Source organism: Zoogloea sp. (assembly GCF_028689785.1).
GTDB lineage: Bacteria > Pseudomonadota > Gammaproteobacteria > Burkholderiales > Rhodocyclaceae > Zoogloea.
In genome coordinates, this window is the sequence record NZ_JAQVCN010000003.1 from 1 (window position 1) to 55,817 (window position 55,817).

Here is a 55,817-nt window from a genome sequence, read left to right on the forward strand (position 1 = left end):
AAGCCCGGCCTGCTCTTCATCACCGCCCAAGGTGGTGAGCGCTTCCGCATCGTGGAGCAGACGACCCGCCCCGACCGCCTGCTCACCGCGCACATCACCCTGCTGCCCGAACCGCCGGTGCAGCCCTTGCCGCAAGCCCTTGAGGATGTGCTGCCCCTGCTCCGGGCCATTGTGGCCGACGCGGGCGAGGAGGCCTTTCCGCTGCCCCATCGTTTTGACGACGCCACCTGGGTGGGCTACCGCCTGGCCGAGATCCTGCCCATCCCGGTGCAGGCCCGCCAGCGCCTGCTGGAGCTCGACGACCCCATCTCGCGGCTGGAAATCATCCAGGCCTACCTGCGTCAGCACAAGCTGCTGGGGGACGACTGAGAGGGTATGAGAAACCCGCTTCCCTCCCTTCGACCTTGAACCGGTGAGCGCTTACGGACGGCTTTCCGTTGTACGACGTCACATTGGCCGGGGACTCGCCCCCGGCAGGCGACCTTCTTTCTTGTTGTACGACAAGAAAGAAGGCAAAGAAACGTACCCCGCTGTCGCGCCCCCTTCGGGGGTTCCCTCCTTCCGGCAATGCCGGGCGGGGTCTTCGCAAACTCGCCCTGCGGGCTCAAACATGCGAAGCCCTCTTTCCGCCCGTCATCACCTCCAGTCGGCACGCCAGAGGGGAGAGGAAATGCAGGTGATCAACGGCCAGTGCCCGACTCAAGTTCCGCAGGGGCTCGGTGCATCCGAAAAGCCCGTTCCGACCCCGCCGAGCAGCGCACCAGCAGGCGGGGCCTTCCGGCGCGGCTGTCTGAGCCCGAAGGGCGAGTTCCGCGCCGGCCGCCTGCTGGGAGCAGCGCAGGGCAGTCGGCCGTAGGCCGACCGGGGGTGGCGGGTCGCCTTCTTTGCCTCCTTTCTTGGCGAAGCAAGAAAGGAGGTCGCCCGCCGGGGCGAAATCCCGGCCAACCTCACGCCAAGCAACGGAACGCCCGCAAGTAAGGACTCAAGCCTTACCTGTCGGGGCGAAAACGCTTTCCACGCTCAACGCGAACATCACCAATGAATTCGACCCCACGGGCCTTCAGTCCGCCCCGGCGAGCAGGTCGCGCTGGGTGAGCTGCAGCAGCAGCTTGCGCACTGGGGCGGGCAGGGCCGCCTCGTCGAGCCGGTCGAGGGGGTGCCACAGCAGGGTGGCTTCGTTGCAGGCGGAGGGTGTGTCCACCTCCACCGCCTCGGGCTGCAGGTTCAGGGTGAAGTGGGTGAATACGTGCCTAAAGCCGGCCAGCCGCTCCACCTTGCGTACCGTCAGGCCGAAGCGGGTGCGCACCCAGCTGGCCGTGTCTGCATCTTCGGGCAGTTCCGGCAGGCTCTGCAGGCCGCCCCAGATGCCGGTCGAAGGGCGGCGCTCCAGCAGCACGGCGCCGTCGGCCAGGATCACCGCAAAGCGTCCGTCCCGCTCGCGAACCGCCTTTTTCGGGCGGGGTGTGGGCAGCTCGCCCACCCGGCCGTCGCGCAGGGCTACGCAGCGCTCCGCCACCGGGCAGCGCCCGCAGGCCGGGCGGCCGCGGGTGCACACGGTGGCACCCAGATCCATCTGGGCCTGGGTATACACATCCACATCGCGGGTCGGCAGCAGGCTCTCGGCCAGAGCCCACAATGAGTTCTCCACGTTCTTGCTGCCTGGAAAACCGTCGATGCCGAAGCAGCGGGTCAGCACACGCTTGACGTTGCCATCAAGGATCGCCGCCCGGGTACCGTGGGAGAAAGCACTGATCGCCGCCGCCGTGGACCGGCCGATGCCCGGCAGCTCGGCCAGCACGGCCGGATCCACCGGAAACGTGCCCCCGTGGCGAGTCATCACCGCCTGGGCGCACTTGTGCAGGTTGCGGGCGCGGGCGTAGTAGCCGAGGCCGCTCCACAGGGTCAGCACATCCTCCACTGGCGCCGCGGCCAGGCTGGGCAGGTCAGGAAAGCGCGCGAGGAAACGGACGTAGTAGGGGATCACCGTGTCCACCTGGGTCTGCTGCAGCATGATCTCCGACAGCCACACCCGGTAGGCATCCCGCACCTGCCAGGGCAGGCCGTGGCGGCCGTGCCCGCGCTGCCAGGCGATCAGGGTTTCTGCAAATGTATTCAATCTCTTAACCCCTCGACGGTGGGGCCCCGCGCGGCGATAATGCGGGCCCCCTACAGGCTTCAGGCCCGCCCCGGTGGCGTGGCTCAACCGACTTCGACATGACTGTTCCCAAGAATGATCCGGCGGTCCGCGCCTTTCGCGACACGCTGGGCATGTTTCCCACCGGCGTTACGGTCATCACCGCCCGGGCCCCCAGCGGCGAACCCATCGGGCTCACCGTCAGCTCCTTCAACTCCGTGTCCCTGACGCCGCAGCTGATCGTCTGGAGCCTGTCCGGGCATTTGCCCAGTGTGCCCATCTTCGAGAACGCGGCAGTGTACGCGATCAACGTGCTCGCCGAAGACCAGCAGGACATGTCCCAGCGTTTTGCCAGCCGCCGCGACGACAAGTTCGCCGGCCTGGATTACACCGAAGGCGTCGATGGCGTGCCCCTGCTGCCCGGCTGCGCTGCCTGGTTCCAGTGCCGCCAGTTTGCCCGTCATCCCGGCGGCGACCACGTCATCTTCATTGGCGAGGTGATCCGTTTCGAGTCCGGCGAGGCGCGCAAGCCCCTGGTCTTCCAGGGTGGTTCCTACCGCCGTCTCGCGTAAGGCATGCATCCCCCGCGCTGGATCGAAACCGGTCGCGGCTCCCACGGGCTGGTGTTTCTGCATGGGGTGAGCGGCGGGGCCCTGGGGGCCAGCGATCTGCTGCCGCGCATCACGCCGTCGGGATGGCGTGGCCTGGCCTGGGACATGCCCGGCTATGGCAGCAGTGCGCCCATCGATCCTTTTGATTTCGACGGCTTGGCCACCGCTCTGGTGGCACTCATCGATGCCGCGGGATTCGACCGGGTGGCGCTGGTGGGCCACAGCATGGGCGGCATGGTGGCCCTGCAGACGGCGGCTGCCTTTCCCAACCGGGTGTCCGGCCTGGTGCTGGCCTGCTGCACGCCCGCCTTCGGCGCCCGTGGTGGCCCTCAGCAGCAAGCCTTCCTGGCCCGCCGTGTCGGGCCGCTCGACGATGGCGCCTCCATGCGCGAACTGGCGGTTGAGCTGATCCCCACCATGGTCGGCCCTGGCGGTGACCCCCAGGTGGTGGGCGACGCGGTGGACGTGATGGCCGCCATTCCGCCGGCCAGTTACCGGTCCGCCATGCGGGCGGTGGTGGGCTTCGACCAGCGCGCCGCGTTGGGTGGGCTGACCATGCCGGCCCTGGTCCTAGCCGGCACCCACGACAAGGTGTCTCAGCCGCTGGTGTTGCAGCGCATGGCCGAGCGCATTCCCAATGCCTGCTACCGCGAGCTGGATGCCGGCCACCTCGCCCCCTTCGAGGAGCCCGAGGCCTTTGCCGAGGCAGTGCAGGCTTTCCTGGCGGGGCTGGATAGTGCCCCTGTCACTTTCGTGCTCTAGGGTTCAACGCTTTTCAGGCCTATCGCCGCCATGCAAGAAAGCCCCTTCAAAGGCAAGACCGGCCTCACCCGGGTGTGGAACGCCTTCCACTATTCCATGGCCGGCCTGGCCGCCGCCTACCGCAACGAAGACGCCTTCCGTCAGGAGGCCTGGCTGGCAGCGGTGCTCATCCCGCTGGCCCTGTTCCTGCCCGTTTCCGCCCTCGGCAAGGCCCTGATGATCGCCAGCGTGCTGCTGGTGATCATCGTCGAGCTGGTCAATTCGGCCCTCGAAGCCACCGTGGACCGCATCTCCCTCGACCATCATCACCTGGCCAAGCGCGCCAAGGACATCGGCAGCGCCGCAGTCTTCGTCGCCCTGGTCAATGTGGTGGTAGTGTGGAGCCTCATTCTCTTTGCCTGAGCACACGCCATGACCTCTCCCTCCGGCAAGAAGCCCTGTGTCAATTGCACCTGCGCCACTACCGGCTTCTGCCCGCGAGGCGTGGGCGCCAACATCCCGCCGGAGCTCGCCGCCCAGCAACCGCCAGTCCGGGCCAGGCCGCTTTCGGCCGGGCAGCAGCGTCGTGAACAGCTCCGCCAGCTGCCCGGAAAGCGCCGCGCCATGCGCTTCTGAGCGCAGCCCCCGCAGCAGGGCCCGGCTTTGTGTCGAGCTGGCCGTTCTCCCGTGAGAGAATCGCGCCCCTCGTTTTTTCCCTCCCGGACCCTCCCATGACCGAGTCGACCCACGCCATCTCAGGCCTTGTCATCCACCGGCTGATCCGCGCCGCCGAGGGCCCGTCCCAGGTAGAGCTACGGCCCGCCGCCAACCCTCTCGACGAGCCCGCCGCGCGCCTGATGGAGCGCCTGTGCCGGCACTTCGCCGAGCGCCCGGGCAAGGGCTTCGGCTGGTTCGAGAAGGATGAGCGCAGCTTCCCCATGCCGCGCCTGGTGCGCGAGCATGCCATCGAGCAGAGCATGGATTTCGCCACCCTGTCGAAGGAGATGGTGACCCAGCTGCAGCAGCGGGTGGACGAGGACAAGATGGACGAGGGCGGCTACGTGCTCATCGCCCGCGCCACCGTGTTCGGCGCCGACTGCCTCTACGTTGCCCTGCTGCAGGAGACCCTCGGGACGGTGATCGGCGACGGCCTGAGCATCCAGGACAGCCCGCACCTGGATTTCTCGGCCCTGCAGGTGGCCGGGCGCATCGACATCAGTGCCTGGCAGGCTGGCGCCGAGCGCTACATCAGTTTCCTCAAGGGGCGCGGCGACGTGGCAGGCTGGTTCAAGCGCTTCCTCGGCTGCACGGACGTGGTCATCGCCCTCAAGGAAACCAAGAAGCTGGTGGAGACCCTCAGCCACTTCGCCGAAACCCAGCAGCTTGACGCTGCCGAGCGTGACGAACTGCTGGAGCGGGCCCACCTGGTGCTCGAAGAGATGGGCGACAGCGGTGCCGCCCTCAACCTGGAGGCCGTGGCCGGGCAGATCTTCCCCGACGCCCCGCAGAAACTCAGCGCCACCCTGCAGGACGAAGCCCTCGACCTGGCCAGCGGCTTCGTCCCCGACAAGCGCGCCCTGCGCCCCCTGATCCGCTTCAAGGCCAGCGCCGAAGACTGGAAGCTCGAATTCGAACGCAGCGGCCTGCGCTCCGGTGCGGTGCAATACGACAAGGCCAGCAATACCCTGGTGCTCACCAACGTCCCGGAGAACCTGAAGAAGCTGCTGCTGGAAGAGTGAGCCCGGAGGGCATTGAAACCGCGTGAGCTTGCTTGAGCGGGCCCGCCTTTGTGGGGGCGAATTCATCCTACCTCACTCGCCCAAGTCATCGGCATGCCTTTAATCCGGGACCGCGGTCGAATGAATTCGACCCCACGGGCCTCAGCTGCGCTGGCGTTTGATCACTCGGATCGGTGCTTCGCCGGCGATGGCGCGGGCGCGGAGCTGGCCGCAGCCGCCGTCCACGTCCTGCCCGGCGGAGTTGCGCAGCTTGGTGAGGATGCCGCGGCGGTGGAGCTGGCGGGCGATGTCGGCGGCCTTCTCCCAGGCCGGGCGGCGGTAGGGCAGGTCGGGGATGGTGTTGTAGGGGATCATGTTCATGATCGCGTACTTGCCCGACAGCAGGCGCACGATGCCGTCGAGCTCCTCCGGGGTGTCGTTGATTCCGTCCAGCAGGGTCCATTGGTACTGGATCGGATAGCCAGTGGCGCGGGCGTAGGCTTCACCGCGTTCGACGATCTCTTCCGGCGTCATCGGTGGTGCCTTGGGCAGCAGCTCGGCGCGCAGGTTGGCCCGGCTGGTGTGCAGGGACAGGGCCAGGGCCGGCTTGACCGGGCCCTCGGGCAGGCGCTCGAAGACGCGCGGGTCGCCCACCGTGGAGAACACCAGGTTCTTGTGGCCGATGCCGCCCTCGCTGCCGAGGAGCTGGATGGCCTCCAGCACGTTGTCCAGGTTGTGGGCGGGTTCGCCCATGCCCATGAAGACCACCTTCTTCACCGGCCGGCGGGCCCGGGCCAGCACCACCTGGGCGACGATCTCGGCGCTGCCCACCTGGCGCAGCAGGCCGTCGCGGCCGGTCATGCAGAACACGCAGCCCACCGCGCAGCCCACCTGGCTGGAGACGCACAGGCCGTCCCGGGGCAGCAGCACGCTTTCCACGGTCTGGCGGTCGCCCAGCTGCACCAGCAAGCGCGCCGAGCCGTCCTCGCCGGGGTGCTCGGCGTGTACCCGGGCCAGGCCGGCCAGTTCGGCCTCCAGGGCGGGGAGGGCGGCCACCACGCCAGCGGGCAGGGCCGGGCCGCGCCGGCTCGGGCCGGCATCGAGGGGCAGGGCGTGGGTCCAGGCGCGCAGCATGCGCTGGACATGGACAGGCTTGGCGCCGAGGTCGGCGAGCCGCTGGTGGAGGTGTTCGATGCGCATGAGGGGGCGAATGATAGGCCATTTCTGCCCTGTTTTCAGGGGGATGCATACGGCCGGGGGGGCCGCGGGGGACGGCTCCGGAAGGCGGGCCCGGGTGAGGTGGCTTCAGTTTGGCGTGATTGCGCCGTTATGACGGGCCATGCCCTCGCGCCTTCGCCTTGGATACCCAGGCTTCTTCGTTCTTGTTGCCCTGGCTATCGGCGCACCCCTGGTGTTCCTGCTAGTGTCGGTTCTTGGCGACCTGCATCGGCAGGCCGAGCGGGATGCCCGCAATGTGGTGGGGGTGCTTGAGGCCCGGCTGGAGGCCACCCTGCGGCGGGCCCAGGCGGGCCTTGAAGAGCTCGCCACCGACACCTCGCCGTCCGTCTTCGAGGCGGACGTATCCCCGACCCAGCGTCAGTTGCTGCAGCGCCATCTGGCACTCAAGGCCCGGCATTTTCCCGAGATCACCGGTTTCCGCCTGATCGACACCACTGGCGCCGTGCGCTATGCGTCGGAGATCGGGGAGCCCCGCGCATCGGCCGCCGGGCGCAGCTACTTCGAGGCCCTGCGGGCGAATCCGGCGCTGCCGCTGGTGTTCTCGGAGGTGGCGGTCGGCCGCATGGCGGGGCGGTCGCAGCTCTTCATGGCGGTGCCGATCCGCGATGGAGCGGGGCGTTTCGCCGGGGTCGCCATGGCACCGCTGGAGCTGGCCTATCTGGAAAGCCTGTTCAATGCCGTCGATCTTGGGCCGGGCGGGGTGATCACCTTCCGGCGTTCCGACGATGGCCGCCTGGTGCTGCGCCGTCCGGCCGAGCCGGGGCGGGTCAATCAGACCCTCAGCAACAACCCCATGCATTTGCGGGTAGAGGCCGGTGAGCAGGAGGGGACCATCCGTTTCGAGGCCGCCATCGACAAGACCGAGAGGGTGTATGCCTTCAAGCGCGTCGGGAGCTATCCCTTCTATGTGGCCGCAGGGATTGCCCGCCGCGACTACCTGGTCCACTGGCAGCGCAACGCCGTCGGTGTGCTTGGGGCGACAACGCTCTTCCTGGTGCTGCTGGGCCTGCTGCTGGGCCGTCTGTACTTCACCGAGCAGAACCGCCGCCGGGCTGACCGGGAGTTGCAGGCCAGTGAAGACCGCTTCCAGCTACTGCTCAACTCGGTGGGTGAGGGTATCTGCGGCATGGATCGGGATGGGCGCCACCTGTTCTCCAACCCGGCGGCGTTGCAGATCCTCGGCTACCACAGCGAGACCGAGCTGCAGGGGCAGAACATTCCGGCGCTGTTGCACACTCATGATGCGGTCGGCCGGCCCCTGGCCCCGGACGCCTGCGTGATCCGCAGGGCGGTGAGCGTGGGCACCGCCGTGCACAGCAATGACGGGCTGTTCACCCGGGCTGACGGCAGCTTGCTGCAGGTGCGTTTCGATGCCTATCCGCTGGTCAAGGACGGCGCCCAGATGGGTGCAGTGCTGCTGTTTTCCGACATCACCGAACGCCGTCGCAACGAGGCGCGGATCGAGTTCCTGGCCCATCATGACCCCCTCACCGCCCTGCCCAACCGCCTGCTGGCGGAAGATCGCTTCGAACAGGCCCGCGCCCAGGCGGCCCGGGCAGGCGAGCGGGTCGCCCTGCTGTTCCTGGATCTGGACGGCTTCAAGACCATCAATGACTCCCTCGGCCACGACGTGGGCGACGAGATGCTCAAGGCCCTGGCCACCCGGCTGCGCCAGCAGCTCCGGGAGGCGGACACGGTGTGCCGCCTGGGAGGAGACGAGTTCCTGGTGATCCTGCCCGGGGTGCGTGACCTGGACGGCCTGACCCTGCGTATCGGCCGTCTGCTGGCCAGCGTGGAGGCGCCTGTGGCGTTGCCGGGGCGCCAGCTATCCACCTCGGTGTCCATTGGAGTGGCATTGTTTCCGGGGGATGGGCGGGACTTCACCACCCTGATGAAGAAGGCCGACACGGCCATGTACCACGCCAAGGACGCGGGCCGGAACACCTATCGCCTGTTTGACGAGGCCATGAACCAGCATGTGCAGGAATCCCTGCGCCTGCGTTCCAACTTTCAGCGCGGTCTCGACAACCGGGAGTTCGTGCTGCACTTCCAGCCCCTGCTCGACCTGCGCAGCGGCCGGGTGGTCGGGGCCGAAGCCCTGCTGCGCTGGCAGGACCCGGAGCGCGGCCTGTTGCCGCCGGGGCTGTTCATCCCGGTGGCCGAAAGCAGCGGCATGATCGTGCCCCTGGGTGCCTGGGTGCTGGGCGAAGCTTGCCGCCAGGCAGCAGCATGGCGGGCCTCGGGGTTCGATCTGGTGGTGGCGGTGAATATCTCGGCCATCCAGTTCAAGCGTGGCGGCATCGAACGGACAGTGGCCGAGGCCCTGCGCGACAGCGGCCTGCCTGCCCACTTGCTGGAAGTCGAGCTGACCGAGAGCACCCTGCTGCACCAGACCGACGAGGTGCTGGCCACCCTTCACCAGCTGCGCGAGTCCGGCGTGCGCCTGTCCATCGACGATTTTGGCACGGGCTACTCCAGCCTGGCCTATCTCAAGCGGCTGGCGGTGAACAAGCTCAAGATCGACCAGTCCTTCGTGCGCGATCTGACCAGCGACCCGGAAGACTCGGCCATCGTTCGGGCCATCATCGACATGGCCCACAGCCTCAATCTCAGCACCATCGCTGAAGGGGTGGAGAACGCCGAGGTGCTGGCCGTGCTGCGCCAGTTCGGCTGTGACGAGGTTCAGGGCTACTACTTCGCCCGCCCCCTGCCGGACGCCGAGTTCCGGCGTTACCTGGAGACCCGGGAGCAGGCGCTGGGGTAAAGTGGCGGGCATGCACGCCCCGCCACGCCTCTCCGAAGCCGACGTCGAGTTCACCGCCATCCGCGCCCAGGGGGCGGGCGGGCAGAACGTGAACAAGGTGTCCAGCGCCGTGCATCTGCGTTTCGACATCGCCGCCTCGACACTGCCCGACGCCATCAAGGCACGTCTGCTCCTGCTGGGGGACCAGCGGGTCAGCAAGGACGGGGTGGTGGTCATCAAGGCCCAGGAATTCCGCAGCCTCGACAAGAACCGCGCCGAAGCCCTGCGCCGCTTGCAGGAGCTGGTGGACAGCGCTGCCCATGTGCCGAAAGCGCGTCGCCCGACCCGCCCGACCCGGGGCTCGGTCACCCGGCGCCTGGAGGGCAAGGCCCGCCGCAGCGCCGTCAAGGCCGGCCGCGGGCGGGTCGATTGAGGGCGTGAGGCGGCGGCCGGCCCAGCCGTCACCCAGCCATCACCTCCGCGTCACATCCGTGCAGCATGCCGCCGCAACACTGCATGCATGGACCGCGCCGGACTCGTTTGCCAGGAAATCGCCCATCCACTGACCTACCTCCGGGTGGCCGTGGTGACGGAGACCTATCCACCTGAAATCAACGGGGTGGCGATGACCACTGGCCGCATGGTGGAAGGCCTGGTGGCTGCCGGGCACCGGGTGGATCTGATCCGCCCCCGCCAGGCCCATGAGGGGGGGGCCATCCAGCTGCCGGACGGAGCCGAGGGGGTGGAGGAGATGCTCTCCCGCGGCATTCCGTTGCCCCGCTACGCCAACCTGCAGCTCGGCTTGCCGGCCCGAAAGGTGCTGCTGCGGCGCTGGTCGACCCAGCGCCCCGACGTGGTTCAGGTGGTGACCGAAGGCCCCTTGGGCTGGTCGGCGCTGACGGCGGCGCGCAAGCTGCGTCTGCCGGTGATCAGCGAGTTCCACACCAATTTCCATCGCTACAGCGGCCACTATGGGGTGGGCTGGCTGAAGCGCCCCATCGCCGCCTACCTGCGCAAGTTCCACAACCGTGCCGACCTCACCCTGGTGCCCACCCGGGCCCTGTGCGGTGAGCTGGCCGGGCAGGGCATCGCCCGGGTTGACGTCGTCTCCCGGGGTGTGGATACCACGTTGTTCGACCCGGCCCGGCGTAGCGCGTCCCTGCGCCGCAGCTGGGGGCTGGAAGAGGATGACCTGGCGGTGGTGTACGTGGGGCGCATCGCCCCCGAGAAGAACCTGGCCCTGCTGGAAAGGGCTTTCGAGGCAATCCGCGCCCGTCAGCCCCGGGCGAGGCTGATCCTGGTGGGCAGCGGCCCGGCCCAGCAGGCCTTGCAGGCGAGGCAGCCGGCGGCAGTGTTCTGCGGTTCCAGGACCGGCGCCTTCCTGGCCGAGCACTACGCCAGCGGTGACCTCTTCCTGTTTCCCAGCCTGACTGAGACTTACGGCAACGTGGTGGCCGAAGCTCTGGCCAGCGGCCTCCCGGTGGTCGCCTACCGGGACGCGGCGGCCCAGGAGTTGATTGCCCACCGGGAGCACGGCTGGCTGGCCGAGCCGGGTGATGAGGCCGCTTTCATCGCTGGCGCCGTGACCCTGGCCGAAGCCCCCGAGCTGCGCGCCCACCAGCGCCTGGCCGCGCGGGAGCGGGTGGCCAGCCTGGCCTGGCAGGCCATCGTCGAACGCCTGGTGGCGCTGCAGCGCCAGGTCATCCTGAGTTCCCCCGTCTCCGCCCGGAGGTAAGCCATGTTTGCCCTGCCCGCCCGACTTCAGCTGCTCGATGATCGTCTGGCGGTGCGCTCCAACCGCCTCTCCCGTTACCGCGGCCTGCGCGACCTGATGCGTGCGGTGAGCCGGCTTGGTGACGGGGTGGCCTGGTACACCCTGGCCGCCTGTCTGTACGTGTTGTTTGGCGCCGAGGCCCTGCCGGCCCTGCGCCACATGCTGGTGGCCGGTGTGCTCGGGGTGGGGATCTACAAGCTGCTCAAGACCCACACCCTGCGCCCGCGCCCCTTCGAGGTGGTGAGCGACGTGGTGTGCACCGGTTGCCCTCTGGACAAGTTCAGCTTTCCCTCCGGCCACACCCTGCATGCGGTGAGCTTCTCCCTGATCCTCGCGCATCACTTTCCGGCCCTGGCCCCCGCGGTCTTCGGCTTCGCCGTGCTGGTGGCCGCATCGCGTCCGGTACTGGGGCTGCACTACCCCAGCGACGTGCTGGCAGGTGCAGCGATCGGTGCCTGCCTGGGGCACGGGGTGATCGCCCTGCTGTAACTGGCGGCGTCGTAGGACGCTCGATACGGTCCTCCGTGGGGGCGACTTCAGTCGCCCCCACGGGCGTAAGCCAATGGAAAGCCATCGGTTCAACGGGGCGCGGCCGAATGGCATGAACGGGCAACATTCGCGCCAGGCGTGGAAGGCGCTTCCCTCTCGCCGTCGGCATTTGCCCTCAGGCTCTCAGAAAGAGGTCTTCGGGCAGGGGCAGGCAGGCGCGCAGGATGCGGTCGGGGGTTGCGTCCAGGCGCGCCCGGGCTGCCAGCGGTTCCACTTCGGCGGTCCATCCCGGCAGCTCGCCCTCAAGCAGGCGGCCAAGCTGGCCCAGGCGGCGGCCGGTGTGGCTGAGGTAAAGGTTGAAGCGGCGCTGTACGCGTCGGTCCATCAGCCGGGCGGCGTGGTAGAGCCCGGTGTGGAGGTGGCTGCTGCGCAGCCAGCTTTCACCCCGGGTCAAGGTGTTCAGGGCTTGCCCGACCCGTTCGGGAGGGCACTGAAAGGCCCGTGACATCAGCGGGGTGAGAGTAGTGCCGGCGTCTTCAAGCAGGCGCGCGGGGCGGCTGAACAGGTGGCCTGCCACATGGCGGTCCATGGCCCATTCGACGGCCACGTGGGTGGTGATGTCCGATTCGAACCACAGACGCTCGTGGGCCGGTACGAAGTGGTTGTGGGCAATGATGTCGGCCATCAGGTGGCTGGCGTAGCCGAGCACGGCGGCGTGCTCGGCGTCGCTGCGGGCGGCCTCCATCAGGGCATGCAACTGGGGCCAGCGGTGGCTGCTGGTGAGGGCCTCGGCGCCAGCGCTGCGGGCGGTCAGGGCCACATCGGGCAGGCAGGCGCCGGCCATCACCAGCTGTGGATGGCGTCGGGCCAGGCGGCGCAGGGCCGGGTCGGCGAGGGGGATGGCCCACAGCAGCAGTTGAGCGAAATAGACATGGGTGTACAGGCCCCAGGCCAGAGCGTCGGTGCTGCTCAGCAGCAGGGGCAGCAGCCACAGCAGCTTCCAGCGGGTATGGCGGGGCAGGGCGGGGGCATCCATGCGGCGACTGTGCCCGGTGGCCGTGACAGGCACGTGCCAGGGAGGTGTCAGGCCGGTGACGCTGCGGGGTATGATCCATTGTCCGGTCTCCATCGGGGCACATGAAGTCGCCCGTGCGCGTTTGCCCACCGACCGGGATATCCCCATCTACAGACTCGCCAGCCTGCGCCGATAGCAAGTGATGTCTCCACGGTTTTTGCCCATGCCGGCAGCCCTTGTCCGAGCTGGAACATGAGCTCTTCACCCCCTGCGTCCGGCCTGTCTCCGCTTCCCTCCCCGCCGGGGCTGGAGCCCGAGGCAGCGCCGCGGTTCTGGCGCTTCGAACGGTTTCTCGTGCTGGCCGTGGTGCTCACCAACCTGGCTGCGGTCCAGCTTGCCTGGTTCAGTCTTGCCGAAGGTCGCCAGCGGGCCGAAGAGCTGGCCACCCTGAGTACCCGCAACCTCGTCCAGGTGCTCGACCATAGCCTGAGCGGTGTCGGGCGCACCATCGACGTGACCCTGCGGGCGATTGTGGAGGAGATCGAGCGGAGCGTCCGCACGGGGCACCTGCCCCCGCCAGACGAGGTGTTGGCTCTGCTGGCCCGCTACAAGGCGTGGTTGCCGGAGACCGAGACTTTGCGCGTCTTTGATGGCGATGGGCGGTCCCTGCGCGGCGCACAGGCTGCTGCCGGCAGCGAGGTCAGCGAAGCCGGACGTGACTACTTCAAGCGTCTGGCCGGCGAGTCCGAGCCGGGCATGGTGGTGTCACGCCCCTACTTCGACCGCAGCACAGGGAAGTGGGTGGTGTCTTTCGCGCGCCGGCTGGGGCTGCCTGATGGCCGTTTCGGCGGTGTGGTGGCGGCAACGGTGTCGGTGGATTACATGGCCGAGATGCTTGCCCGGCCCGACCTGGGGCCGGGGGGGATGGCCATGCTGAGCTACGAGGATCTGGGCCTGATCAGCGTGCACCCGCCCCTGGCCGGGGGGCTCAAGGAGATAAGCAATGCCGCGATCTCCGATGAACTGCGCCAGTTGCTGGGCGCAGGGGGAGGGGCAGGCAGCCATCAACCCCGGCGCATGCTCGATGGGGTCGAGCGGATCAACTCGGTGCGCCGGGTAGAGGGGCTGCCTTTCATGCTGGTGGTAGGGATGGCCAGCGAGAACTATCTGGTGGCGTGGCATCGCGACGTGGCCCATACCGGGGCTCTGCTGCTGGTGTTCGTGCTTACCAGCATCGGTTCTGCGATGTTGGTGAGCCGCTACTACCGGCGCCAGCAGGTCCATGCCGCGCGGCTCCGGGAGGCCCTGGCTGATCTGCGCGACCGGGACCAGGCGCTCGGCATCACCGAGCGGATCGGCGGGCTGGGTGTCTTCTCGATAGACCTGCGTACCGGCTTGTCCCACCGCTCTGCGCAGCTGATGGAGATTTTCGGGGCAGCCCCGGAGAAGGGCTTTCCCCTGGATGCTTGGCGTGCTGGTCTGCACCCGGACGACCGGGTCGAGACCCTGGCCCGCTTTGATGAGGGTACCTTGCATGGGGGGCGGGCCTTTGATCACGTTTACCGTTTCATTCGTCCGGACGGAGAGGTGCGCTGGATCCACGGCCTGGCAGGGGCCGAGCGGGACGCATCCGGCGCGCCCGTGCGCATTCATGGTGCAGTGCAGGACGTGACTGACCGGCGGCAGGCCGAAGCCTCCCTCAAAGAGGCTTTCGAAGAGTACGAGCGCCTGGTGGCGAGCATTCCGGTAGGGGTCTTCAAGCTGCACTGGTGCCCCGCCGGAGGCAGCCGTTTCGAGTACGTGAGCCCGCGTTTCTGCGAGCAGCTCGGGCTGGATGCGGCCACTGTGCTGGCGGACCCGCGGGTGCCTTACCGGCAGATACTCAAGGATGACCGGGCGTCGTTCAGACAGGCCCAGGCCAGGGTCGAGCGCAGCCTGAACTCCTTCGAGTGGGAGGGGCGCATCCGGATTCACGACCGGATTCGCTGGATTTCGGCCATTGCTCGGCCGAGCCTGCAGCCTGATGGCTCGGTGATATGGGAGGGCGTGCAATCGGACGTGACCGACCGCAAGATCGCCGAGATCGCCTTGCGGGAGAGCGAGGAGCACTACCGTCTGCTGCTCCAGCATTCGCCCGTGGGGATCGTGAAGTACGACACCCGGCTCAAGGTCAACTACTGCAACCAGCAGTTTGCCCAGATCATGACCGCGCCACTCGATTACATGCGCCAGCTCGACTGCAGTACGCTCCGTGATACGCGGGTGGTGCCTGCCCTGCGGGATGCCATTGCTGGGCGCGTCGGGCGCTATGAGGGGCCCTACCAAACCACCTACGACGGCCACAATCTCAACATCGCCATGAACTGCGCTCCCCTGCGTGACGAGGCCGGGCAGATCATCGGCGGCATTGCCATTCTCGAGGACATCACCGAGCGCCTGCTGAAGGACCGGGAACTGGCCCGCTATCGGGACAGCCTGGAAGAACTGGTGGCCGAGCGCCTGGCCCGCGTGAAGAGCGAGTTCCTGGCCAACATGAGCCACGAGATCCGCACTCCCCTCAACGGGGTGCTGGGCCTGGCCCACATCGGCTTCCGGGAGAGCCGCGGCCGCGACAGGGCGCGGGACACTTTCACTCGCATCCTGTCCTCGGGGCAGCTCCTGCTGGGCATCATCAACGACATTCTCGACTTCTCGAAGATCGAGGCTGGCAAGCTGCGCATCGAGGCCATCCCGGTGGATCTGGCCAAGGTCGTCGGCGATACCCTTGACCTGATGGAGGAGCGTGCCCAGGCCAAGGGCTTGGCCCTGCGTTTCCGGCGGGTTTCGGCCTTGCCCGAGTCCTGCATCACCGATCCGCTAAGGGTCGGGCAGGTGCTGCTCAACCTGCTTTCCAACGCCATCAAGTTCACCGAGCAGGGCAGCGTGACCCTGGCGGTCGGGCGGGAGGGCGAGCACCTGGTCTTTGAGGTCAGCGACACCGGGATCGGCATGAGTGAGGAAGAAGTGGCCAAGGTGTTTGCGCCTTTTGAGCAGGCCGATAACTCCACCACCCGCAAGTTCGGCGGCACCGGGCTCGGGCTCACCATCACCCACCGCATCGTCGAGTTGATGGGCGGCACCCTGCGGGCCCACAGCCGTCTCGGTGAAGGTAGTTGCTTTGAGGTGCGTCTGCCCTGTGTGGTGGTGGATGCGGTGGCCGTCCAGCACAGCCTGGCCGGGCCCGAAGCGTTGCCGGGCATCGATGGGGCAAGGCTGGCGGGCCTGCGTGTGCTGGTGGCCGAGGACAACGACGTGAACCAGATGGTGCTGGAGGAGCTGCTGGTCAGCGAGGGCGCCAAGGTGGTATTGACCGGCAACGGCCAGGAGGCGGTGGATTGCCTGCACGCCCAGGGGCCCCAGGCCTTTGACGTGGTGCTGATGGACGTGCAGATGCCGTTGATGGACGGCTACGCGGCGACCCGCGCGATCCTCGCCCTGGCGCCCCATCTTCCGGTGATCGGCCAGACCGCCCACGCCTTTGACGAGGAGCGGGCCCGCTGCGCCGAGGCCGGCATGATCGACCACCTGGCCAAGCCCATCGATCCGGAGGAAATGGTGCGGGTCATCCTGCGCCACACCACCGGGCGTCTGCCGGCGGGCCTGCCCGGCTAACGCTGCCCGATCCGTGCGCCCTTGAACAGATCGGCCTGCCCCCGGGGCTGGCAGCGCCAGTACTGGGGCGCCGCGTCCACCTGGGCGCCCAGCCTGGCGGCTGCGTGCCAGGGCCAGCGGGGTTCGTACACCATGGCCCGGGCCACGCCGACCAGGTCGGCCTGGCCGGTGGCGACGATGGCCTCGGCCTGCTCGGCCTCGGTGATCAGGCCCACGGCGATGGTCGGCAGCCCGGTTGCGGCTCGGATGCGCTCGGCGAAGGGCAGCTGGTAGCCGGGGCCAAGGGCGATCTTCTGCAGGGGCGAGAGGCCCCCCGTGGATACGTGGATGAAGTCGCAGCCCCGCGCCTTGAGGGCCTCGGCCAGCACCACGCTCTGCTCCAGATCCCAACCACCCTCCACCCAGTCGGTGGCGGAGATGCGCATGCCCACCGGCTTGCCCGCCGGGAAGGCGGCGCGCACCGCGTCGAAGACTTCCAGCGGAAAGCGCAGGCGATTCTCCAGGCTGCCGCCGTAGGCATCGTCGCGCTGATTGGCCAGGGGCGACAGGAACTCATGCAGCAGATAGCCATGGGCGCCGTGCACCTCGATGGCGTCCAGGCCGATGCGCGCAGCACGCAGGGTGGCGGCCACGAAGGCCTCGCGGATCCGCCGCAGCCCCGCCGCATCCAGGGCCAGCGGCGAGCGTTCGCCCGGGGCGTAGGCCAGACCCGACGGTGCGGCCGTCTCCCAGCCCCCGTCGGCCAGGGGGATCAGCTGGCCGCCTTCCCAGGGCACATGGCTGGAGGCCTTGCGCCCGGCGTGGGCCAATTGCACCGCCACCGGCATGGTCGAATAGCGGCGGATGGATTCCAGCACCCCGGCGAGGGCGGCTGCGTTGTCGTCCGACCACAGGCCCAGGTCGGCCGGCGAGATGCGCCCGATGGCTTCGACGGCGGTGGCTTCGATGATCAGCAGGCCCGCACCGGACAGGGCCAGGTTGCCCAGGTGGATGCGGTGCCAGTCGGTGGCGTTGCCGTCCACGGCCGAGTACTGGCACATGGGGGGAATGACGATGCGGTTGGCGAGGGGCAGGGTGCCAAGGGTGTAGGGCGAGAACAGGGCTGACATGGGAGGCTCCGGTTTTTCGGGACCCGGGGATGATAGCGCTGCGGATGGGGTGGCGGACCCTTGATTCAGGTCGGGCTTTCCCGGCCCGGGGTGGCGCAGAATGCGGCGCTGCGGGGTCTTGATGCCCGATAGGCACCTTGTATCGACTTCATTCCATCAATCAATTAGACCAATTTCCCGGGGTTTTCTAATATTCGTTCTGTCTTCTCCAGATCCATTCCGACAACCACTTGGGAGCACATCACATGGCCATCATCAACAGCACCGTCAAACCCTTTGCTGCCACCGCCTACCTCAACGGCAAATTCGTCCCCGTGACCGACGCCGACCTGAAGGGCAAGTGGTCCATCTTCTTCTTCTACCCGGCTGACTTCACCTTCGTGTGCCCCACCGAGCTGGGCGACATGGCCGACTTGTACCCGGAGTTCCAGAAGCTGGGCGTCGAGGTGTATTCCGTCTCCACCGACACCCACTTCACCCACAAGGCCTGGCACGACGCCTCCGATACCATCAAGAAGATCAATTACCCGATGATCGGCGACCCCACCGGCGCCATCACTCGCGGTTTTGACGTGATGATCGAAGAAGAAGGCCTGGCCCTGCGCGGTACTTTCGTGGTGAACCCGGAAGGCCAGATCAAGGTCGCCGAGATCCACGACCTGGGCATCGGCCGTGACGCCTCGGAGCTGCTGCGCAAGGTGAAGGCAGCCCAGTATGTGGCCTCCCACCCGGGTGAAGTCTGCCCCGCCAAGTGGCAGGAAGGCGACGCCACCCTGGCTCCGTCCCTGGACCTGGTCGGCAAGATCTGAGCCACCGGAATTCCGGCGTCAGGCGCTTTCCCCGAGAGCGCCTGGCGACGCGATTCAACCCGAATCCCTCGTTAGAGAAAGGACACCACCATGCTCGACGCTACCATCAAGACCCAGCTCAAGGCCTACCTCGAAAAGCTCCAGCGCCCGATTGAACTGGTTGCCTCCCTGGACGAAAGCGCCAAGGCGGAAGAACTGCGCGGCCTGCTCAAGGACATCGCCGAGCTCTCGCCCAAGGTGGCCCTGCGCGACAACGGCACCCACACCCTGCGCCCGTCATTCGGCGTGGCCGAGCCGGGTGAGGCACCGCGCATCCACTTTGCCGGCATCCCCATGGGGCACGAGTTCACCTCCCTGGTGCTGGCCCTGTTGCAGACCGGCGGCCACCCGCCCAAGGTGGACCAGGCGGTGATCGACCAGATCAAGGCCCTGCCTGGCAAGTTCGCCTTTGAGACCTTCATCTCCTTGTCCTGCCACAACTGCCCGGACGTGGTGCAGGCTCTCAACCTGATGGCGGTGCTCAACCCCGGCGTGACCAGCACCATGATCGACGGTGCCCTGTTCCAGGACGTGGTCAATGAACGCAAGATCATGGCCGTGCCCACCGTCTTTCTCAACGGCGAGAGCTTCGGCCAGGGGCGCATGACCATCGAGGAGATCCTCGCCAAGGTGGATACCGGCGCCGCGGCCCGGGCTGCCGAAGAGATCTGCGCCAAGGAGGCCTTCGACGTGCTGGTGGTGGGTGGTGGCCCGGCCGGCGCGGCGGCGGCGATCTACGCCGCCCGCAAAGGCATCCGCACCGGCGTGGTGGCCGAGCGCTTTGGTGGCCAGGTGATGGACACTCTGGGCATCGAGAACTTCATCTCGGTGAAGGAGACCGAAGGGCCCAAGCTCGCCGCGGCGCTGGAGCAGCACGTGAAGCAGTACGAGGTGGACCTGATGACCCTGCAGAAGGCCACCAAGCTGGTGGCCGGGGATCTGATCGAGATCCAGCTGGAGAACGGCGCAACCCTGAAGAGCAAGTCGGTGATCCTGTCCACCGGGGCCCGCTGGCGCGAGATGAACGTGCCCGGCGAGAAGGAATACAAGGCTAAGGGCGTGTGCTTCTGCCCCCACTGCGACGGCCCCCTGTTCAAGGGCAAGCGCGTGGCGGTGATCGGTGGCGGTAACTCCGGTGTGGAAGCGGCCATCGACCTGGCCGGCATCGTAGCCCACGTGACCTTGCTGGAGTTTGCCGACACCCTGCGTGCCGACGCGGTGCTGCAGAAGAAGCTCTACAGCCTGCCCAATGTCACGGTGATCAAGTCGGCCCTGACTACCGAGGTGACCGGCGACGGCCAGAAGGTGACTGGCATCCGCTACAAGGATAGGGTGAGCGGTGCCGAGCAGCTGGTGGAACTGGAAGGCATCTTCGTGCAGATCGGGCTGCTTCCCAACACCGACTGGCTGAAGGGCGCCATCGAGCTGTCCGACCGGGGCGAGGTCATCATCGACGCCAAGGGTGCGACTTCCCTTCCGGGGGTGTTTGCGGCGGGGGACTGCACCACCGTGCCCTACAAGCAGATCATCATCGCCATGGGGGCGGGGGCCACTGCGTCCTTGAGTGCCTTCGATCACCTCATCCGTAGCTCGGCCCCGGCCTGAGCCAGCGGAAAAAAACGGGGAGGGGGCTTGTCATGCGGCTTTCGGGCCGTATAATCCGCCCCCTTCTTTCCCCGCCGCCGGGCAGCCTCTGGCACGGATGGCATTCAGGGAAAGGCGTGCGTCCTTAGCTCAGCTGGTTAGAGCGCCACGTTGACATCGTGGAGGTCGGCGGTTCGATTCCGTCAGGACGCACCAGTCCCCATTCCGAAACCCGCCCTGGTGGCGGGTTTTTGCTGTCTGCCCGGTGCGCAGCCGGATCAGTCTGGCGCCTTGTACACCAGCACCTTCAGCGCCCGGTCGCTGGACACATCCACAAAGGCGGGCGGGTTGGGCAGGCGCTCTACAAAGGCGAGCCCGGGGGCCAGGGCCTGCATCTGCTCCTGCAGAAAGGCCACCCCCAGCTTGGGCGAGTTGAGGCACAGCAGGGCGTGGCCGCCGGGGGCCAGCAGATCGGGCAGGCGGCGCATCAGGCGGGCGTAGTCCTTTTCCGCCACGAAGCTGCCCTTCTGGTAGCTGGGCGGGTCCAGCACGATCAGATCGTAGGGGCCGCCGCGGCTGATCTTGCCCCAGGACGCAAAGATGTCATGGGGCAGGAAGCCCGCCCCGCCCTTGATCCCGTTGAGCAGGTGGTTGCGCTTGCCGATGGCCAGGGCTCCGTCGGCCATGTCCATGTTGGTCACCTGTTGCGCGCCGCCCAGCAGGGCTGCTACCGAGAACGAGCAGGTGTAGGCGAAGAGGTTGAGCACCTTCTGCCCGGGGCGGGCGGCCATGTGCTCCCGCACCCAGCGCCGGCCCTCGGCCATGTCCAGGAAAAAGCCGTGGTTGAGGCCGCGCAGCAGGTGCACCGCAAAGCGTGCGCCGTTCTCGGTGATCACATGGGGCTCGGGCACGCTGCCGGCCATCAGACGCGTTTCGGCCCGGGCCTCGAAGCGGTACTGATAGACCCAGTTGAGAGGCTCGGTGGGCTTCAGCTCGGCCCAGCGGGCTTTGAGTGCGGCGTCGATGGAAGCCAGTTCGGCCTCTGTGGCCGGCAGAAAGCTGGTCAGCAGCCAGACGGGCGGAAAGGCATCCAGCGTCCATTGCTCGCAGCCGGGGTACATCCCGCCGCGACCGTGGAACACGCGTCGGGCGTCGCTGGGCAGGGGCAGGCTGGCTATGGCTTCGAGGAGGGCTTGCATGGGGGCGCGACATTGTTTGAGCGGCCCGCAATTTACCAGACAAGGCACTCCCGCCCGGAGGTGGGGCGCATCGCCATCCTTGATCGACTGTCTCGCGCCGGCACCGTATCAGGCCCGCGAGCAGCAGGGCATGGCGGCGGGGCGGGGTAACCGAGGCGCTTGCCGGGGGCCGGTTGCAATCGCCGGCCCTGGCTAATGTTCCCGGCCCGCAGGTCGTTATCTTGCTGACCTTCTGTACCGGCACGCCTTTTCTGGCGGCTTCGAGGAACACGCATGAAAAAGCTGACGATCGGCAAGCGCCTGGCACTGGGTTTCGGGTTTGTCCTAGCCCTGGGCATCTCCGTTGCCGGCATTGCCTTGTACAACCTGTTTGAACTGCGGCAGCAGTTCAGCGATTACGAAACCCGGATGCTGGTTCGGGAACGCCTGGCTTTCCGTGGCCAGGTGGAACTTGGCAACGGTATTCACTACTTCAAGAACACCGTGCTGCGCGGGGGCACCGATTACCCGGCCAGGTTCACAGCCAGCATGGACGCCATCGACAAGCTGATGCAGGAGTATCGGGCCGTCGGTCCCCTGTCGCCGGAAGCCGACGCGGCGCTGGACGAGATCGGCAGTGGCGGGCAGAAGTACCGTTCTGTCATCGCCCGCGTGGTCGAACTGAAGGCGAGTGGCGCATCGGTGACCGAGGTGGACAAATCCATCGCTGGCGCTGACAAGCCCATCGGTGTGGCCCTTGGCAAACTGTTGGCCCAGCAAGCGGTGGAAACCCTGGCGGCCTGTGAGGCCTTCGATGCGGCGGTGTCCCGAGCCGCGCAGATGCTCGGTTTGCTGGCGGCCGGTATGGTGGTGGTGGGGGCACTGGCGGCCTGGCTGATCAGCCGCAGCGTCAGTCGCCCACTGGCCCAGGCCGTGGAGATCAGTCAGGCCGTGGCGGCAGGCCGCTTGCCGGAGCACATCGAGATCACTGCCGAGGATGAAACCGGCCAGCTGCTGCAGGCCATGCAGCGCATGGTCGACACCTTCCGGGATTTTGCCGATGCCCAGCGCGACAATGCCCATCAGCATGAACTGGGTTTCATCGACCACCAGATCGACGGTCAGCGTTTCCCGGGGGTGTAAGGGGAAATGGCACGCACGATCAACGGGCTGGTGCAGGCCCATATTGCCGTGAAGATGCGCATCGTCGATGTGGTCAAGCGCTACTCCATTGGTGATCTATCGGTGGATATGGACCGCTTGCCCGGCAAGAAGGCCCAGATCACCGCGGTCATCGATGGGGTCAAGCACAGCCTGCAAGGGATGAGCGGGCAGATCCGCGCCCTGGTGGATGCCGCAGCCAGCGGCAATTTCGCCGTGCGTGGTGATGCGGAGGCCTTCCAGTACGAGTTCAAGGCCATGGTTCAGGGGCTGAACCGCTTGATGGAGGTTAGCGACCAGGGGCTGGGTGACGTCTCGCGGATCCTTGAGGCCCTTGCCCGGGGTGACCTGACCCAGCAGATGGCCGGTAGCTACCAGGGCACTTTTGCGCGCCTGCGTGACGACGCCAACACCACGGTGGCACACCTGCAGACGCTGGTGGCCGGGCTGCAGGGGGCTGCCCGCTCCATCAACAGCGCCGCCCGGGAAATCGCCGCCGGCAACGCCAACCTCTCCAGCCGCACCGAAGAGCAGGCCAGCAGCCTGGAAGAAACCGCCAGCTCCATGGAGGAGATCAGCGGAACGGTGAAGCAGAACGCTGACAACGCCCAGCGGGCCAGCGCCCTGGCCAGGCAGTCCTGCGACGTGGTGAGCCAGGGCGGCGAAGCCGTCAAGCGGGTGGTGGTGACCATGGCCGACATACGCGAAAGCTCCCGCACCATCTCCGACATCATCGGCGTCATTGACAGCATCGCCTTCCAGACCAATATCCTGGCTCTCAATGCTGCGGTGGAGGCCGCACGGGCCGGCGAGCAGGGGCGAGGCTTTGCCGTCGTCGCCAACGAGGTGCGCCAACTGGCCCAGCGCAGCGCCGTTGCCGCCCGGGAGATCCGGGCGCTGATCGCGATTTCGGTCGGCCAGGTTGAAAACGGCGCAACCCTGGCCGATGAAGCCGGCGCAGTAATGGATGAGGTTGTGACGGTGTTCGGCCAGGTCACCGAGCTGGTCACCGAGATCAGCGGAGCCAGCCGGGAGCAGAGCCTGGGTATCGAACAGGTGAGCGTTGCCGTAGGCAGGATGGACGAGACCACCCAGCAGAACGCCGCCCTTGTGGAGGAAGCTGCCGCCGCCGCCGAAAGCCTGGAGGTCCAGGCCGAGCGCCTGGTCGAGGCCATCTCCCAGTTCAAGCTACCAAACGCTAGCACCGCCCTGCCAGACATGAGCCGGGCAGCCCCCCTCGCCATGGTCAAAGCGCCGGGGCGCAAACGGGCCGGCTAGCTCCTTGTCTCTCCAAGGTCCTGAAATCAAAAGGCGGTGTTCCGGGTGCTTGGACGGCAACACGGCTCAGCCATTGGGCAGCGACGACCTCGCCATGTGCCAGGATTTCGCCCCCTGGTGAGGCTGTCCGTTTTGTGCTTGACGCGCTATGGAGCACATTGTATAGTTTTTGGAACGATCGTTCCTGATGAGTAAGTGCCATGCGTAGCAAGGAGTTTGAGCCTGACGAGATCGCCGACGCTGCGATGCGCGTGTTCTGGCAGCGCGGCTATGCTGCGACCTCGATCCAGGATTTGGTCGAAGGCACCGGATTGTCGCGTAGCAGCCTTTACAGCACTTTCGAGAACAAGCAGGGGCTGTACCAACAGGCGCTGCGCCGCTACGAGGCAGTGACCACGGCCAACGTTGAATTGCTGTCCGGCGCCGGCTCCCCCAGGGACTTGATCCGCCAATTGCTGGTGAGTGTTGCCGAGGACGAACTGGGCGATCCACAGCGGCGTGGTTGCCTCGTCGCCAACGCCACGCTGGAGTTGGCCGGCCACGACGCGGCCGTAGCCGAGTTGGTGGCGCACAACTTCCTGCGTCTGCAAAAGGCACTGGAAAAGCTGATTCTGCGTGGACAGCAATCGGGCGAGGTTGCCGCCGCCAGAAACCCCCGAGCCTTGGCGCGGTTCTTCGTCAACACTTTGCAGGGGATGCGGGTGCTCGGCAAAGGCAGTCCACTGACGCAGCGCAGTCAGTGCCTGATGGATGTGATCGACGTAGCGCTCGACACGCTATAGTTGCCAACCCGACGTTGTGGCGTGTTTGCACGGAGCGTCGATTTTTTTGGCCTGAATGGGAACGATCGTTCCGTTTTGGTCCTGTTTGTTTCCTTTTGATAGCAAGGATTTTCATGAGCACAGACACATCGCCCACCATCGCTGTTCTTGGCACCGGCCTGATCGGTGCCCCGGTTGCCCGCAACCTGCGCAAGCGGGGATTCACCGTACGCGCTTGGAATCGCACTGCAGCCAAGGCGCAGGCTCTGGCTGCTGATGGCGTCGAAGCCTGCGCCAGCCCTGCCGAAGCGGTGCGCGGTGCCGGCATCATCGTGACGGTGCTCAAGGATGGCCCGAGCGTGCAGGAGGCGATGCAAGCTGCCGCGCCCGCCTTGCGTCAGGGGGCGATCTGGCTGCAATTGAGCACGGTGGGTATCGAGGGTGTCAGCACCCTGGCCGGGTGGGCCGAGCAGCTTGGTCTGGTGTTTTACGACGCCCCGGTGCAAGGCTCCCGGCAACCGGCGGAAATGGCTCAACTGCTCATCCTGGCGTCCGGCCCCATCGCCCAGCGCGAAGCCGTGCGCCCCGTTTTTGATGCTATTGGCAAGCGCACCCTGTGGGTGTCGGAGCAGGTGGGCGCAAGCAGCCGCTTGAAACTCTCGCTCAACAACTGGGTGTTCGCGTTGACGCACGGTCTGGCCGAAAGCCTGGCATTGGCCAAGGGGCTGGGCGTTGATCCGGCGTTGGTTGTGGATGTGGTCACGGGCGGCCCAATGGACAGTGGCTACTTCCAGGCCAAGGCGGCCGCCATTCTCGCAGACGACTACGGCACCAGTTTCTCGATTGCAAATGCGGTGAAGGACGCTCGCTTGGTGGTTGATGCCGCTGCCCAGGCCGGCGTGCAGGTGGACGTGGCACAGGCGGGTCTCTGGCGTTTCGAGCGCGCCCTGGCTGCAGGATACGGCGACAAAGACATGGCTGCCTCCTATCTCGCCAGCGACAATCATGCCGGAGTCATTGCCGAATGAGCGCCTCCAACACCCCCACCGCCGCGCCTGCAATGCAGGCTGATGACCTGCCGGTCTGGAAGCTGCTTGCTTTCACGATGGCGGGCTTCCTTGCCATCATGACCGAAACCATGCCCGCCGGGCTGCTGCCGCAGATCGGAAATGGCCTGGGCGTCTCCGAGGCGCTGGCGGGACAACTGGTGACGCTGTATGCCTTGGGTTCGGTGCTGGCGGCCATCCCGATCATCGCTGTGACGCGCGGATGGAATCGCCGAACGCTGTTCTTGGTGGCGATTGGCGGCCTGCTGGTGTTCAACACCATCACGGCGCTGTCCGCCCATTACGGATTGACGTTGGCCGCGCGCTTCCTTGCGGGCATGGCCGCTGGCGTGGTGTGGGGGCTGCTGGCCGGCTATGCCAGGCGGCTGGTGCCACCCCGCTTGCAGGGGCGGGCGCTGGCGGTTGCGGGGGTCGGGCAGCCCATTGCATTGGCCATCGGCGTCCCACTGGGAACGTGGCTGGGCACCTTGTTCGACTGGCGCGGCGTGTTCTGGATCATGTCGGCGCTGGCCTTGCTGTTGTTCGTGTGGGTGCGAATGGTGGTGCCGGATTTTGCGGGCCAGTCGGCCGGGCAGCGGCTTCCCATTCGGCGCGTCTTCACGATGCCGGGTATTCGCCCGGTACTGTTGGCCCTGTTCGCCTGGATATTGGCGCATAACACCCTCTACACCTACATCGCGCCCTATCTGGCGGTCGTGGAGTTGGGGCAGCGTGTCGATGGGGTACTGCTGCTGTTCGGCGTGGCGTCCATCGCGGGGATCTGGTTCACCGGGCTGCTGGTGGATCGTTGTCTGCGTGCGCTCATTCTGGTGAGTCTTGCCGTGTTCGCTATCGCTGCTCTGGTGCTTGGCTTTGCGGGTGATTCCATCGTCGCCGTTCTCGTCGGTGTGGTTGCCTGGGGCTTGACCTTCGGCGGTGCGCCAACGCTGCTGCAAACCGCGCTGGCGGATGCGGCGGGCGAAGCGGCAGACGTGGCGCAATCCATGCTGGTGACTGTCTTCAATCTGGCTGTCGCCGGTGGCGGCGTGGTCGGCGGTGTGCCTCTGGAGCGCCGGGGAGCGGCCTCGTTGCCGTGGGCTCTGGCGGTGTTGGCGTTGCTGGCCCTGGCCGTGGCCTGGTCGGCCCGGGCGCATGGGTTCCGGCCTGGTCATCGGATCTCAGTGGCCTGACGGGTGAAGTGTCCTATCAATAATGGACACTCCTGCTTCAAGCGGAGGCGGCAGCGACCACGCCTCGTTATCGACTGCGCTGACCTTTGGCGCCGGGTGCGTTGCTCTTCGCGGCCGGAAATACCCGCGCAGACAGGAAATCCACCAGCGCTCGAACCTTGGGCGAAGGGTGCTTGCTCGCCGGCCACAGAACATGGAAGACGCCGGTGCGCCCGACTTCGGCCAGCAGCGGCACCAGCCGCCCATCGGCCAGGGGTTCGCGGATGGCGAAGTCCGGCAGGGAGGCGATCCCCAGCCCTTGCAACGCAAAACACACGCGCGTTTCGATGTTGTTGCAGATCATCGAGTTGGGCAGTGGGAGGTCGGGTTCGGCCTGTGATTGCCGCGGTACCCAAGCCTCCAACTTGCCACTACTCGGAAAGCGATAGTGCAAGCAGCTGTGCTGCCGCAATTCGGCTGTGCTGTGCGGTGTCCCTCTGCGCACGAGATAGTCTGGTGACGCCACCAGCAGTGTCCGGAAGGTTCCCAGACGGCGGGCCGACAGGCGCGAGTCGGCCGGTTCGCCCGTGCGCACCACGGCATCGAAACCTTCCTCGACCACATCGACCAGCCGGTCGGTGAAATCCAGGTCCAACTCGATCTCGGGGTACTCGCGCATGAAGTCGCCGAGTACCGGCAGCACCAGCGAGCTGACCAGCGGCAGGCTCACGCGCAGGCGCCCGCGCGGTGCGGCGGCGGCTTGCGACAGCTCCAGTTCCGCCGCCTCGATCTCGGCCAGGATACGGCGGCTGCGCTCCAGGAACAGCGTGCCCTCGGCGGTCAACGTGACGCTGCGCGTGCTGCGGTGAAACAGGCGTACGCCCAGTTTCTCTTCCAGCCGCGCCACGCTCTTGCCGACCGCCGAGGCCGACACGCCCAGCAGCCGGCCGGTGGCGACGAAGCTGCGCGTCTCGGCGACCTGCACGAACACCACGAAGCCATTCAGGCTGTCCATGATCGAAACTCCTCACAATTGCGGACATTTTTCTCCGCACATCAAGGAAAGGTAGCCTACTTTTTCGTTAATAGAGAGATTTTTATCATCAAGGCATTGCCCATTGAATCGAGGTATTTGCCATGACGAATCTCCACTGCCCCCTGCGCAAAAGTGTTCCGCCCGCGCACTTGTCCGCCCATGTTCAGGCGGTCGTACAGCAAGCCCTGGACGACCGCCGCCTTGTCGGTGCCGTCGTCCTGATTGCCTGCGACGGCGAGCTGATCCATCAGCAGGCCTCCGGTTTCGCCGACCGCGAAAGCGCGCGACCGATGACGCTGGACACGGTGTTCCGGCTGGCCTCCGTCAGCAAGCCCATCGTCTCCACCGCGGCCCTGGCGCTGGTGGCACAAGGCCGGCTTGACCTAGATGCGAGCATTGAGCGTTGGCTGCCCGAATTCCGGCCCCGGCTGGCCGATGGCCGACCGGCGCGCATCACTGCGCGGCAACTGCTCAGCCATACGGCAGGCCTGGGCTATCGCTTCTTCGAGGCCGATGCAGATGGCCCCTATGCGCGGGCTGGTGTTTCGGATGGTATGGATGCCGCTGGCATCACCCTTGCAGAGAGCCTGCGCCGCCTCGCCAGCGTGCCCCTGCTGTACGTGCCGGGTACGGCCTGGGGCTACTCGCTGGCGACCGACGTACTGGGTGCGCTGATCGCGCGCATTCACGGCACGTCGCTGGGCGAAGCGGTGCGGCAGTGGGTGACTGGCCCCTTGGGCATGACCGACACGGGCTTCGTCGCCCATGATGCGCGGCGTATGGCCAGCGCCTATGTCAACGACGTGCCGCAGCCGCACCCGCTGGCAGAGGGCGAGACCGTTTCGGCCTTCGAGGGCACCGTCGGCATCGTCTACAGCCCGGCCCGCATCTTCGATGCACAGGCTTTCCCGTCGGGGGGCGCTGGCATGGCCGGCACCGCCGGGGATCTCCTGTGCCTGCTGGAAGTCCTGCGCCAGGGGGGCGGCGCGTTGCTGCCCGGCGACCTGGTCGAGGAAATGGGACGCGACCAGACCGGTGGCCTTGAACTGGCAGCAGCACCGGGCTTCGGTTTTGGCCTGGGCTTTTCGGTATTGCGCGACCCTCGGCTGGCCGATTCGCCGGAATCGGTCGGCACCTGGCGCTGGGGTGGCGCCTACGGCCACGCGTGGTTCGTGGACCGGGTGCAGGGCCTGAGTGTCGTCGCCTTCACCAACACGCTGTACGAAGGCATGTCCGGCCGCTTCGTCACCGACCTGCGCGATGCCGTCTACGGCGCGCTGGAGGTGCGCTGATGACGAGCGCATCTGCCCGCATGGCGGCCATTGCGTTTCGCTGCGGTTCCACGCTGGTCGATCAGGATTGCTTGACCGACATCAACACCGAGCACCCGGCGCCAGGGCTGCACGACCTGCTTGTGGTGGTTCGCGCGGGTTTGGTCAATCCGGTGGATACCACGATCCGGGCTGGGCTGGTCGCTGCTTCCGATGCTGTCCGTTCCGTGGGCTGGAATGCAGACGGGGTCGTCGAGGCCGCCGGTGAAGCGGTCACGCTGTTTCGTGCGCCGGACATGATCGGGCAGCATCGTATCCCAGGGGAATTGGCGGCGCGGGAGGGCGGACGATGAGCGCTGTTGCCGATGACCGCCTGCCCTTGGCGCCGTTGCTGGCACTGGCCATGGCAGCCTTTATCACCATACTGACCGAGGCGTTACCGGCCGGCCTGCTGTCGCAGATGGCGCAGGGCCTGGCGGTGTCGGAGGCCTGGGTCGGACAGACCGTCACCATCTATGCCATCGGCTCGCTGATGGTGGCCATTCCGCTGACCGCCGCCACGCAAGGCGTGCGCCGACGCCCCTTGCTGCTGGCGGCCATCGCGGGCTTCGTCGTCGCCAATACCGTCATGACGTTTTCCAGTAGCTATGCTCTTATCATGGTGGCGCGCTTCCTGGCGGGCGTGTCGGCCGGGCTGCTGTGGGCCTTGCTGGCAGGATGTGCCTCCCGCATGGTGCCTGATCACCAGAAGGGTCGGGCCATAGCCGTTGCGATGGTCGGCACGCCATTGGCGCTGTCATTTGGCGTGCCGGCGGGCACCTTCCTCGGCAATCTGATCGGCTGGCGGGCGTGCTTCGGCATCATGAGCGGACTGGCGCTGGGGCTCATGGTGTGGGTGCGCATCACGCTGCCGGACTTCACCGGACAGGTGGCAGGTAGGCGCTTGGCGCTGGGGCAGGTGTTCACAGCGCCCGGCGTGCGCCCGGTACTGTTCGTGGTGCTGGCCTTTGTGCTGGCACACAATATTCTCTACACCTACATCGCGCCGTTCCTGTCAGCAGTGGGCATGGCCGAACGGACGGATCTGGTGCTCCTGGTGTTCGGCGTCTCGTCGCTGCTGGGCATCTGGATCGTTGGGGTGCTGATCGACCGCCACCTGCGTGCGCTGACGCTTGCCAGCACGGTCCTGTTCGGCCTGGCCGCGTTGGCACTCGGCGTGGCGGGCGATGCCCCCGGCGTGGTTTATTCGGCGGTGGCCGCCTGGGGCCTGACCTTCGGCGGCGCGGCGACGCTATTCCAGACTGCGCTGGCCAAAACAGCAGGTGATGCCGCGGATGTCGCGCAGTCCATGCTGGTCACTGCCTGGAACACGGCGATTGCCGGTGGCGGCATCGTCGGCGGCGTGCTGCTTGAACGGCTGGGCGTCGGCGCCTTTGCACCAGTCTTGCTGGTGTTGCTGGCGGCAACGCTCGTGGTGGTGTGGTTTGCCAGGCGGCAGGGCTTTCCTGCCCTGATGGGGGGCGACCGGCGCATGCTCGACGACGCCTGATCGACAGACCGAGTCGCGGCCATGAACGGTATCCGCCCGCTGTGCTTCATCGCACTGGGTTTGTTTTGTCTTCCGTCCAGTTCGGCGTGGTTGGGCTCTTGCCGGCCGTCGTCCAGCGACATGGCATCCTGTGTGGCCCAGGCCGGTTGGCTGGTTTGAAGGCGCGGGTGATCTGTTTCAGGCTGGTTTGCCGCCTCACCTCCAAGGACAGCTTGCGATGTGCCAGCCACTGCCCGTAGACGGCCTCGGATGTGTGTTCGCCCGCCAGCACGATCCCGTGGCGCTTGCGCTTGGGTTCGGTGCGTAGCTTGCCGCCCTTGGCAGACCGGCATCTGCAACTTGTATGAGGCGGCCCGTTCGCAGAGGAGTCTTCGCTCGGACCATCCTGTGGATGCGTTCGGTCTTGGTCTACCATAGACCGTTCCTCTGCCAGAGAAGTCTCTCGACACGATCCCGTTGTAACGCGTTTTCCCGCCGCTCCGGCTGCCGGCACACGTGCAGCTTCAGAGCACTTCCCTCTCGGGCACGGATGTGCGCGGATCGAAAGCAGAGGGCAGCAAATAGGAGAATCGCGTGGCAAAAGCCGAAAACTCAAAGCTGAACACCGGCGGCATCCTTCCGCAGGTGTTCTACCCTTCTGCCGGTTTGGTGCTGGCGTTGGTGTCACTGTCCGTCCTCGCTCCTGCAACGACACAGGCACTATTCAGCGCCGCAAAGTCGTGGGCTGCAAATGAAGCCGGCTGGTTCACAGTGCTGTCCGTCGCCGCCTTCCTGGTGTTCGTCGTTGCATTGGGCTTCAGCAAGCTGGGACTGCTGAAATTGGGCCCGGACCACAGCACGCCCGACTATAGCTACGGCACATGGTTCGCCATGCTGTTCGCGGCAGGCATGGGCATTGGCCTCATGTATTTCGGCGTTGCCGAGCCGGTAATGCATTTCGCCAAACCACCCGTCGGCAATCCAGAGAGCATTGCGTCGGCCAGGCAGGCCATGCGCATCACGTTCTTCCACTGGGGCATACATGCCTGGGCCATCTACGCAGTGGTCGCGCTGTCTCTGGCCTACTTCGGTTATCGACACGGCTTGCCGCTGCGTATTCGCTCCGCACTCTATCCATTGATTGGCGAACGCATCCATGGCCCGATCGGCCACGCGGTGGACACCTTTGCGGTGCTGGGCACGATCTTCGGCCTGGCGACGTCTTTGGGCTTGGGCGTCATCCAGATCAATTCAGGGCTGCAATATCTGTTCGGAACGCCAGTATCGACGAGCGTGCAGGTGGCTCTGATCGCGGGCATCACGTCGGTCGCCACCGTCTCGGTGTTCACCGGTTTAGATCGTGGCGTGCGCCGGCTGTCTGAATTCAACATGATCTTGGCCGCTGCGCTGCTGCTGTTTGTTCTCGCAACCGGTCCCACCGTGCATCTGCTCCAAGCCTTCGTGCAAAACACTGGCATGTACGTGTCCAACGTGTTTGGCATGACCTTCAACCTCTACGCTTACGAGCCCACTGACTGGATTGGTGGCTGGACACTCTTCTATTGGGGCTGGTGGATTGCTTGGTCGCCATTCGTGGGTATGTTCATCGCGCGTATTTCGCGCGGCCGAACAGTCCGCGAATTCGTGGTCGGCGTACTGTTGGTGCCTCTGGGTTTCACGTTCCTGTGGATGACGATTTACGGCAACGCCGCGCTGCACATGATCCTCACCGACGGCGCCACGGATCTGATGAGTGCCGTCTCTGCCGACAGTTCGGTCGCGATCTACAGTTTCCTTGAAAGGCTTCCCCTGCCAAGCGTTACGTCCGCCGTGGCCACGCTGCTGGTGATAGTCTTCTTCGTAACGTCTGCCGACTCGGGGGCTCTGGTCATCGACATGCTCTCGTCCAGGGACGGCGGCGAGTCGCCTGTGTGGCAGCGGATCTTCTGGGCACTGCTTGTGGGCGCCATCGCGATCGCTTTGCTTATCGCTGGTGGCCTCACAGCGCTGCAGGCCGCCACCATTGCGTCCGCACTGCCGTTCACTGTGGTCATGATCCTTGCCTGCGTGGGCTTGCTGCGCGCTATGCGCTTAGACGTCGCTAAGCGCGAGGCTATCCGCACCGCTCGCATGGCGCCAGGGAGCTTGGCCGGAACGGATTGGAAGGGGAGACTCCGCGCATTGGTGCACCAGCCCCGCGAGCAAGAGGTGATTGCATACCTTCGAGACAAGGTGCGGTTTGCACTGGACGAAGTGGCCACGGAGTTGGTCAAGCAAGGTCTGGCGGCGCGCACGGATGCGGGTGCCGATGGAAGGGTGTGGCTGGAGGTGGGGCATGGCCAGGAAATGGACTTCTTCTATTCCGTACGCCCGCGACCTTACAACCCGCCATCCTTTGTGATGGAGGATCTTCGCCGTGGACGCCCTGATGGGGATCGTTTCTACCGTGCCGAGGTGCACCTGCGCGAAGGCGGGCAGGACTACGACATCATGGGCTGGACCAGAGAGGAGGTCATTCACGACGTCCTCGACCAATATCACCGCCACCTGCACTTTCTAGACGCCGTGCGATAAATGCCCATCCACCCTGAGCTAGCCTGACAAAGATAGACACTACCCGACTGGTACATTCCCAAGAGAGAGGAAGCATGGAGCGGGACACGATCAAGCCGACTTCTGGAGGTGTCGCGCAGCGGCTTCTACGCTTGGCAGGGCACAGGCCACCTTCCCGCCGCCAGCGGCGTCACTCACGCCTTGGCTATCTGGCGCCGGCAGTGTTTGCACAAGATTTCCGCGGACAGCCGGCTGTCGCTTGAAGCAGGGGTGTCCATTATTGGCAGGACACCTCAGTTGGGACGAACTTGATGGGTCTAGACCACTCCCTACCCGGCTCCGACCCGACAACAAAAAGGCCAATCCCTAGAGGTTGGCCTTTTTGCTCGCAGATCAACGACCTGCCGGAATCCGGTGGAGCGGGCGATGGGAATCGAACCCACGGCTCTAGCTTGGGAAGCTAGGGTATTACCATTATACGACGCCCGCTCGGAGAGCCGGGATTGTACGCAGGGCGGAGGCGGAGGGCAACCGGTGGGCGTGGTAAACTCGCGCTATGTCTGCCCAAGCCACTTCTTCCGCATCCCTTTCCGTCACCGTCAATGGCGAGGCCCGTGCCCTTGTGAGGCCTGTTTCCGTGGCGGGTCTGCTCGACCAGATGGGCCTCACCGGCAAGCGGCTGGCCGTAGAGCGTAATGGCGAGATCGTGCCCAGGGGGCTGCATGCCGCGACGCAGCTGGCGGAGGGCGACACCCTCGAGATCGTCGTTGCCGTGGGTGGTGGCTAGGCTCCGTAACGGGGTTTCCGGGGCGGCGGGTGGCCCCTTCATTCTTCCCTTCTATTTCAGACTGGCGCTTCGATGGACGATTTGCTGACGATTGCAGGCAAGGCCTATTCCTCCCGGCTGCTGGTGGGCACCGGCAAGTACAAGGATTTCACCGAGACCCGCGAGGCGGTGCTGGCCAGCGGGGCGCAGATCGTCACCGTGGCGATCCGTCGGACCAACATCGGGCAGGACCGGAACGCGCCCAGCCTGCTGGATGCGCTGCCCCCGTCCGAATTCACCTACCTGCCCAACACGGCAGGCTGTTATTCGGCCGATGACGCGGTGCGCACCCTGCGCCTGGCGCGGGAGCTGCTGGACGACCACAAGTTGGTGAAGCTGGAAGTGCTGGGCGATCCGCACACCCTTTTCCCCAACATGCCGGAAACCCTCAAGGCCGCCCAGGTGCTGGTGAAGGAGGGTTTCGAGGTGATGGTGTACTGCTCCGACGACCCCATCCAGGCCAAGATGCTGGAGGACATCGGCTGTGTGGCGGTGATGCCCCTGGCGAGCCTTATCGGCTCCGGCATGGGCGTGCTCAACCCCTGGAACGTGCAGTTGGTGCGGGACGCGGTAAAGGTGCCGGTGTTGCTGGATGCGGGGGTGGGCACGGCTTCGGACGCGGCCATCGCCATGGAGCTGGGCTGTGACGGGGTGTTGATGAACACCGCTATCGCCCTGGCCCGGGATCCGGTGAAGATGGCCGGCGCCATGAAGAAGGGTGTCGAAGCCGGCCGTGAGGCCTTCCTGGCGGGTCGCATGCCCCGCAAGTTCTACACCGCCAGCCCGAGCTCGCCCACGACGGGCATGATCGGCAGCTGATCGGGGCGCGGACGCGCTGCTTTTTTGGTTTGACGGATTTTTCATGAGTGACGAACAACAGCCGCCGGTGTCCGGCGATGAAGCGCAGCCGGCTGGCCGCCTGACCTCCCAGTCCATTCGCAGCTTCGTGCTGCGCCAGGGTCGCATGTCGGACGCGCAGCACCGCTTTCTGGACGAGATGATGCCCAAGGTCGGTATCGATTTTCGTCCCGAGCCCATCGATCTGGCCCAGGTATTCGGCCGCAAGGCGCCGCAGATCGTGGAGATCGGCTTTGGCATGGGGCAGGCCACGGCCCAGATCGCCCAGGCGCGGCCGGGTGACGACTTCGTCGGCATCGAGGTGCATGCGCCGGGCGTCGGTGGCCTGTGCAAGCTGATCGAGGAGGGCGGCATCACCAACCTGCGCATCGTCCAGCACGATGCGGTGGAGGTGTTGCGCGACATGATTCCCGAGGGCTCGCTGGCCGGTGTGCATATCTACTTCCCCGATCCCTGGCCCAAGAAGCGCCACCACAAGCGCCGCCTGGTGCAGGGGCCCTTCGTCAAGCTGATTGCCTCGCGCCTGGCGCCGGGGGGCTACCTGCACTGCGCCACCGACTGGGAGGAGTATGCCCAGCAGATGCTGGAGGTGCTGTCCGCCGAGCCGATGCTGGCCAATACGGCGGAGGGCTTTGCGCCCAAGCCCGACTACCGCCCCCTCACCAAGTTCGAGAACCGCGGCATCAAGCTGGGCCACGGGGTGTGGGACGTGGTTTTCCGCAAGGTCTGAGCGTGGCCCTCAAGCGCTTGCCGGCCGGTGCCTGGCTGCTGGGGGTTCCCGGCCTGCTGTGCCTGATCGCCGGGGGCCTGCTGCTGGCGGGTCTGGGGGTGGATCTGCATCCCCTGCTGCAGGAGTCCGGCGCCGGGCTGGTGCTGCTGGTGTCGGGCGTGGCGCTGGTGGGGAGCGCGGCCTTTCCGCTGGTGCTGGCGGAGCTGGCAGCGAAGGACGAGCAGGGCTGAGGGCTGCTCCTTTCGGTATGGGCATGCCTGTGCCCGGCGTCCGCGGGCGAATGAATTCGCCCCTACAGGAAGATCCCCGCGGCTCGTGGGGGCGACTTCATTTGCACTGCGTAGCTTGACGCACCGGCCGGCCGTCGCCGAAAGCCCGGTGATGTCGGCCCTCAGCCCTCAATACACCTTCGCCTCGCCCTCCGGCCGGGTCTTGAAGCGGCGGTGCACCCAGTAGTACTGGGCCGGCATGGTGCGGACCAGGTCTTCGATGGCGGCGTTCATGCGATGCACGTCGGCCTCCACGTCGCCACTCGGGAAGTCCGTCCATGGTTCGCTCAGGGTCACCACATAGCCCTGGCCGCCCGGGAGCATGCGGGTCACGCAGGTCACCACCACCGCGCCGCCCAGGCGGGTGAGGCGGGGCAGGGCGGAGAGGGTGGCGGCCTGCACGCCGAAGAAGGGCGAGAAGATGGAGTCTTCGATGCCATTGTCCATGTCCGGCAGGTAGTAGAAGGGCCGCATTTCCTTCATGGCCTTGATGGAGGCGCGCACGCTTTCGTCCCGGCGCAGCAGCACCTGGCTGCCAAAGCGGCTGCGCCCGTGAAACAGCCACTGGTCGATCACCGGGTCGCGCTGGCGGGCGTAGATGCTCACGCAGTCAAAGCTGGCGGCCAGCCGGGTGCCGCCCAGATCCAGGCCGAGGAAGTGAGGTGTCAGCATGATCACCGGCTGGCGTTGCGCGATCAGGCGGGCCAGGATTTCCTCGCCTTCCACGCGCACGATCCGGCGCACCCGCGCCTCCGGGGCAAACCAGGCCAGGCCGCGTTCGATCAGGCTGCGCCCGGCCAGGGCGAAGTGTTCCCTGGCCAGGGCTCGGCGTTGGGCTTCGGGCAGATCGGGAAAGCACAGGCGCAGGTTGGTGTGCACCACCCGGCGGCGGGGCGCGATGATCCAGTACAGCAGCAGGCCGATGCTGCGGCCGATGGGGGCCTGGATGGACAGGGGCAGCCAGTGGAGCAGCCACAGCAGGGCAACGATGATTCGACTCATGAACGGGGATTACCGGGTTGCAGGTGCGGGCGGTGCGCCGGATGGGCGCTTGTAGCGGTTGTAGCCCCACAGGTACTGGGCAGGATTCTCGCGGATCTGGGCCTCGAGTTCCCGGTTGATTGCGGTGGCCCGGGCGGAGGTGTCGCCGCCGAGGGGCGTCAGCGCCGGGCGCAGGTGCAGGTGAAAGCCCTTGCCGCCGGGCAGGCGCTCGGCCCAGGCGAAGAGGGTGGAGACACCGGCGACTTCCGACAGGCGCGCCGCCAGCGTCATGGTATAGGCCGGCCGGCCGAAGAAGGGCAGCCAGGCACCTTCACCGCCGCCGGGCACCTGGTCGGGCAGCATGCCCACCGCTTCACCGGCGCGCAGGGCCTTGATCAGGCGGCGCACGCCGCTCACGTCGGCGGGCGCCAGGTGCATGTTGCCGCGGCGACGGCCGGCATTGATCACCGGCTGCAGCACGGCTTTCTTGGGGGCCCGGTAGAGCACGGTGATCGGTTTGTGCATGGAAAAATACTGGGCCGAGATCTCGAAGCAGCCCAGGTGCGGGGTGATGAAGAGGATCCCGCCACCGCTGGCTTCGGCGGCCTCCACGTGCTCCCAGCCCGTCACCTGCACCACCTTGGCGGTGATCTCGGCCTGGGGGCGCAGCAGCACCCAGGGCAGCTCCAGGGCCTGCTTGCCGATCTCGCCGACGCAGCGCCGCCAGAGGCGCCCGGCCTCGTCGTGGCCGAGGGCCAGCTCAAGATTGGCGCGCAGGCGCCGTCGATAGGTGGGTGACAGGGCGTAGGTGAGCCAGCCGGCGAGAACGCCCAGGGACTGGAGGAGTCCGAGGGGAAGACCGGCAAGAAACTTGAATATCAGGGACGCCATCAGCCAGTGCCGGGTTGCGGCCGAATTGACGGCCGGGTGCGCAAAGTTATAATTGTGATTCCGCCGAGTTAATCCGACAACTTGCAGGGCGGGGGCACCGCGCAGCCAGGCTGCCAGGGCGCCCAAAAAATACTGCTAAAGCGTCGCCGCTCCGAAGATCCCCAGAGACGGCAACGCCGAACTACTGGGGATTTTTGCTTTTTGAGGAGCGTTGCATGGCCCGTGAATTCCTGTTTACTTCTGAGTCCGTCTCCGAAGGTCATCCGGACAAGGTCGCCGACCAGATTTCCGATGCGGTGCTCGACGCCATCCTGGCCCAGGACCCCCGTGGCCGGGTGGCCTGCGAGACTCTGGTGTCCACCGGCTTGGTGGTCATCTCCGGCGAGATCACCACCCGCGCCGACATCAACTACATGGATCTCGCCCGCGAGACCATCAAGCGCATCGGCTACGACGATTCCGACATCGGTTTCGACTACAAGAGCTGCGCGGTGCTCACCGCCATCAACCGCCAGTCTTCCGACATCGCCCAGGGCGTGAACGAGGGCGAAGGCCTCGACCTGGACCAGGGTGCCGGCGACCAAGGCCTGATGTTCGGCTACGCCACCAACGAAACGCCGAGCCTGATGCCCTTCCCCATCTACTATGCCCACCGCATCATGCAGCGGCAGGCCGAGGTGCGGAAGGACGGCCGCCTGCCCTGGCTGCGCCCCGACGCCAAGAGTCAGCTCACCGTGAAGTACGTGGACGGCAAGCCGGTGGCCATCGACACCGTGGTGGTGTCCACCCAGCATCACCCGGACATCTCCCACGCCGACCTCACCGAGGCGGTGATCGAGGAAGTCATCAAGCCGGTGTTGCCGAAGGAACTCCTCGCCGCCAATACCCGCTTCCTGATCAATCCCACCGGCCGCTTCGTGATTGGTGGCCCGAATGGCGATTGTGGCCTCACCGGCCGCAAGATCATCGTCGACACCTACGGCGGCGCAGCCCACCACGGTGGCGGCGCCTTCTCGGGCAAGGATCCGTCCAAGGTGGATCGCTCTGCCGCCTACGCCGGCCGTTACGTGGCCAAGAACATCGTGGCTGCCGGCCTGGCCGACAAGTGCGAAGTGCAGGTGGCCTACGCCATCGGCGTGGCCCAGCCGGTGAGCCTGATGGTGGAAACCTTCGGCACGGGCAAGATCTCCGAAGACCGCATCGTCGAGCTGGTGCGCGCCCACTTCGACCTGCGCCCGAAGGGCATCATCGCGGCCCTCGACCTGCTGCGCCCGATCTACTCCCGCACCGCCGCCTACGGTCACTTTGGCCGTGACGAGGTGGATTTCACCTGGGAGAACACCGATAAGGCCGCCGCGCTGCGGGCCGACGCGGGTCTGTAAGCCGGCTCTGACCGGACATGCAAAAGGGCGACCCTCGGGTCGCCCTTTTGCATGGATGCGCGAAAACGATTTACTTGTCGCTGCGCAGGGGGCTGAACTCCACCGGCACCCAGGCGTAGCCCTTGCCTTCGGCGCGCACGTGGCCAAGGCCCGGGAAGGGCAGGTGCATGCCGGCGAGGGCCAGCTTCTCCTTGGCGGCACGGGCGAAGAGCTTCTTGCGGGCCGCCACGGCCTTCTTCTTGTCGCTGTCGAACTCGATGGCGACTTCCGGCCGGGCGAACTGCACGGCGTGGCTGTGCACCGCATCGCCGACGATCAGCAGGCGCTGGCCCTTCGATTCGATCAGGTAGGCCGTGTGGCCGGGGGTGTGGCCGTTGGCGTCGACGGCGGTGATGCTCGGGGCCACCTCGACTTCACCGGCAAAGGGCTTCCAGCGGCCGGCGGCCTGGTAGGGGGCGGCAGCGTCCCGGGCCAGCTTGAAGAAGGGCTTGAAGCCGTCCGGCGCCTTGGCGGCGATCTCTTCCGACAGCCAGAAGTCGTGGTCGGCCTGGGCGACCCGAACCTGGGCGTTGGGGAACAGGGGCTTGCCGTCGGCGCCGAGGAGGCCGGCGGCGTGGTCGGCGTGCAGGTGGGTGAGCAGCACCACGTCGACCTGATCCGGGCTGTAGCCGGCGGCTTTCAGATTGTCGCCGATGTAGCCGAGGGTCGGCCCGAAGGCCTTGGCGGCGCCGGCATCCACGAGGATCAGTTTGCCACCCGCGTTGACCAGGAAGGCATTGACGGCGGTCTGGACCTTTTGACCACCCAGGAACATGCGCGCCAGCAGGCGCTGGACTTCGGCCGGGCTGGCATTGCTGAGGATCTTGGTGTCGAGATCGATGAAGCCGTCGTAGAGGGCGGTCACTTCCACGTCGCCTACGGCGAGGCGATAGAAGCCGGGCACCTGGGTGCGCACGGCCGGGGCTTCGGCCAGTGCCGGGGTGGCGGGCAGGAGAGCCGTGCCAAGGACGAGGGCGAGGGCCAGGCGGGTGAGGCTATGACGGATCATGGGTTGGGGCTCCAGCGCGTAAAAGGACAAGAGAGTACCCAAATATCCGCCCGCTGCGGAGTTCAGGGTGCCATGTGGATGGCCAGCCAGACGGTATCCGGGCCCGTGGCAGCAACCCGATGGCGCCGCCCGGCCGGGATCAGCAGCCAGTCGCCGGGGGCCAGTGCCTGGAGTTCGCCATCGTCGAACTCCAGTTCGGCGCTGCCCTGGGCCAGCATCACCCACTCGTCGTCGGTCTGCTCATACCAGAAGCCCGGTGGGCTGGCGTGGCGGTGGGATACGATGCGTTCGATGCGCAAGCCGGGCCGGCTCAGCAGGGGCTCGAAGTGTTCTTCCGGGCCGACGGGTGGGAGCGGGGAGAAAAGGTTGTGGCGAGACAAGGGGCTTGGCGGGCAGGCTGGGAGCGAGGCGGGAAAAAGGCTGCGCCGGGATGAAGTCTCTGTGGGGTTTCTGGGGGTCTTTGTTGTGCCCCGGCGCGCCGCTCAAGCACGTTCCGGATGCCCCGGAGGGCAGCAAAAACGTGGACTGATCATACGTTGCGCAGGCGGTTGCAGCCAATTGAAAGTGGGCATGCTCCGGATAGTCCATTCCTATCATGCCATCGCCAATCATGTGCCCGAAATGGGTTTTGACGTGACCCGTACGGGGGGGTAAGGGCTTACCCTGAGCGCAGGAGGTGGGATCAAGCATGGTGACTCTGAAGTCGTGCATGGGCACAGCATTCAAGCTCTTGTCCACATCCCTGCGTCTGCGCGTGGCTGCCGGCGTGTTGGCTGGGGTGATGGTGGCGTTGTGGCTGACCACGCTGGCGCTGATGTACTCCCTGGAGCAGGAAATGCTGGGGATCCTGTCAACGCAGCAGTTTTCGGTGGTGTCCCTGCTTGCCGACGATATCGACCGTTCTGTTGCCGAGCGACTCAGGGCTCTGGAGGTGCTGGCCGCCAGCATCGACGCGCCGCTGCTGGCGCAACCCGAACGTCTTGATGCATCCATCCGCAGCCAGGCTGTGTTGCTGACGCTCTTCAACTGGGGCGTGCTGGTCACCGACCGCCACGGGACGGCACTGCTCAGCCTGCCGTACGAACATCGCCGCCAGGGGGTGAATTACGCCGACGTCCCGGCCGTTACCCGGACCCTGGAAACCGGCCGCGCCGGGGTGGGCGCTGCCCAGGTGGGCAAGACCACCCATCAGCCGGTGGTGCCGATGATCGTTCCCATCCGGGATGCAGACGGGGGTGTCGTCGGTAGCCTGATCGGACTGACAAATCTGGCAGAGCCCAACTTTCTTGACGAGATCGGGGCCAATCGCTTTGGCCGCCAGGGAGGCTATCTGATCACCGATCCGGTGCAGCGCATCTTCATTGCCGGCACCGACAAGTCCCGGGTCATGCAGCCGGGGCCATCGGTGGGCATCAACCCGGTGTACGACCGCTACGTCGACGGCTACGAGGGTTCCGGCCTGGCACGCAGTTCGCGGGGCGTGGTGGAGCTGTCGTCCAGCCGCAAGGTGCGCTCGACGGGCTGGCTGATGCAGTCGGTGTTGCCGGCCGACGAGGCCTTTGCCCCTTTCTATGCCTTGCGCTGGCGTCTGCTGGTCTCGTCGCTGGTCCTCAGTGTGCTGGCCGCTGGCGTTGGCGGGTGGTGGTTGCGGCGGGAGCTCCGGCCCCTGGGGGAGGCGGTGGGCCTGCTGGGGGCCATGCGCGATGGGGCCATTCCCCGTCAGCCCCTGCCCGTGCGCCGGGATGACGAGATCGGGGCGCTGGCCGGGGCATTCAATGGGTTGCTGCGGACGATCATAGAAGGCGAGGCGCGGGCTGCGGAGCATGGCTTCAACCAGCGTCTGCGAGTCATTGTGTCGCAGATCCCCGGGGTGGTCTTCCAGTACCGGGTGGGGGCCGACGGGCATCACAGCCTGCCTTTTGTCAGCGATGCGGCCCGGGAGGTGTGGGGGCTCGCCCCCGATACCCTGGCGAGCGCGGCCGACGGGCTTGTGGATGCGTTGCACAAAGACGACCGGGCGGGCTTTGCGGCATCCCTACAGACCTCTGCTTCCACCCTGGAGCCGTGGCACCTGGAGTGCCGCATCCGTCATCCCCGGCGCGGCCTGCGCTGGATGCACATGGATGCCGTCCCCGAAGCCGCGGCCGACGGCAGCCTGACCTGGCAGGGCTTTGCCATGGACATCACCGAGGCCAAGAACGCCGAGAGCGAACTACGCATTGCCGCGGCCACTTTCGAGACCCAGGAGGGCATCTTCATCACCGATGCCGACGAGCATATCGTGCGGGTCAATCAGGCCTTCACCACGATGACCGGCTACACCCCCCACGAGGCGATCGGACAGACGCCGCGCCTGCTCCGCTCCGGCCGTCACGAAGGGGAGTTCTACCGGAGCCTTCGCGAGGGTCTGGCACGGGATGGGTTCTGGCAGGGGGAGATCTGGAATCGCCGCAAGTCGGGTGAGATCTATGCCGAGTGGGTCACCATTTCGGCGGTGCGCGACCGTGCTGGGCGGATCACCCATTACGTGGCAGCGTTTTCGGACATCACCGAGCACAAGCGGGCCGAGGAGCAGATCCAGCAGCTCGCCTTTTACGACCCCCTGACCCGTTTGCCCAACCGACGGCTCTTCCATGACCGCTTCGATCAGGCCCTGGCGGCAAGTGCCCGCAACAATACTCGGGGAGCGCTGATGTTCCTCGACCTGGATGGTTTCAAGGGCCTCAACGATCAGCACGGCCACGTCATGGGCGATGCCTTGTTGCTGGAGGTGGCCCGGCGCCTGAGCGCCTCCGTACGCGAGACGGACACGGTGGCGCGCCTGGGCGGTGATGAGTTTGTGGTGGTGCTCGAAGGCCTCGACGAGGGGCCGGAGGCGGCCGCTGCCCATGCCGGGCGGGTCGCCGAGAAGCTGCGCCTGGCATTGGCCGAGCCTTATCTGCTGGTGCTGCCCTCCGGCGATGTAGCGGTGAGTCACTACTGTACCGCGAGCATCGGGGTGTGCCTGTTCAACAGGCACGGAGAAACCCGCGATGAACTTCTGAAACAGGCTGATATCGCGATGTACCGGGCCAAGGCAGCAGGGCGAAACGCCATTTGTTTCTTCAGACACAGGCCGGAGGCGGAGGAAAGCTCCGCGCCGGCCGAGCCACCGCCGCCCGGGCCAGCTTCAGGGCAGGATCTTGTCGATGACGACCTTCAGGTCGGTGGCGCCGGGCTTCACGGGTGAGATCTCGCCGCTCAGATCGCCCGGTTTGGCGATGGCATCACCGCCCTTGGAGATGCGCGCTTCGATGCGCAGCTCGCTGGCTGAGGACAGTTTGGCATCGGGGCTCATGGCCATGCTGTCGTCCAGGGTGAAGTCTCTGGGCAGGTCGGCAACGCGGATGCGCAGCACGGCCAGGGGCATGCGTGGCCCGCTGACTGGCCGGGCGAAGATGAAGACCACGTCGTCCGGGCCGGCCTTGTCCTTGAGGGCCGGCGCCAGGCTGACCCGTCCGCTGACCGCGGCGGCCTTGCCGGTGGCAGCAGGTTTGGCGGTCGGTGCAGCGGTGGGCGTGCCCTGGCCCATCATGCTGCGCACCTTTTCGATACCCGCGCCCAGGTTACGGGCGTCTTCGGAATCTGGCGGGACCTGGGCCAGCACCCGCTCCCAGTGGCGCAGGGCGGCGGGGTAGTCCTGGCGGAAATAGGCGTCGGTGCCGGCCAGCACCAGGGCCTGGGGGTTGTCGGGCTGGGTCTGCAGCACCTTCTTGAGCAGCACCGCGCCGCGGCCTTCGATTTTGCCCTGGTTGAGTTCGGCCGATAGTTCGGCCACTTCCAGCATCAGTTCGGGCTCTGACTCCATGATCGCACCGGCCTTGTCAAAGGCCTTGCCGGCCTCTTCGAGGCGGCCCATGACCTTGTAGCTCCTCCCCAGCATGGCCCAACCCTGTTGGTTTTCCGGGTTCTTTTCGAGCTTGGCGGCCAGGGTGGCAACCATCTGTTCGACCTCGGCCTGGCTCGGCATGCCGCCTCGCTGGGCCGCAGGGTCCAGTGCGGCAGGGTTGCCCAGGACCATGTACAGGGCCACGGCGGCGGCCGGCAGGCTGAGGCCCAGCCCGATGGCTGTGCGGGGCAGACGCCTGGCCGTCCCGGCGGTGGTGGTGCCATCGTCGGCCACGTCTTCGAGGACGCGTCGTTCCAGCTCGTCGCGAGCGGTGGCGTAATCGGCCTGGGACAGGGTGCCGGCGGCCAGGTCACGCTCCAGGTCGTTCATCTGATCACGGAAAATGGCTGCATTGATGGCGCGCCGGGAGGCGCTGGTGTTTTCCCGGCGGCGCAGCAGTGGCCAGCACAGTACGGCAAGGGCAAGGGCGGTGAGCAGCCCGGCGGCGATCCAGAAGGCGGTCATGCGGGGTCTTTCGGGCGGGGAGGCGTGTCGGCGAGGAGGGCTTCGGCAGAGGCCCTGTCGGCGGCGGATAGGTGGCTGGGCTCAACGCGGGTGGCGCGTCGGCGCAGATAGAGGATCAGGCCGATGACGGCGCCGCCCATCAGGGCGAAGGGGCCGAACCACAGCAGCCAGGTGGTGGGCTTGACCGGCGGGCGGTAGAGAACGAAGTCGCCGTAGCGGGCCACCAGGTAATCTTTGATTTCAGGGTCGGTCTTGCCGTCCTGGATCAGCTTGCGTACCTCACGGCGCAGATCTTCGGCCAGCTCGGCGCGGGAGCCCGCCAGGCTTTCGTTCTGGCATACCAGGCAGCGCAACTCTTCGGAAATGGCAATCAGGCGGGCCTCGACGACCGGATTCTCGGCCATCGGCGTGGCTTCGCCGGCGTGGGTGACGGGGGCAAGGGGCCCCAGCAGCAGGGCGGTGGCGCAGGTGGTGAGGGTGCGGCGAAGTGCCTTCATGTCAGGACTCCGCGGCCAGCTGGCGGGCCAGGGGCAGGATCTTCTTCTCCAGTGCCTCGGGGGTGATGGGGCCGATTTGCTTGAAGCGGATCACGCCCTTTTTGTCGATGAGATAGGTTTCGGGCACGCCATACACGCCGTAGTCGATGCCGACCCGGCCATCCATGTCGAGCACCGACAGGGTGTAAGGGTCGCCATGCTGGCTCAGCCAGGCGCCGGCGCGCTGGCGGGTCAGACTGGTCTCGTCGGCGAGGGACAGCTTCTTGGCGTCGATGCCGCCGTCGCCACGCACTTCCTTGTAGTTGAGGCCGACAATGGGCAGCCCGCCCTGTTTGGAAAAGGCGACCAGCAGCGGGTGTTCGGCCCGGCACGACACGCACCAGGACGCCCACACGTTGAGCAGCCACACCTGGCCTTGCATGTCTGCAGGCGAGAAGGTCTTGCCGGGCTCGGCGAGCTTTTCCAGGCTGAAGGCCGGGGCGGGCTTGCCCACCAGGGGGGAGGGGACTTCGTGGGGGTCGCGGTTGAGGCCGATGGCCAGGAACACGACCAGCGTCAGGAAGAGGCCAAGGGGAATCAGGAAACGTTTCAAGATGCGGCTCCCTGGGCCGCCAGCTTGCCGGCCCGTGCTGCGGTGGATTTGAGGCGATAGCGCCGGTCGCTGGCGGCAAGCAGCCCGCCCAGGGCCATCAGGACGGCACCGCCCCAGATCCAGCTGACGAAGGGCTTGTAATACACGCGGACACTCCAGGCGCCGTCGCCGCCTTCCAGCGGATCTCCGAGGGACACATAGACGTCGCGGGTCAGACCCGGGTCGATGAAGGCTTCGGTCATGGGCATGGCCGATGAGAAGTACTTACGCTTCTCCGGGTGCAGGGACATGACCAGCGTGCCGTCCTTGAGCAGCTCCAGGTTGCCCCGCGCCGCGTTGTAGTTGGGGCCGCTGATGCCCTCCACGCCCAGGAAGCGGATCTGGTACTCGCCGGTCTTCACGGTGTCGCCGGGAGCCATGCGCACGTCCCGCTCGGATTCGTATTGAGTGACCATGACGATGCCGACAACGGTCACGGCCACACCCATGTGGGCCAGGTGCATGCCCCAGAAGGCGCGGGGCGGCAGGCTGCTGCGGGCGCGGCTGATGATCTGCAACACCGAGGCGCCAACGATCCAGATCGCCAGCCCCAAGCCCAGGGCTACGCTGCCCGACCAGCCTCCGTAGAAGAACGGGATGCTGACGCCGGCGGCCACGGCAACGCCGAAAGCCCAGCGCAGGGGGCGGGCGATCTCCGCCAGGCTGGCCTGCTTCCAGCGCGCCACCGGCCCCACCGCCATCAGGAACAGCAAGGGCACCATCAGTGGGGTGAACACGGCGTTGAAGTAGGGGGGGCCAACGGACAGCTTGCCCAGGTTGAGGGCGTCAATCACCAGGGGGTAGAGGGTGCCCAGCAGCACTGCACCGGCTGCGGACAGCAGCAACACGTTGTTGATCAGCAACAGGGTTTCCCGGGATACCAGGGCGAAGGCGCCCCCCAGGCTGACTTTCGGTGCTCGCCAGGCGAAGAGTGTCAAGGACGCGCCCACCACCACGGCCAGGAAGAGCAGGATGAAGATGCCGCGCTTGGGGTCGGAGGCGAAGGCATGCACCGAACTCAGCACCCCGGAACGGACCAGGAAGGTGCCGAGCAGGGACAGGGAGAAGGCGCCGATGGCCAGCAGTACCGTCCAGTTCTTGAAGCTGCCGCGCTTCTCGGTGACGGCCAGGGAGTGGATCAGCGCCGTGCCCACCAGCCAGGGCAGGAAGGAGGCGTTTTCCACCGGATCCCAGAACCACCAGCCACCCCAGCCCAGCTCGTAATAGGCCCAGATCGAGCCTAGGCCGATGCCCAGAGTCAGGAAGATCCACGCGGCGGTCGTCCAGGGGCGAGACCAGCGCGCCCAGGCTGCATCCAGACGGCCCGACAGCAGTGCGGCGATGGCAAAGGCAAAGGCCACCGAGAAGCCTACGTAGCCCATGTAGAGCATCGGCGGGTGGAAGATCAGCCCTGGGTCCTGCAGCAAGGGGTTCAGGTCGCGGCCATCTTCGGCGCCGGGGAGCAGGCGTTCGAAGGGGCTGGAGGTGAGCAGGATGAACAGGATGAAGCCGGCAGCCACCAGGCCCAGCACGCCCTGCACCCGGGCCACCATGTCGTCGGGCAGGCTGCGGGAGAAGGCCGCCACCGCCAGGGACCACAGGGACAGCATCAGCACCCACAGCAGCAGTGAGCCCTCATGGCCGCCCCACACGCCGGAGATGCGGTATTCCAGCGGAAGGCGCGAGTTGGAGTGCTGGGCGACATACACCACGGAGAAGTCGTTGTTGATGAAGCTCGCGGTCAGGCAGGCGAAGGCCACGGCGATGAGCAGGAACAGCATCGACGAGGCCGGACGGGCCAGACCGATCCAGGCGGGCACCCCGCGCTGGGCACCGATCAGGGGCAGGGTGCCCTGGACGAGAGCCACCAGCAGGGCGAGGACGAGGGCAAAACTGCCGATTTCCGGGATCATGGGGGAGCCTCCGGGCTTACTGCTTGAGGGTACGGGTAGCTTCGTGGGCCTTGTCTACAGCGGCTTGTGCTTCCGGCGGCATGTAGTTTTCGTCGTGCTTGGCAAGCACCTCGGTGGCGGTGAATTTGCCGTCCGCGCCCAGCACGCCCTGGGCCACCACGCCTTTGCCCTCGCTGAAGAGGTCCGGCAGGATGCCTTGATAGGAAACCGGGATTTCCTTGGCGGTGTCGGTGACGACGAAACGGGCAACGATGTCGCTGCGTTGCAGGCTGCCTTCCTTGACCAGTCCGCCGATGCGGAAAGCACGCTCCTTGGGGGCTTCACCGTTGGCCACCTGGGTGGGTGTGAAGAAGAACACCAGGTTGCTCTGGAAGGCGTTGAGGATGAGGGTGGCGGCAATGCCGAGGGCGGCAAGCCCACCGACGATGATGGCGAGGCGTTTCTGACGTGGTTTCATGGTTCAGTCCTGAGTGTCCCGGTCGGCGGCGAGTTCCCGGCGCAGGCCGCGCCGCACGGCAGCAAGGCGGTGGCGCACCAGCACCACCTCGATCAGGAGCGCCGCAGCGGTGACGCCGAAGCTGCCCCACACATAAAGGCCGTAGCCTCCCATGGCGAAGAATTCGCCTGCACTGCCCCAGTTCATCGTTGCATCTCCGGCAGTTCGGCCACCCAGGTGGCGTGGCGTTCCCGTTCGAGAATGATGGCCCGCACCCGGTAGAGGGCGATGGCGATGCTGTACATCCAGAAGGCCAGGGCCATGATCAGCATGCCCCACAACATGGTGGTGGCCATGGTCGGCGCCTTGGTCATCGATACGGATGCACCCTGGTGCAGGGTGTTCCACCACTTCACCGAGAAATAGATGATGGGCACATTCACCACGCCCACCAGAGCGACGATGGCGCCGGCCTTGTCGGCCCGGCGCGGGTCATCAATGGCGGCGGTGAGGGCGATGTAGCCGATGTAGAGGAAGAACAGGATCAGCTCGGAGGTGAGACGGGCATCCCACACCCACCAGGCGCCCCACATGGGCTTGCCCCACAGGGCCCCGGTCCACAGGGACAGAAAGGCGAACAGCGCGCCGGTGGGGGCCAGGGCGGAGCTCATCATGCCCGACAGGCGGGTGTTGAAGGTGATGCCGATGGCCGCCCAGAAGGCCATCACGCAGTAGATGAACATGGACATCCACGAGGCTGGCACGTGGATAAAGATGATCCGATAGCCCTCGCCCTGCTGGAAGTCGGTGGGCGCGACGAAGAAGCTGATCCACAGCCCCGCGGCAGCAAGAGCGGTGCCCAGGGCTGCAAACCAGGGCCACATCTTTCCTGCCAGGGGGTAGAAGCTGGCCGGCGAGGCGAACTTGAACCAGTTGATGAGACGCTGACTCATGGATGAATCCGGTTGATTGGATCGGACCGCCCTATTCGAGGGCGATGCGCAGGGCTGCCGTGGCCGCCCAGGGAGCAAAGAACACGCCCAGGGCCAACAGGGCCCCGAGCAGGGACAGGTGACCGCCTGCGCCGAGGCCGGCCACGTCGGCCTCTACTGCCCCGGCCCCGAAAATGAGTGCCGGAATATACAGGGGCAGCACCAGCAGGGACAGCAGCACGCCGCCACCGCGCACCCCCAGCGTGAGAGCGGCGCCGATGGCACCCACCAAGGATAGTACCGGCGTGCCCAGCAACAGGCTGATCATCAGTACCCCCAGGGCCCGGGCAGACAAGTCGAACTGCAGCCCGATCACCGGCGCCAGTAGCACCAGCGGCAGCCCGGCCGTCAGCCAGTGGGCCAGCACCTTGCCACTCACCAGCACGGCCAGCGGAGTGGGAGACAGGCTCATCTGCTCGAGAGTTCCGTCCTGGTGGTCGGCCGCGAACAGGCGGTTGAGGGACAGCATGGCGGCCAGCAGCGCGGCGACCCACAGCACGCCGGGGGCGATGCGCCGGAGCATGGCGGTTTCCGGCCCGATCCCCAGGGGAAACAGGCTGACCACGATCATGAAGAAGAACAGGGCGGTGAACACCTCGCTCTTGCGTCGGGCGGCGAGCAGCAGGTCACGGCGGACGATGGCGATGAAGGCGTTCATGCGGCCACCTCCCGGGCCTCGGCGCCCGCCCGCGGAGGCGTGGCTGCGCTCAGCTTGAGGGTGGTGCCGCTGCCGGCCAGCTGCACCGCCTGGTGGCTGGTGAAGATCAGCATGCCGCCCCGGGCCAGGTGTTCGTCGAGGATGCCGCACAGCTGGGTGACCGCCGCCACGTCGAGGGCCACGAAGGGTTCGTCGAGGATCCACAGGCGGGCTTGGCTGCACAGCAGGCGGGCCAGGGCCACCCGACGTTTCTGGCCCTGGGACAACACCCGGGCGGGCAGATCCTCGCGGCCTTTCAGGCCGATGCGGCGCAGGGCAGCGATGGCGGTGGCCTCGTCCAGGGGGCGACCGGCCACGGCGGCGGCGGTCTGCAGGTTTTCCAGGGCGGAGAGGTCTTCCTTGATGGCCGGGGCGTGGCCCAGGTAAAGCAGGCGGGCGTGGTAGTCGTCGCGGGCCTCGCCGATTGGCTGGCCCTCCCATTCGATGTGCCCGTCGGCAGCTGGTGACAGGCCGGCAAGCATGCGCAGCAGGCTGGTCTTGCCGGCTCCGTTGGCGCCCTCGACCTGCAGCCATTCGCCGGGGGACACGGACAGGTCCACGGCAGAAAACAGGCGGCGATCACCGCGGTCGCAGGCCAGGCCGTGGGCACTGAGCATCAGGGGGCACACCGGGAAGTCAAAGGTCGGCGCATTCTGCCCGACCCACCGGGGTGGGTAAACCGCCTAGGTCAAGTAAAGGGGGCTGAGGTTTCTCAGTGGTGGGCCGTGCTGGCGTAGCCTTCGGGCAACACGGAGGGGGGCGGGGTGGTGGCGCGCTCTGCCTGCTCGTCGGTCTGGGGGTCGTGGGGGGCGCCATCCCCAATCTCCACGACCTCCATCACCTGCCTCGCCAGCGCCCGGCAGGCGTTGCCCACATTGGAGGGCAGGCCATCCGGGATGCTTTTCTGGAGCAGTAGTTTGGATGCCGACAGGCTCGCCACCGGGTGGAGCAGGCGGTTGCGGTGGGCGCCGAGCATCTGGGCCACGCTGCGGTCGGCGGCGTCCCGGGCCCAGGCGTTGGTGGGCCACTGGGAGGGCAGGGCGTAGGCGTGGGGGAAGGCTTCGAGGTCGGCCAGCACGGTGCGCAGGTCTTCGTGAGAGTCACGGAAGGGCAGGATAACGATGTCGGCGAGGCCACCCAGCATGCGGTCCACGTCGGCACGGTTGCCGCCGCCGTCGATGACGCCGATCCAGCCGTTCATGGTGCGCAGTTTGCCGACCACCTTGTGCAGGGCTTCGGGGGTGCGGGCGTCGGCGGTGACATAGCGGCGGCCGTCCGGGCTTAGGGGCTCCCGGGAGGTGTCGGTGAGGACGCAGGCGGAGCGCTGGCCGAGCAGGCCGAGGCCCTGGCAGAGCATGTGGGACAGGGTGGTTTTGCCGGTGCCGCCCTTGTTGCCGATGATGCAGATGATCCGGGACATGGTGGGAATCCTCTCGCTGAACGCCAGGCGCGATGGCGCCATTATTCGGGCATTAACGGCCGCAGGAGGGGCGGAATTGAGGGGCTATCTGCCTGTAATTCCGGATTTCTGCTGATAGGCCGGCCCGGCGGGGCGGTAGCAGTAGAGGCGGGTGCGGCGGCGGTCGCCCACCTCGATGACCTGTTCCGGTTCGATGCCGTCCACGGGAAAGCTGTTGCTGACCAGCAGGGCGCCCGGGCGCAGTTCGGCGCTGGCCTTGCGCCACACCTCAGCCATGGGGACGGGCGAGAGGAAGGCGTAGACGAGGTCGTAGTCGGTCCACGGGATCTCGAAGAAATTGCCCCGGGCCAGGGCGATGGTGGGTTGCCGGCGTGACAGCAGGACCGACAGGGCGTAGGGCGCAGGGGCCGATTCGATGCCTTCGAGGCGGCAGTCCGGGCGCATCCGGGCCAGGGGGCGGAGCAGGGAGCCCGTGCCGCTGCCCAGGTCGAGGAGGCGGGCGGGACGTTGCCGGGGGAGCAACTCGGCGACGGCGGCGGCGGTGCTGGGGTTGGACAGAAACAGGGGCACCTGGGTGCGGAAGCTGCTCCAGAAGACCAGGGCGAAGCCGATGAAGGCCGCCAGATACCAACCCGGGGCGATGTGCAGCTGCAGGGCGGCCAGGACCAGGGGCGCGAAACCCAGGTGGATCCAGCGCCACCAGGGGGCGCTGCCGAGGGCGGTGGCTGCGCCCGCGGCAGCCACCGCCTGGACTACGGCCACCGGCCACAGCCCGCCCGGCAGCACGCCGCTGCGGGCCACGGCCAGCGCCGCGGCCGTGCCGACGAGCTGGGCCAGCAGGGCTTTGAGGGCGGGGGGCAGTTTCATCCTGCTTTCCTCAGTTTGAAGTCGTCTGCCACCTCGGGCTCCGTGGCGTTTCCCGTGGGGTCGAGTGAATTCGACCCACGGGCCGTCAGTTGCCGTTGGTGCATCCGTTGTGCCGGGAGGCGTGGGCTTACTTGGCCGTCTTGGCGTCCTGGACGGTTTTGGCCATGGAGGCCTTGAGCTTTTCCACCAGAGGACCGATGCGTTGCTGGGTGATGGCAGCGGACTTCTGGGTCACGATCGGCATCTTCTCCAGCAGGGCCACGCCGGCGGGGCTGCGGTAGAAGGCCAGCAGGCCATCCACTTCCTCCTGGGTGAAGGTTTCGGCGTAGAGCTTGATGTAGGCACTCTTGAGATCGGCCCAGTTGATCTCCTTGCGGATGATGGTGCCGGCCTCTGCGGTGAAGGTGTCGATCACCTTCCGGCCCTGGGGGGTGAGGGTCTTGCCCTGCAGGCCCTGGGCGATGGAGTTGCGCACGGCCTGGTCCAGGCTTTGTTGGGCAACGCTGACCGAGCGCTCCATGCGGGTGGCGACCAGAAGCTGGGAGATGGATTCATTGCTGGGCGGGGCGGCAAAGGCGGAGCTGCCGATGAGCAGGGTTGTGACCAGCAGGGACAGGTGTTTCATGGAAGGCTTTCGTGACCGGGATGGCAAGGATGTGCCCGGATGATGAAGCCATTTCGGGGCGCTGCAAAGCCCGCCACCGGGCTGGCGGGGCGTGGGCAGGTGAGATTGCGTTTCGAGCGTGACGAAATGGACGGATGCCGCCCCGGCGCCGTGCACCGGAAGCGGCATCCCGTGCCGTTCAGGCGGCCTGGCTGGCCTTGGCGGCTTTGTCCGACCAACGACCGAGCAGGGTCTGGCGTTGCCCTGCCACCTGGCGGATCGCCGCCGCCTTCACATGGCCATAGCCGCGGATGCCTTCGGGCAGGCTGGCGATCTCTGTCGCCAGGGGCAGGCGGCCGGTATCCAGGGTGGCCAGCAGCAGGGTGATGTCCTGCTCGTACTCCAGAATCAAGGCTCGCTCGGCGCGGCGTTCCGGGTGGTAGCCGAACACGTCTAAGGGTGTGCCGCGCAGGCGGCGCAGGCGGGCCAGCCATTTGAAGGCGCTGAGCATCCACGGGCCGAAGACGAGTTTGCGGATGCGTCCGGAAGCCGGGTCGGGGCGGGCCAGGAAGGTGGGGGCAAGGTGGAAGTGAAGCTGGAAGTCGCCCTCGAACTGGCGCGCCAGGGCGTCCTGGAAGGCCGGGTCGGTATACAGGCGGGCGACTTCGTATTCATCCTTGTAGGCCAGCAGCTTGAAGTAGTTGCGGGCCACCGCCTCGCTCAGTTGCGTGCTGCCCAGCGGAGCCTCGGCAGCACGTACGCGGGCCAGCAGCCCGGTGTAGCGCCGGGCGTAGGCGGCGTCCTGATAGTCGGTGAGGATGGCGGCCCGGCGGGCAATGCGCTCGTCCAGGGTTTCGGGGCGGATGGGGATCACCGGGGCCGGGGTGACTTCCCGCTCCACCGCGTGCAGGTCCACCGCCGCCCGGCGGCCCCACAGCAAGGCCTGCCGGTTCATGTCCACCGCTGCGCCATTGAGTTCGATGGCCTTGTGCAGGCTGGTCTCGCTGATGGGCACCCAGCCCTTCTGCCAGGCGTAGCCGAGCAAAAAGAGGTTGGTGGCGATGGCGTCGCCGAGCAGGCGGGTGGCCAGGTGCTGGGCGTCGAGAAAGTCGCAGCCCTCCTTGCCCACCGCCTCGACGATGGCGGCCTGCATCTTGTCGAGAGGGAACTGCCAGTCGGGGTTGCGGGTGAATTCCGAGGTGGGGGTTTCGGCGCAGTTGACCACGCCCCGGGTGCGGCCGGTGGACATCTTGGCCAGGGCGTCCACGCTGGCGGTGACCACCACGTCGCCACCGATCACGGCGTTGGCCTCACCCGCGGCGATGCGCACGGCGTGCAGGTCTTCGGGCCGGTCGGCGATGCGTACGTGACTGAACACCGAGCCGCCCTTCTGGGCCAGGCCGGTCATGTCGAGCACGGTGACGCCCTTGCCGTCCAGGTGGGCGGCCATGCCGATCAGGGCGCCGATGGTGACCACCCCGGTGCCGCCCACGCCGGTGACCAGGATGCCCCAGGGCTCGCGGGTGGAGGGCAGCCGGGGGGCGGGCAGGGGGGCAAAACGGCTGTCGTCGCCCTGCAGGCCACGCCCCTTGCGCACCCTGCCGCCAGCAACGGTGACGAAGCTCGGGCAGAAGCCGTTCATGCACGAGAAATCCTTGTTGCAGGCCGACTGGTCGATCTGGCGCTTGCGCCCGAACTCGGTCTCCACCGGCAGGATGGCCATGCAGTTGGATTCCCGGCCGCAGTCGCCACAGCCTTCGCATACCGCCTCGTTGATGAAGACACGGGTCTGCGGGTCGGGGTAGGTGCCGCGTTTGCGTCGGCGGCGCTTCTCGGCGGCACAGGTCTGGTCGAAGACCAGGGCCGACACGCCGGCGGTGCTGCGCAGCTCGCGCTGGATCACCTCCAGTTCGTCCCGGTGGCGGATCGGGATGCCGTGGGGGATGTCGGCCACGTGCCAGGGGCGGTCGGTGCCGTCGGTGACCAGCACGATGGTGTTCACCCCTTCTCCCTGCAGCTGGCGCAGCAGCTTGGGCACGCTCAGATCGCCGTCCACCGGCTGGCCGCCGGTCATGGCCACGGCATCGTTGTAGAGGATCTTGTAGGTGATGCCACTGCCCTGCGGCCCGCTGCCGCCGGGCCGGTTGAAGGCCGCCACCGCCTGGCGGATGGCCAGCAGGCCGGAGTGGAAGTAGGTGCCGTCGCCCAGGTTGGCAAAGATGTGCGCTTCGTTCAGGAAGGGCGCCTGGCCGACCCAGGGCACGCCCTCGCCGCCCATGTGGGTGAAGGTGCCGGTCTTGCGGTCGGGCATGAAGGTGGCCATGTAGTGGCAGCCGATGCCGGCCATGGCGCGGCTGCCTTCGGGCACCACCGTGGAGGTGTTGTGGGGGCAGCCGGGGCAGAAGGTGGGCACCCGGTCGATGGCGAAGACGCGGCGGCCGAGGGTGGCCTCCTTGGCCTGCAGGAAGGCCAGGCGGGCCTCAATGCGTTCCGAGGTGAAGAAGCGCCCGATGCGCGCGGCGATGACCCGGGCGATCATGGCCGGGGTCAGCTCACCAGCGGCGGGGAGCAGCCATTCGCCGTGGTCTACGGTGGTGCGGCCGTCGGGGCCGAGAGTGGTGAGCAGCGACCACTCGCCCTTCTCGTCAAACTTGCCGACAACGCGGGGGCGCACGTCCTCGCGCCAGTTGTAGAGTTCTTCCTTGAGCTGGTATTCGATCAGCTGGCGTTTCTCCTCGATCACCAGGATCTCGTCCAGACCCTCGGCGAAGTGGCGCACGCCCTCGGCCTCCAGGGGCCACACCATGCCCACCTTGTACAGGCGGATGCCGATCTCGGCGGCGAGCTGCGCGTCGATGCCCAGGTCGTCGAAGGCCTGGCGCACGTCCAGATAGCTCTTGCCGCTGGTGATGATGCCCAGGCGGGGCTGGGGCGAGTCGATGACGATGCGGTTTAGGCCGTTGGCCCGGCAGTAGGCCAGGGCAGCGTAGAGCTTGGCGTGGAGCAGGCGCTTCTCCTGCACCAGGGGCGGGTCGGGCCAGCGGATGTTGAGGCCATCGGGAGGCAGGGCGAAGTCGTCGGGGATCTTCGTGGTGACCCGCAGCGGGTCCACGTCCACCGAGGCCGAGGTCTCCACTGTATCGGCCAGGGCCTTGAAGGCCACCCAGCAGCCGGAATAGCGCGACAGGGCCCAGCCATGCACGCCGAAGTCGAGATAGTCCTGCACCCCGGCCGGGGCCAGCACCGGCATCATCATCGACTTGAAGAAGTGGTCGGTCTGGTGGGGCAAGGTGGAGGATTTGGCGGCGTGGTCGTCACCGGCGATCACCAGCACCCCGCCGTATTGCGCGCTGCCGGCGGCGTTGGCGTGGCGGAAGACGTCACCGCAGCGGTCCACCCCCGGCCCCTTGCCGTACCACATGCCGAACACGCCCTGGACGCGGGCATTGGGTGACAGGGACACCTGCTGGCTGCCCCACACGGCAGTGGCCGCCATGTCTTCGTTGATGCCGGGCTGGAAGACGATGTCGTGGTTGGCCAGGTGGGCCTTGGCCTTCCACAGGGTCTGGTCGAGCCCGCCCAGGGGCGAGCCCCGGTAGCCGGAGACAAAGCCGGCGGTGTCGAGCCCGGCGGCCCGGTCGCGCTCGCGCTGAATCAGCAGCAGGCGCACCAGGGCCTGATAGCCGGTGAGATAGACGCGCCCTGAGGGCGTGGCGTACTTGTCGTCGAGTAGCGTGCTACCCGA

51 protein-coding genes and 2 tRNA genes (1 of these 53 running past the window's edge) are annotated in these 55,817 nt (G+C 66.7%); 29 read left to right on the forward strand and 24 right to left on the reverse strand.

Features of this window, described 5'->3' with window-relative positions; translation table 11 throughout:
- On the forward strand, nt 1-369 hold a 369-nt coding region (locus PHI64_RS02180), incomplete at its 5' end, for an LON peptidase substrate-binding domain-containing protein (protein WP_366945114.1).
- A gap of 691 nt (nt 370-1,060) precedes the next feature.
- Here PHI64_RS02180 and mutY read toward each other — a convergent pair.
- The gene (gene mutY, locus PHI64_RS02185; protein WP_299877889.1) at nt 1,061-2,116 is read right to left on the reverse strand and encodes an A/G-specific adenine glycosylase; all 1,056 of its coding nucleotides are present in this window, start codon (nt 2,114-2,116) and stop codon (nt 1,061-1,063) included.
- A 98-nt stretch (nt 2,117-2,214) separates the two neighbouring features.
- Here mutY and PHI64_RS02190 point away from each other — a divergent pair, with 98 nt between their 5' ends.
- The 5 genes from PHI64_RS02190 to PHI64_RS02210 all read left to right on the forward strand — a co-directional run bounded on the left by PHI64_RS02190 (nt 2,215) and on the right by PHI64_RS02210 (nt 5,225).
- A complete protein-coding gene (locus tag PHI64_RS02190; protein ID WP_299877891.1) occupies nt 2,215-2,706 on the forward strand; it encodes a flavin reductase family protein in 492 nt (163 codons plus the stop codon).
- Nucleotides 2,707-2,709: 3 nt separating this feature from the next.
- Nucleotides 2,710-3,507, forward strand: coding sequence for an alpha/beta hydrolase (locus PHI64_RS02195; protein WP_299877893.1), 798 nt, complete (start codon nt 2,710-2,712; stop codon nt 3,505-3,507).
- A 30-nt stretch (nt 3,508-3,537) separates the two neighbouring features.
- A complete protein-coding gene (locus PHI64_RS02200; RefSeq protein ID WP_299877896.1) occupies nt 3,538-3,909 on the forward strand; it encodes a diacylglycerol kinase in 372 nt (123 codons plus the stop codon).
- A 9-nt stretch (nt 3,910-3,918) separates the two neighbouring features.
- Nucleotides 3,919-4,122, forward strand: a complete 204-nt coding sequence (locus tag PHI64_RS02205; protein WP_299877899.1) for a hypothetical protein — start codon at nt 3,919-3,921, stop codon at nt 4,120-4,122.
- Nucleotides 4,123-4,217: 95 nt separating this feature from the next.
- On the forward strand, nt 4,218-5,225 hold the full coding sequence (locus PHI64_RS02210; protein ID WP_299877902.1) for a nucleoid-associated protein: 1,008 nt from the start codon (nt 4,218-4,220) through the stop codon (nt 5,223-5,225).
- A 141-nt stretch (nt 5,226-5,366) separates the two neighbouring features.
- Here PHI64_RS02210 and PHI64_RS02215 read toward each other — a convergent pair whose 3' ends face one another.
- On the reverse strand, nt 5,367-6,404 hold the full coding sequence (locus PHI64_RS02215) for an RNA methyltransferase (RefSeq protein WP_299877905.1): 1,038 nt from the start codon (nt 6,402-6,404) through the stop codon (nt 5,367-5,369).
- A gap of 139 nt (nt 6,405-6,543) precedes the next feature.
- On the opposite strand from PHI64_RS02215, the gene PHI64_RS02220 reads away from it, so the two are divergent.
- From PHI64_RS02220 to PHI64_RS02235, 4 genes are all read left to right on the forward strand, one after another.
- Complete coding sequence (locus PHI64_RS02220; protein ID WP_299877908.1) at nt 6,544-9,207, forward strand: EAL domain-containing protein; 2,664 nt, start codon at nt 6,544-6,546, stop codon at nt 9,205-9,207.
- A 10-nt stretch (nt 9,208-9,217) separates the two neighbouring features.
- On the forward strand, nt 9,218-9,619 hold the full coding sequence (gene arfB / locus PHI64_RS02225; RefSeq protein WP_299877911.1) for an alternative ribosome rescue aminoacyl-tRNA hydrolase ArfB: 402 nt from the start codon (nt 9,218-9,220) through the stop codon (nt 9,617-9,619).
- 87 nt (nt 9,620-9,706) lie between these two features.
- Nucleotides 9,707-10,921: a glycosyltransferase family 1 protein gene (locus tag PHI64_RS02230; RefSeq protein ID WP_299877914.1), complete on the forward strand. Its 1,215-nt coding sequence runs from the start codon at nt 9,707-9,709 to the stop codon at nt 10,919-10,921.
- Between the two features lie 3 nt (nt 10,922-10,924).
- Entirely contained in the window at nt 10,925-11,449 is a 525-nt protein-coding gene (locus tag PHI64_RS02235; RefSeq protein WP_299877917.1) for a phosphatase PAP2 family protein, read from the forward strand.
- Nucleotides 11,450-11,624: 175 nt separating this feature from the next.
- Here PHI64_RS02235 and PHI64_RS02240 read toward each other — a convergent pair whose 3' ends face one another.
- Nucleotides 11,625-12,485: a zinc dependent phospholipase C family protein gene (locus tag PHI64_RS02240; protein WP_299877920.1), complete on the reverse strand. Its 861-nt coding sequence runs from the start codon at nt 12,483-12,485 to the stop codon at nt 11,625-11,627.
- A gap of 231 nt (nt 12,486-12,716) precedes the next feature.
- Here PHI64_RS02240 and PHI64_RS02245 point away from each other — a divergent pair, with 231 nt between their 5' ends.
- Nucleotides 12,717-16,115, forward strand: coding sequence for an ATP-binding protein (locus PHI64_RS02245; RefSeq protein ID WP_299877923.1), 3,399 nt, complete (start codon nt 12,717-12,719; stop codon nt 16,113-16,115).
- On the opposite strand, the gene PHI64_RS02250 is transcribed toward PHI64_RS02245, so the two are convergent.
- The gene (locus tag PHI64_RS02250) at nt 16,112-17,224 is read right to left on the reverse strand and encodes an NADH:flavin oxidoreductase/NADH oxidase (protein WP_299877926.1); all 1,113 of its coding nucleotides are present in this window, start codon (nt 17,222-17,224) and stop codon (nt 16,112-16,114) included. The two genes, PHI64_RS02245 and PHI64_RS02250, sit on opposite strands and share 4 nt — an antisense overlap.
- A 245-nt stretch (nt 17,225-17,469) precedes the next feature.
- Between PHI64_RS02250 and ahpC the strand changes: the two genes are divergently transcribed.
- The 3 genes from ahpC to PHI64_RS02265 all read left to right on the forward strand — a co-directional run bounded on the left by ahpC (nt 17,470) and on the right by PHI64_RS02265 (nt 19,872).
- A complete protein-coding gene (ahpC, locus tag PHI64_RS02255) occupies nt 17,470-18,033 on the forward strand; it encodes an alkyl hydroperoxide reductase subunit C (RefSeq protein WP_299877929.1) in 564 nt (187 codons plus the stop codon).
- A 90-nt stretch (nt 18,034-18,123) separates the two neighbouring features.
- Complete coding sequence (ahpF, locus tag PHI64_RS02260; protein WP_299877932.1) at nt 18,124-19,677, forward strand: alkyl hydroperoxide reductase subunit F; 1,554 nt, start codon at nt 18,124-18,126, stop codon at nt 19,675-19,677.
- A gap of 118 nt (nt 19,678-19,795) precedes the next feature.
- A tRNA-Val gene (locus tag PHI64_RS02265) sits at nt 19,796-19,872 on the forward strand.
- Nucleotides 19,873-19,934: 62 nt separating this feature from the next.
- Here PHI64_RS02265 and PHI64_RS02270 read toward each other — a convergent pair.
- On the reverse strand, nt 19,935-20,855 hold the full coding sequence (locus tag PHI64_RS02270; RefSeq protein WP_299877935.1) for a class I SAM-dependent methyltransferase: 921 nt from the start codon (nt 20,853-20,855) through the stop codon (nt 19,935-19,937).
- Between the two features lie 273 nt (nt 20,856-21,128).
- Between PHI64_RS02270 and PHI64_RS02275 the strand changes: the two genes are divergently transcribed.
- From PHI64_RS02275 to PHI64_RS02295, 5 genes are all read left to right on the forward strand, one after another.
- Nucleotides 21,129-21,977: a methyl-accepting chemotaxis protein gene (locus PHI64_RS02275; protein ID WP_299877938.1), complete on the forward strand. Its 849-nt coding sequence runs from the start codon at nt 21,129-21,131 to the stop codon at nt 21,975-21,977.
- Nucleotides 21,978-21,983: 6 nt separating this feature from the next.
- Nucleotides 21,984-23,273, forward strand: coding sequence for a methyl-accepting chemotaxis protein (locus PHI64_RS02280; protein WP_299877941.1), 1,290 nt, complete (start codon nt 21,984-21,986; stop codon nt 23,271-23,273).
- A 200-nt stretch (nt 23,274-23,473) separates the two neighbouring features.
- Nucleotides 23,474-24,055 carry a TetR/AcrR family transcriptional regulator gene (locus tag PHI64_RS02285; RefSeq protein ID WP_299877944.1) on the forward strand — a complete coding sequence of 194 codons (582 nt, stop codon included), beginning with the start codon at nt 23,474-23,476 and terminating at the stop codon, nt 24,053-24,055.
- A 113-nt stretch (nt 24,056-24,168) separates the two neighbouring features.
- Complete coding sequence (locus PHI64_RS02290) at nt 24,169-25,062, forward strand: NAD(P)-dependent oxidoreductase (RefSeq protein ID WP_299877947.1); 894 nt, start codon at nt 24,169-24,171, stop codon at nt 25,060-25,062.
- Entirely contained in the window at nt 25,059-26,270 is a 1,212-nt protein-coding gene (locus PHI64_RS02295; protein ID WP_299877950.1) for an MFS transporter, read from the forward strand. The genes PHI64_RS02290 and PHI64_RS02295 overlap by 4 nt, the downstream gene beginning before the upstream one ends.
- Nucleotides 26,271-26,337: 67 nt before the next feature.
- Here the strand turns inward: PHI64_RS02295 and PHI64_RS02300 are convergent, their stop codons facing one another.
- Nucleotides 26,338-27,264, reverse strand: coding sequence for a LysR family transcriptional regulator (locus PHI64_RS02300; RefSeq protein WP_299877953.1), 927 nt, complete (start codon nt 27,262-27,264; stop codon nt 26,338-26,340).
- A 122-nt stretch (nt 27,265-27,386) separates the two neighbouring features.
- On the opposite strand from PHI64_RS02300, the gene PHI64_RS02305 reads away from it, so the two are divergent.
- The 4 genes from PHI64_RS02305 (at nt 27,387) to betT (ending at nt 32,658) form a co-directional block, all read left to right on the forward strand.
- Nucleotides 27,387-28,577, forward strand: coding sequence for a serine hydrolase (locus PHI64_RS02305; RefSeq protein WP_299877956.1), 1,191 nt, complete (start codon nt 27,387-27,389; stop codon nt 28,575-28,577).
- Nucleotides 28,577-28,909, forward strand: a complete 333-nt coding sequence (locus PHI64_RS02310) for a hypothetical protein (RefSeq protein WP_299877959.1) — start codon at nt 28,577-28,579, stop codon at nt 28,907-28,909. Before PHI64_RS02305 ends, PHI64_RS02310 begins: the two co-directional genes overlap by 1 nt.
- A complete protein-coding gene (locus PHI64_RS02315; protein WP_299877962.1) occupies nt 28,906-30,105 on the forward strand; it encodes an MFS transporter in 1,200 nt (399 codons plus the stop codon). Before PHI64_RS02310 ends, PHI64_RS02315 begins: the two co-directional genes overlap by 4 nt.
- Nucleotides 30,106-30,678: 573 nt before the next feature.
- On the forward strand, nt 30,679-32,658 hold the full coding sequence (gene betT, locus PHI64_RS02320; RefSeq protein WP_299877965.1) for a choline BCCT transporter BetT: 1,980 nt from the start codon (nt 30,679-30,681) through the stop codon (nt 32,656-32,658).
- Between the two features lie 394 nt (nt 32,659-33,052).
- Here the strand turns inward: betT and PHI64_RS02325 are convergent.
- A tRNA-Gly gene (locus tag PHI64_RS02325) sits at nt 33,053-33,126 on the reverse strand.
- A gap of 67 nt (nt 33,127-33,193) precedes the next feature.
- On the opposite strand from PHI64_RS02325, the gene thiS reads away from it, so the two are divergent.
- The 4 genes from thiS to PHI64_RS02345 all read left to right on the forward strand — a co-directional run bounded on the left by thiS (nt 33,194) and on the right by PHI64_RS02345 (nt 35,281).
- On the forward strand, nt 33,194-33,424 hold the full coding sequence (gene thiS / locus PHI64_RS02330) for a sulfur carrier protein ThiS (RefSeq protein WP_299877968.1): 231 nt from the start codon (nt 33,194-33,196) through the stop codon (nt 33,422-33,424).
- A 72-nt stretch (nt 33,425-33,496) separates the two neighbouring features.
- Nucleotides 33,497-34,282, forward strand: coding sequence for a thiazole synthase (locus PHI64_RS02335; protein WP_299877971.1), 786 nt, complete (start codon nt 33,497-33,499; stop codon nt 34,280-34,282).
- Nucleotides 34,283-34,325: 43 nt separating this feature from the next.
- Entirely contained in the window at nt 34,326-35,051 is a 726-nt protein-coding gene (gene trmB / locus PHI64_RS02340; protein ID WP_299877976.1) for a tRNA (guanosine(46)-N7)-methyltransferase TrmB, read from the forward strand.
- Between the two features lie 2 nt (nt 35,052-35,053).
- Complete coding sequence (locus PHI64_RS02345; protein ID WP_299877979.1) at nt 35,054-35,281, forward strand: hypothetical protein; 228 nt, start codon at nt 35,054-35,056, stop codon at nt 35,279-35,281.
- Between the two features lie 168 nt (nt 35,282-35,449).
- Here PHI64_RS02345 and PHI64_RS02350 read toward each other — a convergent pair whose 3' ends face one another.
- Both PHI64_RS02350 and PHI64_RS02355 read right to left on the reverse strand, forming a co-directional pair.
- A complete protein-coding gene (locus PHI64_RS02350; RefSeq protein ID WP_299877982.1) occupies nt 35,450-36,322 on the reverse strand; it encodes a lipid A biosynthesis acyltransferase in 873 nt (290 codons plus the stop codon).
- A 9-nt stretch (nt 36,323-36,331) separates the two neighbouring features.
- On the reverse strand, nt 36,332-37,192 hold the full coding sequence (locus PHI64_RS02355; protein WP_299877985.1) for a lysophospholipid acyltransferase family protein: 861 nt from the start codon (nt 37,190-37,192) through the stop codon (nt 36,332-36,334).
- Between the two features lie 215 nt (nt 37,193-37,407).
- Here PHI64_RS02355 and metK point away from each other — a divergent pair, with 215 nt between their 5' ends.
- A complete protein-coding gene (metK, locus tag PHI64_RS02360; protein WP_299877988.1) occupies nt 37,408-38,574 on the forward strand; it encodes a methionine adenosyltransferase in 1,167 nt (388 codons plus the stop codon).
- Nucleotides 38,575-38,644: 70 nt separating this feature from the next.
- Here metK and PHI64_RS02365 read toward each other — a convergent pair whose 3' ends face one another.
- Nucleotides 38,645-39,622, reverse strand: a complete 978-nt coding sequence (locus tag PHI64_RS02365) for an MBL fold metallo-hydrolase (protein ID WP_299877991.1) — start codon at nt 39,620-39,622, stop codon at nt 38,645-38,647.
- 62 nt (nt 39,623-39,684) lie between these two features.
- Nucleotides 39,685-40,002, reverse strand: coding sequence for a cupin domain-containing protein (locus PHI64_RS02370; protein WP_299877994.1), 318 nt, complete (start codon nt 40,000-40,002; stop codon nt 39,685-39,687).
- A gap of 308 nt (nt 40,003-40,310) precedes the next feature.
- Between PHI64_RS02370 and PHI64_RS02375 the strand changes: the two genes are divergently transcribed.
- Nucleotides 40,311-42,851 (forward strand): diguanylate cyclase, encoded by a 2,541-nt coding sequence (locus tag PHI64_RS02375; RefSeq protein WP_299877997.1) that lies wholly within the window; start codon nt 40,311-40,313, stop codon nt 42,849-42,851.
- Here the strand turns inward: PHI64_RS02375 and ccmI are convergent.
- The 13 genes from ccmI to PHI64_RS02440 all read right to left on the reverse strand — a co-directional run.
- Nucleotides 42,792-44,015: a c-type cytochrome biogenesis protein CcmI gene (gene ccmI, locus PHI64_RS02380; RefSeq protein WP_299878000.1), complete on the reverse strand. Its 1,224-nt coding sequence runs from the start codon at nt 44,013-44,015 to the stop codon at nt 42,792-42,794. The genes PHI64_RS02375 and ccmI overlap by 60 nt on opposite strands.
- A complete protein-coding gene (locus PHI64_RS02385) occupies nt 44,012-44,512 on the reverse strand; it encodes a cytochrome c-type biogenesis protein (RefSeq protein ID WP_299878003.1) in 501 nt (166 codons plus the stop codon). Before PHI64_RS02385 ends, ccmI begins: the two co-directional genes overlap by 4 nt.
- 1 nt (nt 44,513) lies before the next feature.
- A complete protein-coding gene (locus tag PHI64_RS02390; RefSeq protein ID WP_299878427.1) occupies nt 44,514-45,107 on the reverse strand; it encodes a DsbE family thiol:disulfide interchange protein in 594 nt (197 codons plus the stop codon).
- Nucleotides 45,101-47,056 carry a heme lyase CcmF/NrfE family subunit gene (locus PHI64_RS02395; RefSeq protein WP_299878005.1) on the reverse strand — a complete coding sequence of 652 codons (1,956 nt, stop codon included), beginning with the start codon at nt 47,054-47,056 and terminating at the stop codon, nt 45,101-45,103. The genes PHI64_RS02390 and PHI64_RS02395 overlap by 7 nt, the downstream gene beginning before the upstream one ends.
- Before the next feature lie 16 nt (nt 47,057-47,072).
- Nucleotides 47,073-47,513, reverse strand: a complete 441-nt coding sequence (gene ccmE, locus PHI64_RS02400; RefSeq protein ID WP_299878008.1) for a cytochrome c maturation protein CcmE — start codon at nt 47,511-47,513, stop codon at nt 47,073-47,075.
- Nucleotides 47,514-47,516: 3 nt separating this feature from the next.
- On the reverse strand, nt 47,517-47,699 hold the full coding sequence (gene ccmD, locus PHI64_RS02405) for a heme exporter protein CcmD (RefSeq protein ID WP_299878011.1): 183 nt from the start codon (nt 47,697-47,699) through the stop codon (nt 47,517-47,519).
- A complete protein-coding gene (ccmC, locus tag PHI64_RS02410) occupies nt 47,696-48,445 on the reverse strand; it encodes a heme ABC transporter permease CcmC (protein ID WP_299878014.1) in 750 nt (249 codons plus the stop codon). Before ccmC ends, ccmD begins: the two co-directional genes overlap by 4 nt.
- 31 nt (nt 48,446-48,476) lie before the next feature.
- The gene (gene ccmB / locus PHI64_RS02415) at nt 48,477-49,142 is read right to left on the reverse strand and encodes a heme exporter protein CcmB (protein WP_299878017.1); all 666 of its coding nucleotides are present in this window, start codon (nt 49,140-49,142) and stop codon (nt 48,477-48,479) included.
- Complete coding sequence (ccmA, locus tag PHI64_RS02420; RefSeq protein ID WP_299878020.1) at nt 49,139-49,798, reverse strand: cytochrome c biogenesis heme-transporting ATPase CcmA; 660 nt, start codon at nt 49,796-49,798, stop codon at nt 49,139-49,141. Before ccmA ends, ccmB begins: the two co-directional genes overlap by 4 nt.
- Before the next feature lie 95 nt (nt 49,799-49,893).
- Nucleotides 49,894-50,601 (reverse strand): hypothetical protein, encoded by a 708-nt coding sequence (locus PHI64_RS02425; protein ID WP_299878022.1) that lies wholly within the window; start codon nt 50,599-50,601, stop codon nt 49,894-49,896.
- A gap of 84 nt (nt 50,602-50,685) precedes the next feature.
- Nucleotides 50,686-51,462, reverse strand: coding sequence for a trans-aconitate 2-methyltransferase (locus PHI64_RS02430; protein ID WP_299878428.1), 777 nt, complete (start codon nt 51,460-51,462; stop codon nt 50,686-50,688).
- Between the two features lie 133 nt (nt 51,463-51,595).
- Entirely contained in the window at nt 51,596-52,093 is a 498-nt protein-coding gene (locus PHI64_RS02435) for a DUF2059 domain-containing protein (RefSeq protein ID WP_299878024.1), read from the reverse strand.
- Nucleotides 52,094-52,271: 178 nt separating this feature from the next.
- A protein-coding gene (locus tag PHI64_RS02440) for an indolepyruvate ferredoxin oxidoreductase family protein (protein WP_299878027.1) crosses the window boundary here: on the reverse strand, nt 52,272-55,817 show its 3' portion. The gene runs 42 nt beyond the window's last position; 3,546 of the gene's 3,588 nt are visible here — the last part of the coding sequence; its start codon lies beyond the right edge, outside the window — the gene reads right to left on this strand; it ends in the stop codon at nt 52,272-52,274.

Excerpts from the sequence above, each read along its gene's own strand:
- PHI64_RS02375 (WP_299877997.1), top strand. The coding sequence starts at position 40,311 with ATGGTGACTCTGAAGTCGTGCATGGGCACAGCATTCAAGCTCTTGTCC.
- ahpF (WP_299877932.1), top strand. The coding sequence starts at position 18,124 with ATGCTCGACGCTACCATCAAGACCCAGCTCAAGGCCTACCTCGAAAAG.
- PHI64_RS02230 (WP_299877914.1), top strand. The coding sequence starts at position 9,707 with ATGGACCGCGCCGGACTCGTTTGCCAGGAAATCGCCCATCCACTGACC.
- ccmI (WP_299878000.1), bottom strand. The coding sequence starts at position 44,015 with ATGACCGCCTTCTGGATCGCCGCCGGGCTGCTCACCGCCCTTGCCCTT.
- PHI64_RS02395 (WP_299878005.1), bottom strand. The coding sequence starts at position 47,056 with ATGATCCCGGAAATCGGCAGTTTTGCCCTCGTCCTCGCCCTGCTGGTG.
- PHI64_RS02295 (WP_299877950.1), top strand. The coding sequence starts at position 25,059 with ATGAGCGCCTCCAACACCCCCACCGCCGCGCCTGCAATGCAGGCTGAT.
- PHI64_RS02305 (WP_299877956.1), top strand. The coding sequence starts at position 27,387 with ATGACGAATCTCCACTGCCCCCTGCGCAAAAGTGTTCCGCCCGCGCAC.
- arfB (WP_299877911.1), top strand. The coding sequence starts at position 9,218 with ATGCACGCCCCGCCACGCCTCTCCGAAGCCGACGTCGAGTTCACCGCC.
- PHI64_RS02275 (WP_299877938.1), top strand. The coding sequence starts at position 21,129 with ATGAAAAAGCTGACGATCGGCAAGCGCCTGGCACTGGGTTTCGGGTTT.
- PHI64_RS02200 (WP_299877896.1), top strand. The coding sequence starts at position 3,538 with ATGCAAGAAAGCCCCTTCAAAGGCAAGACCGGCCTCACCCGGGTGTGG.
- PHI64_RS02240 (WP_299877920.1), bottom strand. The coding sequence starts at position 12,485 with ATGGATGCCCCCGCCCTGCCCCGCCATACCCGCTGGAAGCTGCTGTGG.
- PHI64_RS02280 (WP_299877941.1), top strand. The coding sequence starts at position 21,984 with ATGGCACGCACGATCAACGGGCTGGTGCAGGCCCATATTGCCGTGAAG.
- PHI64_RS02310 (WP_299877959.1), top strand. The coding sequence starts at position 28,577 with ATGACGAGCGCATCTGCCCGCATGGCGGCCATTGCGTTTCGCTGCGGT.
- ccmB (WP_299878017.1), bottom strand. The coding sequence starts at position 49,142 with ATGAACGCCTTCATCGCCATCGTCCGCCGTGACCTGCTGCTCGCCGCC.
- PHI64_RS02385 (WP_299878003.1), bottom strand. The coding sequence starts at position 44,512 with ATGAAGGCACTTCGCCGCACCCTCACCACCTGCGCCACCGCCCTGCTG.
- PHI64_RS02220 (WP_299877908.1), top strand. The coding sequence starts at position 6,544 with ATGCCCTCGCGCCTTCGCCTTGGATACCCAGGCTTCTTCGTTCTTGTT.
- trmB (WP_299877976.1), top strand. The coding sequence starts at position 34,326 with ATGAGTGACGAACAACAGCCGCCGGTGTCCGGCGATGAAGCGCAGCCG.
- PHI64_RS02190 (WP_299877891.1), top strand. The coding sequence starts at position 2,215 with ATGACTGTTCCCAAGAATGATCCGGCGGTCCGCGCCTTTCGCGACACG.
- PHI64_RS02205 (WP_299877899.1), top strand. The coding sequence starts at position 3,919 with ATGACCTCTCCCTCCGGCAAGAAGCCCTGTGTCAATTGCACCTGCGCC.
- PHI64_RS02245 (WP_299877923.1), top strand. The coding sequence starts at position 12,717 with ATGAGCTCTTCACCCCCTGCGTCCGGCCTGTCTCCGCTTCCCTCCCCG.
- PHI64_RS02365 (WP_299877991.1), bottom strand. The coding sequence starts at position 39,622 with ATGATCCGTCATAGCCTCACCCGCCTGGCCCTCGCCCTCGTCCTTGGC.
- ahpC (WP_299877929.1), top strand. The coding sequence starts at position 17,470 with ATGGCCATCATCAACAGCACCGTCAAACCCTTTGCTGCCACCGCCTAC.
- PHI64_RS02315 (WP_299877962.1), top strand. The coding sequence starts at position 28,906 with ATGAGCGCTGTTGCCGATGACCGCCTGCCCTTGGCGCCGTTGCTGGCA.
- PHI64_RS02195 (WP_299877893.1), top strand. The coding sequence starts at position 2,710 with ATGCATCCCCCGCGCTGGATCGAAACCGGTCGCGGCTCCCACGGGCTG.
- PHI64_RS02290 (WP_299877947.1), top strand. The coding sequence starts at position 24,169 with ATGAGCACAGACACATCGCCCACCATCGCTGTTCTTGGCACCGGCCTG.
- ccmC (WP_299878014.1), bottom strand. The coding sequence starts at position 48,445 with ATGAGTCAGCGTCTCATCAACTGGTTCAAGTTCGCCTCGCCGGCCAGC.
- ccmD (WP_299878011.1), bottom strand. The coding sequence starts at position 47,699 with ATGAACTGGGGCAGTGCAGGCGAATTCTTCGCCATGGGAGGCTACGGC.
- PHI64_RS02270 (WP_299877935.1), bottom strand. The coding sequence starts at position 20,855 with ATGCAAGCCCTCCTCGAAGCCATAGCCAGCCTGCCCCTGCCCAGCGAC.
- ccmE (WP_299878008.1), bottom strand. The coding sequence starts at position 47,513 with ATGAAACCACGTCAGAAACGCCTCGCCATCATCGTCGGTGGGCTTGCC.
- PHI64_RS02335 (WP_299877971.1), top strand. The coding sequence starts at position 33,497 with ATGGACGATTTGCTGACGATTGCAGGCAAGGCCTATTCCTCCCGGCTG.
- PHI64_RS02355 (WP_299877985.1), bottom strand. The coding sequence starts at position 37,192 with ATGGCGTCCCTGATATTCAAGTTTCTTGCCGGTCTTCCCCTCGGACTC.
- PHI64_RS02300 (WP_299877953.1), bottom strand. The coding sequence starts at position 27,264 with ATGGACAGCCTGAATGGCTTCGTGGTGTTCGTGCAGGTCGCCGAGACG.
- PHI64_RS02425 (WP_299878022.1), bottom strand. The coding sequence starts at position 50,601 with ATGTCCCGGATCATCTGCATCATCGGCAACAAGGGCGGCACCGGCAAA.
- PHI64_RS02285 (WP_299877944.1), top strand. The coding sequence starts at position 23,474 with ATGCGTAGCAAGGAGTTTGAGCCTGACGAGATCGCCGACGCTGCGATG.
- ccmA (WP_299878020.1), bottom strand. The coding sequence starts at position 49,798 with ATGCTCAGTGCCCACGGCCTGGCCTGCGACCGCGGTGATCGCCGCCTG.
- PHI64_RS02235 (WP_299877917.1), top strand. The coding sequence starts at position 10,925 with ATGTTTGCCCTGCCCGCCCGACTTCAGCTGCTCGATGATCGTCTGGCG.
- PHI64_RS02350 (WP_299877982.1), bottom strand. The coding sequence starts at position 36,322 with ATGAGTCGAATCATCGTTGCCCTGCTGTGGCTGCTCCACTGGCTGCCC.
- PHI64_RS02210 (WP_299877902.1), top strand. The coding sequence starts at position 4,218 with ATGACCGAGTCGACCCACGCCATCTCAGGCCTTGTCATCCACCGGCTG.
- thiS (WP_299877968.1), top strand. The coding sequence starts at position 33,194 with ATGTCTGCCCAAGCCACTTCTTCCGCATCCCTTTCCGTCACCGTCAAT.
- PHI64_RS02435 (WP_299878024.1), bottom strand. The coding sequence starts at position 52,093 with ATGAAACACCTGTCCCTGCTGGTCACAACCCTGCTCATCGGCAGCTCC.
- PHI64_RS02250 (WP_299877926.1), bottom strand. The coding sequence starts at position 17,224 with ATGTCAGCCCTGTTCTCGCCCTACACCCTTGGCACCCTGCCCCTCGCC.
- metK (WP_299877988.1), top strand. The coding sequence starts at position 37,408 with ATGGCCCGTGAATTCCTGTTTACTTCTGAGTCCGTCTCCGAAGGTCAT.
- PHI64_RS02215 (WP_299877905.1), bottom strand. The coding sequence starts at position 6,404 with ATGCGCATCGAACACCTCCACCAGCGGCTCGCCGACCTCGGCGCCAAG.